This window comes from Mycolicibacterium rhodesiae (assembly GCF_002086695.1).
In the GTDB taxonomy this organism is placed as follows: Bacteria; Actinomycetota; Actinomycetes; order Mycobacteriales; family Mycobacteriaceae; genus Mycobacterium; species Mycobacterium rhodesiae.
In genome coordinates this window covers 684,671-741,645 of the sequence record NZ_MVIH01000001.1, presented here as the reverse complement: position 1 = coordinate 741,645, position 56,975 = coordinate 684,671, and the positions used below count along the sequence as shown (strand labels likewise).

The window sequence follows — 56,975 nt, the reverse complement described above, 5'->3', positions numbered from 1 at the left end:
GGAACACCACCGACCCTTTTGTGTGACCGGGCGTGTGGTCGACGGTCACCGCGATTCCGCCGAGTTCGATCTTGTCCCCGTCGCGGTCCAGTTCGACGACCTGTCTGGGCTCGCGGAACAGCGCCCCCAGCGCAATCTGGCCAAGCCGCGGCCCGAACCCGCGGATCGGGTCGGAGAGCATGAAGCGGTCCTCGGGGTGGATGTACACCGGGCAGCCGAACGTGTCGCCCACTTTCTGGGCCGACCAGATGTGGTCGATGTGCCCGTGGGTGAGCAGCACGGCGGCCGGGGTGAGACGGTTCTCGTCGAGCACGCGGCGCAAGGTGGCGAACGCGCGTTGCCCCGGGTCGACGACGATCGCGTCGGCTCCGGCGTGTGGGGCCAGCACGTAGCAATTGCATGCCAACATGCCCGCCGGGAACCCGGTGAGTAACACGCCGTCCAGTTTCCCATCCCCTGTTGGCGAGGGTCGTGGCCGGTGTCTTCAGCATCAACTGGCACACTCGGTGCCGACTCACCCGATCTCAACGGAGGATCATCACGGTGCCCACCAACGAACAGCGACGTGCGACGGCCAAGCGCAAGCTCGAGCGGCAGTTGGAGCGTCGCGCTCAACAGGAGAAGCGCCAACGGTTGTTTGTCGTGATCGGCGGCGTGGTCGCCATCGTCGTGGCCGCGGCCCTGATCGCCACGTTCGTGCTGACCAATAAGGACAGCAAGGACACCAAGACCGCGTCGGGTGCCACCAGCACCGCCCCCGTCGACGCCGGCGGTGGCCCGTCCACGAGTCCGCCGGCCACCGGCGGTCTGCCGCCCTTCAAGGCCGCCGCGAACCTGGGCGCCAACTGCCAGTACCCGGCCTCCCCCGAGCCGGCCGCCAAGAAGGTCGACGCACCGCACAGCGGCAAGGTGCCCACCAGCCCGCCGACGGTGACCGCCAGCATGAGCACCAACCAGGGCAACCTCGGCCTGGTGCTGGACAACGCGAAGACGCCGTGCACGGTCAACAGCTTCGCCAGTCTGGCGCAGAAGGGTTACTTCGACGACACCCCCTGCCACCGGTTGACCACCTCGCCATCGCTGTCGGTGCTGCAGTGCGGCGACCCGACGGGCAGTGGCACCGGCGGACCCGGCTACCAGTTCGCCAACGAGTACCCCACCGACCAGTACCCCGCGAATGACCCCGCGCTGCAGCAGCCGGTGACCTACCCGCGCGGCACGCTGGCCATGGCCAATGCCGGCCCGGGCACCAACGGAAGCCAGTTCTTCCTGGTCTACAAGGATTCGCAGTTGCCGCCCAACTACACCGCGTTCGGCACCATCGACGCGACCGGCCTGGCGACGCTGGACAAGATCGCGGCGGCCGGGGTGGCCGGCGGCGGTCAGGACGGCAAGCCGGCAACCGACGTGCGAATCAAGTCGATCCTGTTGGACTAGCCGGCGATGAGCGACGCTTGCGGTGCGAATCAACGGCAGACCTGCGGGACCCGAGCCTGCGAGGGGACCGCATGAGCCAGCCTCCGCCCTATTACCCGCCGCCGCCGTATGGTTCGCCGTACGGGCCAGGTCCGTATCCCTATCCGGCGCCGAAACCGACCAACGGGATGGCGATCGCATCGCTGATCTGCGCCTTCGTGTTCGCGCCGCTGGGCATCATCTTCGGCCACGTCTCGCTGTCACAGATCAAGAAGTCCGGTGAAGACGGGCGGGGTCTGGCGATCGCCGGGTTGGTGATCAGCTACCTGGTGACCGTGCTGAGCATCGTCGTGATCGTCGCCGGGGTGGCGTTCTTCTCGTGGATGGGCCGAGAGTTGCAGAAGACGGGCGGGGCGGGCATCCCGCGCACCCTTCCCGGTGGCAGCGGACAGCTGCCCCCGTTCAATCCGCCGGTCACCCTCGGCGCCAACTGCCAGTACCCGGCGACCGCGACCCCGGCCGACAAGCCGGTCAAACCGCCCGTCGCCGGCAAGGTGCCGACCACGCCGGCGACGGTGGACGCGACGGTGGTCACCAACGCCGGCCCGATCGTCATCCACCTCGACAACGCCAAAGCGCCGTGCACGGTGAACAGCTTCGAAAGCCTGGTCCGGCAGAACTACTTCGACAACACGCCGTGTCACCGGCTGACCGACTTGCCGTCACTGTCGGTGCTGCAGTGCGGCGACCCGACCGGACAGGGTACGGGCGGACCCGGGTACCGGTTCGCCAACGAGTACCCGACCAACCAGTTCCGTCCGTTCGATCCGGCACTGCGACAGGCGGTGAAGTATCCGCGCGGAACCCTCGCCATGGCCAACGCCGGGCCGGACACCAACGGCAGTCAGTTCTTCATCGTCTACCGCGACTCGATGCTCCCGCCGACGTACACGGCGTTCGGCCAGGTCGACAAGACCGGTTGGGGCGTCATCGACGACATCGCCGCCACCGGCATCGCCGGCGGTTCTGACGACGGCAAGCCGGCCCGGCCGGTGACGATCAAGTCGATCCGGCTGAACTGACGCCGGCCGTCAGCCGGGCAGGCCCTGCTCTTCGGTTGGCAGCGGCGCCGGCCCCTTGATCGCGGGGGTCGCGGCGGGAAGCTGGCCCTTGGGCTGATCCGGCGACTGGGTGACCGTGACGCCGGTCGACATCTCCGAGCTGATGAGCGAACCGGGTGTCTGCGGATTGGCCGCTACCGCGGCGAAGACGCCGAGGGAGACCAACGCACCGGCTCCGATAGTGGTGGACAACACGTGAAAACGCTTCATAGTCAATCTCTTTCCAAGTAGGTCTTGGCACCTGAGAACACGTATGAGTACAAGAACGTTGCGGCGGCCGAATATTCCGCGGCTCGCGACGAAATAATCTGCGGCGCAGACACGTTGGACAACACGTTATGACTCTTGGTTTGTCTCGATTCGTTCGTATCGTTCTGGGCGCGCTCGCCGCGGCCGCTTTCCTACTCGCACCTACCGCGCTGATCGTCGCACCGGCCGGCCAGGCCACACCCGTCCCGCAGGGCTGCTACAACGGCGTCATCCCGTGGAATCCCTACCTGAAGAGCTGCAGTCTGCCCTCGACCCAACCGCGGGTACGCGGTGCCGCCCCGGATGCGACCGCGATCATCGCCTGCCACAACCATCCCGGCTGCCTGTCCTGGTACGTCAATGGCGGGCCGTAACCGGCTGCACGCCGATCAGGCCGCGCTGGTCACCCGGTATACGTCGTAGACACCTTCGATATTGCGGACCGCGTTGAGTACGTGGCCGAGATGCTTGGGATCACCCATCTCGAAAGTGAAGCGGCTCACCGCAACTCGGTCGTTGGATGTGGTGACCGATGCCGACAGGATGTTGACGCGTTCGTCGGCAAGCACTCTCGTGACATCGGAGAGCAGCCGGTGCCGGTCGAGGGCCTCGACCTGAATGGCGACCAGGAACACCGAGGTCGGTGACGGCGCCCAGTTCACCTCGATGATGCGTTCCGACTGTTGTTGCAGGGATGCGGCATTGGTGCAGTCGGTGCGGTGCACGCTGACACCGCCACCCCGGGTGACGAAGCCCATGATGTTGTCGCCGGGAACCGGAGTGCAGCACTTGGCCAGCTTGGTCAGCACCCCGGTCGCACCGGGCACAGCGACCCCGGTGTCGTCGCTACTGCGCTGACGCACCGGCATGGTCGCGGGCGTGGAGCGCTCGGCGAGTTCGTCCTCGGCACTCTCGGCTCCGCCGAGTTGGGCCACCAGCCGCTGCACGACGTGTCGTGGGGATACATGCCCCTCCCCGACCGCCGTGTACAGCGCCGAGACATCGGCATACCGCAGTTCCTGGGCCAGTGCCGCCATCGCCTCGGCGTTGACCAGTTTCTGCAACGGCAGCCCGCCACGGCGCACTTCGCGTGCGATCGAATCCTTGCCGGCCTCCAGCGCCTCATCGCGGCGCTCCTTGGCGAACCACTGCCGGATCTTGGCCTTGGCCCGCGGGGACACCACGAAGCCCTGCCAGTCGCGCGACGGCCCGGCATTGGGTGCCTTGGAGGTGAAAACCTCAACCCTCTCGCCGTTTTCGAGCTTGCGTTCCAGCGCTACCAGGCGGCCGTCGACCCGCGCCCCGATGCAGCGGTGGCCGACCTCGGTGTGCACCGCGTAGGCGAAGTCCACCGGCGTCGACCCGGCAGGCAGGGTGACCACGTCGCCCTTCGGGGTGAACACGAAGATCTCCTGCACCGCAAGGTCGTACCGCAGGGACTCCAAGAACTCGCCGGGGTCCGCGGCTTCCCGCTGCCAGTCCAGAAGCTGGCGCATCCAGGCGGTCTCGTCGATCTCGGCGGCGCTGTGTGGATGCGGAACACCGTTGCGGCCCTTGGATTCCTTGTAGCGCCAGTGCGCCGCAATGCCGAACTCCGCGGTGTCGTGCATGTCGCGGGTGCGGATCTGCACCTCCAGCGGCTTGCCTTCCGGTCCGACGACCGTGGTGTGCAGCGACTGGTACACCCCGAATCGGGGCTGGGCGATGTAGTCCTTGAACCGGCCGGGCATCGGCTGCCACAGCGAATGCACAACGCCGACAGCGGCGTAACAGTCGCGGATCTCCTCACAGAGGATCCGCACACCGACCAGGTCGTGGATGTCGTCGAAATCGCGGCCCTTGACGATCATCTTCTGGTAGATCGACCAGTAATGCTTCGGCCTGCCCTCCACGCTGGCGTTGATCTTCATCCCCGACAACGCACTGTTGATCTCGACGCGGACCTTGGCCAGATAGGTGTCCCGCGACGGCGCGCGGTCGGCGACCAGCCGGACGATCTCCTCGTAACGCTTGGGGTGCAGGATCGCGAACGACAGATCCTCGAGCTCCCACTTGACGGTGGCCATCCCCAGCCGATGGGCAAGCGGGGCAATCACTTCCAGCGTCTCGCGGGCTTTGCGGGCCTGCTTCTCCGGCGGCAGGAACCGCATGGTGCGCATGTTGTGCAGCCGGTCGGCGACCTTGATGACCAACACCCGCGGATCGCGCGCCATCGCGATGATCATCTTGCGGATGGTCTCGCCCTCGGCGGCGGTGCCCAGCGCGACCTTGTCCAGCTTGGTCACCCCGTCCACCAGGTGGGCGACCTCTTCACCGAAGTCGGCGGTCAGCGCCTCCATGGCGTAACCGGTGTCCTCCACGGTGTCGTGCAGCAGCGCCGCCACCAGCGTGATGGTGTCCATACCGAGTTCGGCGAGGATGTTCGCGACCGCGAGCGGGTGGGTGATGTAAGGGTCGCCGGAACGGCGCAGCTGATCGGCGTGCTTGGCCTCGGCCACCTCGTAGGCTCGCTGCAGGATCGCCAGGTCGGCCTTGGGGTAGAACTCGCGGTGGACTGCCACCAATGGTTCGAGGACCGGATTGACGGTGCTGCGCTGCGACGTCATCCGCCGTGCGAGCCGGGCGCGGACCCGCCGCGATGCGCTGCTGCTGGTTTTGGGAGTTTCGGTCCGCGGCTCGGCGGGCGGGACGTCGGAGACCGGCGCCGGCGCGGCGGTCAGCGACGCATTGTCGTCTGCCATGCCGCACCTCCTCGCCACCAGGACCGACTTCGAGGATATCTCCCCGTCCGCGGCCAAGTGGCGGGCCCGGCCCGTCGCGGCTAATCCAGCGCGGAGGTGATCGGCTTGTCCCGGATGACGTAGCTGCCCGGCTCGTTCGGATTCGGCGTCGAGAACGTCGCGCCGTTGAGCTGGTAGGTCGAGTTGCCGAGCTTGATGGTGAAGTCGCCGGTGACGTTCCACACCGGCACCGAACCTTCGATCCACGCGGTCTTGCCCGCGGCCACCGGCACATTCACCGTCTGGGTGAAGGTGTGGGTCTGCACCCACGTGTGCGAGTAGTTGGCGGTGATCTCGATGTTGATGATCGACGCGAGCTTGGCCAGCCCGCCGCCGGACAGCTTCAGGCTCAACCCCACCGTGTCGGACTGCGACACCTGATCGGCGATGGAGATGCTGTACGTGGTCGGCGTCGACGTCGTGTTCGATACCGGGGTGCCGACGGTCCGGACCGGGCTGAAACCCTTCACCTCGCTCTTCGCGGCGAAGTTGCAGCTCGCGATCGAACCGTCGTAGCAGACGTTGGGAAGCACCGCCGCGATCTTGGCCGCGTCCGCCGCGCCGAGGGTGATCGTCGGGCTCCCCTTGTCCTGCCCGATGGCCATCTTGTCGTTGGGGACGTTGCATTCTCCGTTGCCGCCGGCGCCGCAACTGGTTTCGCGCGGCTTGGTCTGGAACTTCACCTGGAAGGTCGTGCCCTGGTAACCCTCGGGCACATAGCCGACGTTGGACGGGGTGTAGCCGAAGCCCACGGTGCCGAAATTGGTGACGATGTCCCCGACGCGGAACAGGTACCAATTGACATCCCAGCCGGCTTCACCGCCGGGCATGATGACCGTGCCGACCGCCGGGCCGCCGTCCAGATCCCCGGTGCCGCCCGCATAGCCGTTGAACTTCAGCGGAGCCAGCGTGTAGTTGCGGAACCAGAACCGTTCCGTGACCCCGAGCGTCGGCCGTACCTTGACGTTGACCGGGACCACGGTCAAACCGTGCTGGCCGTCGTCGGCGACGACAGTGAAGGTGTCGACGCCGCCGGCTTCGGCGAAATCGTTGGTCGGCTTGTAGTAGTACGTTCCGTTCGGGTTGATCGTCAGCGTGCCGTTGGCCGGCCCCTGGACGACCCGGTATGTCAGCTTGTTGCCGTTCGGGTCGGAGGGCAAGAGATCACCGATCACCTCTCCGGTGACGAACTCGTAGACCTCGCGCGGATGCAGGGTCGGAACGCCGTTGACCGCGCTGCGATCCGTTGCCCGCCGCACCGCGTCGACCGCGTCGAGGAGCATGGTGCGCAACGGGAGCTCCGCACCGACACCGCCGGAGGTGGCCGGGTTCGGGGCGTAGCCCAGCACACTCGCGATGTTGGCGGCGAGGATGTCGACGTCGATCCGCAGTGGCGACGGCGCGCGCAGCGTCTTCGTCGCACTCGAGGACGCGACCGGCGCGGTGTCCGTGGCGGCGACGGCGTCGTCGGCCGCGGCGGGGCGGGGTACCGGCGTCACCCGCGCGGCCCGCGCAGTACCGGACTTGACGGTCTTGGCCGCCGACGCCGTCGCGCCGGCGCGAGCGCGCGGCTTGGCCGGTCCGTGCCCGACGCTCTTCGCGGCGGTGGACGCCGACGGGGAATCCGGCGTATCCGCGGATGCCGTCCCGCACATGCTGCCGATCATCACGCCGCAGCCGATCGCGAAGGCCGCTGCGGCAAGCCGCGGAACCAGAATCGTGGATTGCACAGATGCCTCCTCGGCCGACCCCCGACAGGCCGCTAAGCCGCAAGCATCGCCGAGTCATCCCGTGACGGACAACGCGAATGTCAGACTGCCACTTGATGTTTGCCGACCCGCCACACGGCAGCGCGGCGAATTAACCTGGCTCAGATGGTTTGCAGGCTGGTCACCTGCAGCGGCGCGACCTTCTCGCGCCCGCCGAGCCCAGGCAGTTCCAGCACCACCGCGGCAGCGGGCACCTCCGCACCACTTGCGGCCAGCAGTGCACGTGCCGCGGCCAGGGTTCCGCCGGTGGCGAGCACGTCGTCGATGATGACGACGCGGCGACCAGCCAGCTCGATCCCCTCAGCCGGGATCTCCAATGTGGCCGTGCCGTATTCGAGCGTGTAGGTCTCGCTGTGCACCGGCGGAGGCAGTTTTCCGCCCTTGCGGACGGCCAGCACACCGATACCGAGCCGGTGGGCGACCGCGCCGCCGAGCAGGAATCCGCGGGCATCGATGCCTGCCACCAGATCGGCACCTTCGGCGATTTCGGCCATCGCCGCGGTGATGACGGCCAGCCCGTGTGGGTCGGCCAGCACCGGGGTGAGGTCCTTGAATTGGATACCCGGCTCCGGGAAGTCGGGCACCTCGCGGGTGAGCGCCTTGAGGACGTCGGTGACCGAAGCCGTCATTTCTCGAACACCCATCTGTCCATGTTCCAACCCGCGCCCCACTTGGTCGGATTGCCCTCGACGGCGTACATCTTCTTCGACACCAGCACCGTGCGCTGCTGACGGTACAGCGGAAGGGTGGGCATGTCGCCCCACAGGATGGGCGAACTGTCGGTCAGCAACCTGGCCTGTTCCTTCGAATCGGACGTGATGGCCAGCGCCGAGATGATGCCGTCGATCTGCGGATTGGAGTACCGCGGCAGGTTGTTGCCGTCGCCGGCGAACAGGGTGTAGGCGTCCAGCGCCGACGATCCGGTCGAGCCGCTGCCGGTCGCGCCGCCGGTGCTGGCCAGCAGGACGTCGAGCTGGCCGTCACGCAGCGCCTGCGGGCCTGCCGACTGCGACGTCGCATCGACGACGGTGATGCCGGCGGCCGCGCACGACTTGGTGATCGCACCGACGGTGGCCGCCAGTCGCGGGTTGGGCGCCTGGTAGCCGATCCGCACGGTCAGTGGCTGGCCGCCGAGCGCATCCCGGGCGGCGTCGGGGTTGGCCGCACCGAACTGAGGGCCGATCGCCACGCCTTCGATACCGCTGAACGCGTCGTCGCTGGCAGGGTTGAGGCGGGCATTCGAGATCGGCGCCTCGGCGTTCAACGCGATCAGGTCGCGCGGGGTGCACAGCGCCACCGCCCGGCGGGCCGGCGTCGCGGCCAGTGGACCGTCCGGGGCGAAGATCAGCTGCTCGATCCCGCCGGACGGCAGCTCGCGGCGGTCGTAGCCGTCGGGGGTCGTCAACGTGCCCGACGATCCGGTGGCCACATCGACCACCTGGAACGTGCCGCTGTTGATCCGGTCCTGTACGTCGACGCCGCGCGGCCACACGGTGATCCGCTTGGTGATCGGCTTGGCGCCCCACCAGCGGTCGTTGGCGGTGAGTACCACCGCGCCTTCCGGCAGCACGGCGTCGATCTTGTACGGCCCGGACGACGGGAAGCGTTTGAGGTCGTCGGCACTGAGGCCGGGCTTGAGATCCCATACCGAGTTCCATGCCTGCGCGATGCGGTCGATGGCGGCGGGGTCGCCGGCCTGGATGGTCCGGGTGATGTCGATGCCCAGGACGTCGCCGAGCACATGCGACGGCATCATCGAGGTGGCGGTGAACAGCTGCAGGTAGTCGGTGACGGCCCGGCCAGGAAAGTAGGTGACGCGGGCCCTCTTCTGACCCGGCTGACAGTCGATGCTGTCGATGTCCAGGTAGCCGCCACGGCTGGCGGCGTCGAACGCCGGGAACCGCCCGGACTGCGCCGCCCACGCCAGCACCATGTCGTCACAGGTGACCGGCTTGCCGTCGGAGTACACGGCGTTGTCGGCGATCTGGTAGTCCAGCACCAGCGGATCGCGGCCCACCACCGACACCGAGCCGAAGTCGTGATCGGCCAGCACCTGGCCGTCGGGCCCGTGGAAATTGAACCCGGTGAGCACCCGCGCGAAGGCCTGCGGTCCCGCCGAGGCCGCGCCGCGCACCGTGTTGGTGTTGTAGGTGAGCAGCATGCCGTCGACGGCGTAGTTGATCTGATCCGCGGGGCTACCCGAACACGACGTCAGGGCGCTCGGCGCGAGCACCCCCAGGACAGCGGCCACTGCGACAGCGGCGGCGCGCCGACGCCCGACTGCCATGGCGCGCTATCGCCCGCGGGGGCTACGTTTGCCCGTCGGCCGGCCCGGGCGGGCCGGACGGGCACCCGGCGTGGGCTTGTTGCCGACCGAGGGAGTCCCCCCGATTGCCGCTTCGGCCGGGACCGCGTCGGCGGCCTCGTCCAGATCCGCGGCTCCGCCGGTGACGACGTCGCTGGCCGTCGCCGACGGCTTGCGGCGGTTGGCCACCCGGCGATTGTGGGTGCGCACCCGGTCGGTGCGTTCGCGCAGCGACACCAGCAACGGGGTGGCGAAGAAGATCGACGAGTAGGTCCCGACGATCACGCCGACCAGCTGCACCAGCGCCAGGTCCATCAGTGTGCCGACGCCGAGCAGCCACACCGCGACGACGATCAGCGCCACGATCGGCAGCACCGAGATGAGGCTGGTGTTGATCGATCTCATGAAGGTCTGGTTGACGGCCAGGTTCGCCCGCTCGGCGAATGTTCGCCGCGCGGTCAGGTCGAACCCTTCGGTGTTCTCCTCAACCTTGTCGAACACGATGACCGTGTCGTAGAGCGAGAACCCCAGAATCGTGAGCAGGCCGATCACCGTCGCAGGCGTGACCTCGAAGCCGACGATCGAATACACGCCCGCCGTGACGACGAGGTCGAACACCAACGTGAGCAACGCCGAGATCGCCATGTAGCGCTCGTAGCGGAAGGTGATGTAGATCGCCGCGAGCACCAGGAACACCGCGAGCGCGATCAGCGCCTTCTTGGTGATCTGGTCACCCCAGGTCTCCGAGACGGCCGAGTCGCTGATCGTCGACTTGTCGGGCTGCCCGTTGCCGGCTTTCGGCTTGAACGCCTCGAACAGCGCGTCGCGCAACTGCTCGGTCTGCTGATTGGTCAGCGCCTCCGAGCGGATCTGCACGGTGGCCGAGCTGCCGTTGCCGACCAGCACGACCGACTCCGGCGCCCGGCCCAGCGTCTTGGAGAAGACGTCTTCCACCTGCTGGACGGTCGCGGTGCCGTTCTGCCCGGCGACCGGCATGCCGACCTTGGTGCCGCCCTGGAAGTCGATGCCGAAGGTGAAGCCCTTCAACACGATGCTCGCGACGCAGGCCAGGACGATCAGCCCGCTGATCGCATACCAGAGCTTGCGCTTGCCGATGACCTCGAAGGCACCGGTGCCGGTGTAGAGACGGACGAAGAAGCCGTGCCTGGGCGCGCCTGCGCCGGTTGCTTCCAGATCGGGTGCTTCGACGGCGGAGGATTCGGTGACGTCTGCAGCGTCCTCAGTGGTTTTGTCAGCCATGGGAGTTACCTCCGTCCCGTCGCAGTGGCGGCGGCTCGCCGTTCTCGGGCGATCTGCTGGACCGCACCGAGACCGTTGAACGCCGGTTTGGCCATCGTCGGCGACTTCGACGCCAGATACACCATCGGCCAGGTCACCAAGAACACCACGACGACGTCGAGAATCGTTGTCAACCCGAGGGTGAACGCGAAGCCCTTCACCTGGCCGACGGCGAGGAAGTACAGCACCGCGGCAGCCAGGAAGGTGACCGCGTTGCCGGACAGAATCGTCTTACGGGCACGAGCCCAACCGCGCGGCACCGCCGAGCGGAACGAACGCCCTTCCCGGATCTCGTCCTTGATGCGCTCGAAGAACACCACGAACGAGTCGGCGGTCGTGCCGATACCGATGATCAGACCTGCGATACCGGCCAGGTCGAGGGTGTAGTTGATGTATCTGCCGAGCAGCACCAGGATGCCGAACACCATGGCGCCGGACGCGACGAGCGACAGCGCGGTCAACAGTCCCAACACCCGGTAGTAGAGCAGCGAGTACAGCAGCACCAGCCCCAGGCCGATCGCACCCGCGATCAGGCCCGCCCGAAGCGACGCCAATCCCAGTGTCGCCGAGACGGTTTCGGCCTCCGACGACTCGAAGGACAACGGGAGTGATCCGTATTTCAGGACGTTGGCGAGTTGTTTGGCGGTGTCGGCGGTGAAGGGCGGGTTGCCGCCGCTGATCTGGGTGCGCCCGCCGGGGATGGCCTCGCGGATCTGCGGGGCGCTGACCACCTGCGAGTCCAGCGTGAACGCGGTCTGGGTGCCGATGTTGGCGGCGGTGAAATCCGCCCACGTGGTGGACGCCTTGTCCTTGAACTCCACGTTGACGACGTAGGCGCCGCTCTGCTGGTCGAAGCCGGAGGACGCGTCCTTGATCTCGTCGCCACTGATGATCGACTTGTCCAGCACGTAGATGTACTTGTGGTCCTGCGAGCACGCGACCAGTGGCAAATTCGGGTCGTCGTTACCGGCCAGGATGTCAGGCTGGTCGCACCTGCCCGCCATGTACTGCACCGCGATCAGCAACAGGTTCTGGTTGGTGCTCTGCCGCAGCTGCTTCTCGAAGCTGATGCGCGCCGCGAGGTCCTTGCGCGGGTCCGGCGGGGCCGGCGCCGCAGGCGGGGCTGGCTGCCCGGGAGCGGGCGGAGTCGGGGCCGCTGTCGGCGGCTGTCCCGGCGCAGGCGCAGGAGCGGGCGGTGCGGGGGTCGGTGACGGCGCAGGCTCTTCCGGGTAGGGGCGTGGCTGCGGCGCGGGCGCAGGTGCCGCCGGCGGTGGGGCGGCCGGCTCACCGGCCGCGGGAGGCGGGGCTGCGGGCGCCGGCGCTCCTGGCGGTGCTGCGCCGGGTGCCGGCGCTCCGGGTGCCGGTGCGGGCACCGGACCTCCGGGGCCACCGGCGCCGGGCACGCCCGCCGCCTGCATCTGCTGCTTGATGGCTTCGACCGGGATCGGCTGGCCGATCACCGGCCGAATGAACAGCCGGGCGGTCTGACCGAGGTTGCGGGCCTCGTTGCCGTCGTTACCGGGAACGGTGATGACGAGGTTGTCGCCGTCGATCACGACTTCGGACCCCGACACGCCAAGGCCGTTGACGCGGGCACCGATGATCTGCTGAGCCTGGTTCAACGCATCACGGGTGGGACGGGAGCCGTCCGGGGTGCGCGCTGTCAGGGTGACGCGGGTTCCACCCTGCAGGTCGATGCCCAGCTTGGGGCTGGAGCGTTTGTCTCCGGTGAGGAAGACCAGCAGGTACACCCCGATGAGCAAGACCAGGAACAGCGCCAGCCATCGATAGGGATGCACCGGCGCCGAAGACGATGCCACGTTGTTGTCTCTCCTAGGTTTGTGCGCGACCCGCTGGGTCGTCGTGCCGCGTCCCGCGGATGCGGTCCTCTTCAACTCCCGCTAGAGGGTACGTGCCGAGCCTGGCGATCAGTCTTTGGTCAGGCGGTCCGCGTCGGACTCGGTGAGCTCGGTGGCCTCACTTGTCTCGTCGGCGGCGTCGTCGGCCTCGTCCTCGATGCGGTCGCGGATGGCGAGCTTCATCCAGGTGGTCACGACGCCGGGCGCGATCTCGAGGTCGACGGTGTCGTCGGTGATTCCGGTGATCGTGGCCTGAAGACCGGAGGTGGTGTGTACCCGGTCGCCGACGGTCAACGACTCGTGCAAGTCGATGGTGGCCTGCATGGCCTTGCGTTGGCGCCGGGAGGCGAAGTACATGAATGCGCCCATGATGATGATCAGGGGCAGGAAGACGAGCAGGTCCATGGCGGAACAATTCTTTCGTATCGGATGCCGGGTTCAGCGCGCCGCGACCGTCAGGTCACGGGGTTCATAGCTGACCAGTCTGCCATTGCGCCGGTCCGGCGTGGACCGGCACCGCCGGTGGAAGATGGTCGGATGGACCTGATTGATGCCCTGCGCAGCACCGGGTCGGTGCGCGAGTTCACCGACGCGCCGGTCGACGACGCGGTCCTGGCGCGCATCCTCGACACTGCGCGCTTCGCCCCCAGCGGGGCCAATGCGCAGGCCTGGCGCCTGGTCGTGGTCAAGGATCCGCAGATCCGCACCCGTCTACGCGACCTGTATCGACAGCCGTGGGTGGAGTATCTGGCCCTCACCGGGGCCGGTCTGCGGCCGTGGTCGCCGGTCAACGATCCCGCTGCCGAAACGTCGGCCCTGGCCGCTGGCACCGCACAGGCCGAGCAGGCTGCGGCAAGCGGATTGGCCGCCCACCTCGACGAGGTTCCGGTTCTGTTGGCGCTGTTCGCCGACCTGTCCCAGCTGGCCGCGGTCGACCGAGACCTCGACCGCTATTCCCTGGCCGGCGGCGCTTCGGTCTATCCCTTCGCCTGGAGCATCCTGCTGGCCGCCCGCGCGGAAGGGCTCGGCGGCGTGCTGACCACGATGTTGATCAGGGAAGAAGACGAGGTCAAGCGGCTACTCGGCGCCGAGGGACCGTTGGTACTGGCCGCGGTGATCGCGCTCGGCCATCCGGTTCGCCAGGTCAAACGGCTGACCCGCCAGCCGGTGGCATCATTCGCCACGATCGACCGGCTCGACGGCACACCCTTTCCCGCTGTTTGATCCGACTGATTGCGTTGATTCAGTCGCTCTAGGCGACGCAATCCATCGTTCGATGCCCCCTGGGGATAAGTTTTCAGTTGCATCGCGCTGTTACGCGACTAGGCTCGATGTGCCCTCGTCGCGCCAGCCACTCGTCTAGGAGACCGAAAGTGACCACCCTCGAGCAGAGCCGCAAACTCGTCACCGAGATTCCGGGCCCCGAGTCCATCGAACTGAGCAAGCGCAGGGTCGCCGCGGTGTCGCACGGCGTCGGCGTCACGATGCCCGTCTTCACCGCGCGGGCCGGCGGCGGGATCATCGAAGACGTCGACGGCAACCGCTTGATCGATCTCGGCTCGGGCATCGCGGTCACGACGATCGGCAACGCGTCGCCGCGGGTGGTCGAAGCCGTGCAGGCGCAGGTCGCCGACTTCACCCACACCTGCTTCATGGTGACGCCTTATGAGGAGTATGTCGCCGTCGCCGAGCACCTCAACCGGCTTACCCCGGGCTCCTACGAGAAGCGCTCGGCATTGTTCAACTCCGGCTCCGAAGCCGTGGAGAACGCGGTCAAGATCGCGCGTTCCTACACGCGCAAGACCGCGGTGGTGGCCTTCGACCACGCCTACCACGGGCGCACCAATCTGACGATGGCCCTGACCGCGAAGTCGATGCCCTACAAGAGCGGGTTCGGCCCGTTCGCCCCCGAGATCTACCGCGCCCCACTCTCCTATCCCTACCGCGACGGGCTGATCGACAAGGAATGGGCCACCGACGGTGAACTGGCCGCCGAGCGGGCGCTGAACATCATCGACAAACAGATCGGCGCGGCCAATCTGGCCGCGGTGATCATCGAGCCGATCCAGGGTGAGGGCGGCTTCATCGTCCCCGCCCCCGGGTTCCTGCCGACACTGCGGGCGTGGTGTTCGGAGAACAACGTGGTGTTCATCGCCGACGAGGTCCAGACCGGGTTCGCCCGCACCGGCACCATGTTCGCCTGCGAGGACGAGGGCATCGAGCCGGATCTGATCGTGACAGCCAAGGGCATCGCCGACGGTCTGCCGCTCTCGGCGGTGACCGGGCGCGCCGAAATCATGGACGCCCCGCACGTCAGCGGTCTCGGTGGCACCTACGGCGGCAATCCCCTGGCCTGCGCGGCCGCGCTGGCCACCATCGAGACCATCGAACTCGACGGCCTGGTGGATCGGGCCAAGCAGATCGAAGCGGTGATGAAGGACAAGCTCGGCCGGATGCAGGCCGACGACGACCGCATCGGTGATGTCCGCGGCCGCGGCGCAATGATCGCCGTCGAGTTGGTGAAATCCGGTACCGCCGAACCAGATCCGGACCTCGCCAAGAAGCTGGCGGCCACGGCGCACGCCCAGGGCGTGGTGGTGCTGACGTGTGGCACATACGGCAATGTGCTGCGTTTCCTGCCGCCGTTGGCGATCAGCGATGAGCTGCTGACCGAGGGACTCGACGTACTGGCTGAGATTCTCGCCGGCCTGCGATGACTCAGAACTTCATCGACGGCCAGCTGGTCGACTCGGTGAGCGGGGCGACGATGCCGATCGTCGACCCGTCCACCGGCGAAAAATACGGCACCGCACCGATTTCCAATGAACAGGACATCGACACCGCATACGCCGCGGCCGGCCGGGCGTTCGCCGACTGGAAGCGCACCACGCCCTCGCAGCGCCAGAAGGCGCTGCTCGATTTCGCCGACGACGTCGAAAAGCATGCGGAAAGCCTGGTTGCCGCCGAGGGGCGCAACACCGGTAAGCCCCTCCACATCACGATGGCCGAAGAGATCCCCCCGATGGTCGACCAGATCCGGTTCTTCGCCGGTGCTGCACGGATCCTGGAGGGCAAGTCGGCGGGCGAATACCTGGCCGACCACACCTCGTGGATCCGTCGTGAGCCGGTCGGGGTGATCGGGCAGGTCGCGCCCTGGAACTACCCGATGATGATGGCGATCTGGAAGTTCTGCCCCGCCATCGCCGCCGGCAACACCGTCGTGCTCAAACCGAGTGACACCACCCCCGTCACCACAGTGATGCTGGCCGAGATCGCCGCCAGGCACTTCGGGCCCGGCGTGCTCAACGTCGTGTGCGGGGACCGGGTTACCGGTGCCGGCGTCGTCGCGCATCCGACCCCGCAGATGGTGTCGATCACCGGATCCGTCGCCGCGGGGCGGGCGGTCGCGGTCAGTGCCGGCGGCCACCTCAAACGCACTCACCTCGAGCTCGGCGGCAAAGCGCCGGTGATCGTGTTCGACGACGCCGACATCGCCGCCGCCGCAGAGGGAATCGCGACGGCCGGATACTTCAACGCCGGCCAGGACTGCACCGCGGCCACCCGGGTGCTGGCCCGCGCGGGCGTCGCCGAGGACCTCACCGCCGCACTGGCCGAACAGGCCAACGCCGCGGCCACGACTTTCGGGCGGGCCGCCGACGACGAAGATGCCTGGGTGCCACCGGTCAACAACACCGATCAACTCGACCGGGTGCTGGGGTTCCTGTCCGACGTTCCGGCTCACGCGACTGTCGCTGCGGGCGGCAAACGTCAGGGCGACAAGGGTTTCTACATCGAGCCAACTGTGATCGGCGGCCTGCGCCAGGAGGACCGGCACGTCCGGGAGGAGATCTTCGGGCCGGTGATCACCGTGCAGTCCTTCGCAGACGAGGACGAAGCCCTTCGCTTGGCCAACGGCGTGGAGTACGGCCTGGCCTCGTCGGTGTGGACGTCAGACGTGTCGCGGGCACTTCGGGTGTCCAACGCGCTGGACTTCGGGTGCGTCTGGATCAACACACACATCCCCCTGGTCGCCGAGATGCCGCACGGTGGCTTCAAGTCGTCAGGCCACGGCAAAGATCTGTCGATGTACTCACTTGAGGACTACACCCGCATCAAGCACGTGATGGCCTACACCGGCTGAGTGGCGCGTCGCGTTCCGTGACCAGGTCGGCGACCCGGCGGCGGATCTCGTCGTCGGTCAGGCCTGACACAACCAGCCGGCCCAGTTCGTCGTCCGTCGGCCGTCGGCACCGTTCGGCGATGAGAACGTCGATGTAGCAATTGAATTCGTCGACAGCCCGGCCGCCGGGCAGTTCGTCGGCCCACCGCCAGAACAGCACCCGATCATCGTCCGGCACACCCAGAGCGGTGCAGATCTCGACTATCCGGATGAAGTCGGCGTCGGGAACGAACGTTGCGGCCATGACTACCACTGTGTCCCGAATGCCGCCGAATCCCAGCACCGATGTGGTGCATATCGCACAGCGACATCGGTTACGCGCGCCACCCGCCGCACCTGATGGGCGACGGGCGGCGGTCAACCGAATTTCTTAGTGCGAGACCGGCGTTCGGCGCGAACCGCCGAACATGTCACGCAAACCGCGACGACGGGGCCTCTCCTCCTCGACCACGTCGGTGGCGCGGCGGTGATGCCCCTCGATCACAGGCTCATTCGCCGTGACCGTCGCGGGCGCCGGTTCAACCGGCTCAGCAGCAACGGGCTCGGTGACCACCGGGCGCGTCGCGTAGCGCACGTCGCGCACGCTGTGCACCGACACCCGACCCAATGCCATCGCGCCGAAGAAGATGATCAGTGCGCCGAGGCCGCTCCAGAACGCCAGCTCCAGCGCGACCTGCCCGGCAGCGCTGCCTGCCACCGGTGCGCCGACGTCGCCGAGACCCCATGGGCCGGCGAAGAGCCGGCCCACTACGAACCAGGTGCCGGCGATGACGGCCAGCCAGCCGCCGAGCAGAGCGGTGGCCCGGTTACGTGACATCAACAACAGCAGCCCGCCGACGACTGCGACGGCGCCGGGCAGGACCTCGAGCCAGCCGCGGGCCGCGGTCCAGGTCAATGGCGTGTCCGGGTCGTAGGCGAAATCGAAGTACGGTCCGACGAACGGAATCAGCGCTCCCCAGAGCCCCAGCAGTACGAGCAGAAATCCACTGGCCGCGCCCCGGCTGCGGGCGATCTCCATCCGGCCGGCACGCGGATCCAGGCGGGTGTCTACGTCTTTCATGACGCCTCCTTGACTCAAGGGTGTGTCCCGAGATGTGCGTCGGATACCCGCGTGTCGCACGCCTCTAACGGAGCTGGGAGGCCGGACAGAGAGCAAGTTCACAGGACCGGTTCCTAGCATCGACCGTGACCGAGGAATAACGTTAGTTTCGCTAACGTAGTTTAATTTGGGCGCAACGAGGCGCCGGCCAATCTTCTTTGTCTAGTTCGTTGATGGAGTTTCGTCATGCCGACTGATACTCGCGAAGCCCGGTTTGAGCAGCGCGTTGCCAATCTGTACGCCACCGACCCACAGTTCGGCGCGGCCGCACCCGACCCGGCGGTGACCGCGGCCGCCAGCCAACCCGGCTTGCCTCTTTCCGCCGTCATCAAGACCGTTTTCGACGGCTACGCCGACCGCCCCGCAGTGGGCCAGCGGGCGGTGCAGTTCGTCGAGGATCCGAACACCGGACGCACCACCGCCGAACTGACGCAGGCGTTCGACACCATCACCTATCGCCAGCTCTGGGATCGGGTGCAGGCCGTCGCCGGCGCCTGGTCCGCCGAGACCGTCGCCGTGGGCGACCGCGTGGCCATCCTCGGTTTCACGAGCGTCGATTACACGATCATCGACCTCGCACTGACGCAGCTGGGCGCGGTATCCGTGCCGCTACAGACCAGTGCAGGCGCAGCCGCGCTGACGCCGATCATCGCCGAGACCGAACCTGTGGTGATCGCGTCGAGCATCGACAACCTCGATGACGCCGTCGAGCTCATCCAGGCGGGACCGGCACCGAAACGGCTTGTGGTCTTCGATTTTCGCCCGGAGGTCGATGATCAGCGTGACGCGGTGGCTGCCGCACGGGAACGCCTGACCGGAACCGACGTCGCCGTCACCACCCTGACCGACGAGATCGGCCGTGGCGCAAGTGGATCCGCGGTCCACGCCAGCGAAGCCGGGAAAGACCCGCTGGCGCTGCTGATCTACACCTCCGGCAGCACGGGCGCCCCGAAGGGTGCGATGTACCCGGCGTCCAAAGTCGCCGACATGTGGCTGGCAGCGGCCGCGCATTGGGACGACAAGCAGGGCGCCTACCCATCGATCGTGCTGAGCTTCATGCCGATGAGCCATGTGATGGGCCGCGGCGCGCTGTACGGCGCGTTGAGCACCGGAGGCACAGTCTATTTCGCCGCACGGCCCGACCTGTCGACGTTCCTCGACGACTTGGCTCTGACCCGGCCGACACAGCTGAACCTGGTTCCCCGAGTGTGGGACATGATCCATCAGGAAGTGCAGAGCGAGGTCGACCGCCGTGGGGGCGAGGCCACCGAGGCCGAGGTGCTGGCGGACAAGCGGGTAAGCCTGCTCGGTGGCCGGTTCGTCTCCGCCCTCACCGGCTCGGCGCCGATCGCACCGGAACTCAAGGAATGGGTGGAGACGTTCCTGGACATGCACCTCGTTGAGGGCTACGGCTCCACCGAGGCCGGCGCGGTGTTCGTCGACGGTGTGGTGCGCCGCCCCCCGGTGACCGACTACAAGCTCATCGACGTGCCGGAGCTGGGGTATTTCGGCACCGATCTGCCGCATCCGCGCGGCGAGCTGCTGGTCAAGTCGACGCAACTGTTCCCGGGCTACTACAAGCGTCCCGAGGTCACCGCGGCGATGTTCGACGAGGACGGCTTCTACCGAACCGGCGACATCGTCGCCGAGACCGCGCCCGACCATCTGCGGTACGTGGACCGGCGCAACAACGTGCTCAAGCTGTCGCAGGGTGAGTTCGTCACGGTCTCCAAGCTGGAGGCCGCGTTCGGGCGCAGCCCGCTGGTGCACCAGATCTACCTGTACGGCAACAGCGCCCGGCCCTACCTGCTGGCCGTCGTCGTTCCGACCGCCGAAGCCGCCGCCGGCCACGACGCCGCCGAGCTCAAGGCGCTGATCGCCGACTCGCTGCAGGACGCCGCGCGCAACGCACGGCTGCAGTCCTACGAGATCCCGCGTGACTTCTTGGTCGAGACAACGCCTTTCACCGTCGAGAACGGTCTGCTGACGGGCATCCGCAAGCTGGCTTGGCCGCGGTTGAAGGAACGCTACGGTTCCGCCCTCGAGCAGCTCTACGTCGATCTCGCCGAGGGTCAAGCCGACGAGCTGCGGTCGCTGCGGCAGAGCGGCGCCGACGCCCCCGCGCTGGCCACCATCACCCGCGCCGCCGGCGCGCTGTTGGGGGCCGCGGCAGCGGACCTGCAGCCCGATGCCCACTTCACCGACCTCGGCGGAGACTCGCTGTCGGCGTTGACGTTCGCCAACCTGCTCAACGAGATCTTCGATATCGAGGTGCCGGTGGGCGTGATCGTCAGCCCGGCCAACGACCTGCAGGCCATCGCCGGCTACATCGAGAGCGAGCGCAGCTCGGGCAGCAAGCGACCGACATTCGCCTCGGTGCACGGCGCAGACGCCACCGAAGCCCATGCCAGTGATCTCACGCTGGACCGCTTCATCGATGCCGCCACCCTGGCCGCGGCACCGCAGCTGCCCGGCCCGGCGAAGGAGATCCGCACCGTATTGCTCACCGGCGCAACCGGATTCCTGGGCCGCTACCTGGCGCTGGAATGGCTCGAGCGGATGGACCTGGTCGACGGCAAGGTGATCTGCCTGGTCCGCGCCAAGGATGGCGATTCCGCGCGCGCCCGCCTTGACGCCACATTCGACAGCGGTGATCCGACGCTGCTGGCGCACTATCGCCAACTGGCCGCCGAGCATCTCGAGGTGATCGCCGGCGACAAGGGCGAGGAGAACCTCGGCCTCGATGCGGCGACGTGGCAGCGTCTGGCCGACACCGTCGACTTGATCGTCGACCCGGCGGCGCTGGTCAATCACGTGCTGCCCTACCGGGAGTTGTTCGGGCCCAACGCTGTCGGTACCGCCGAGCTCATCCGGATCGCGCTCACCACGAAGCTGAAGCCGTTCGTCTACGTGTCGACGATCGGCGTCGGTGCGGGAATCGCACCGGGACGGTTCGTCGAGGACGGCGACATCCGCGAGATCAGCGCGACCCGGACGGTCGACGATTCGTACGCCAACGGTTACGGCAACAGCAAGTGGGCCGGCGAGGTGCTGCTGCGCGAGGCCAACGATCTGTGCGGGCTACCGGTCTCGGTGTTCCGCTGCGACATGATCCTTGCCGACACCACCTACGGCGGTCAGCTCAACCTGCCCGACATGTTCACCCGGATGATGCTGAGCCTGGTGGCAACCGGCATCGCCCCGGCGTCGTTCTACGAACTCGCAGCCGACGGCAGCCGCCAACGCGCACACTACGACGGCCTGCCGGTGGAGTTCATCGCCGAGGCGATCTCCACACTGGGCGCTCACGTGACGCAGGGGTTCGAGACCTACCACGTCATGAATCCCTACGATGACGGCGTCGGGCTCGACGAGTTCGTCGACTGGTTGATCGAAGCCGGCTACCCGATCCAGCGGATCGCGGAGTACGACAGCTGGTTGCAGCGGTTCGAAACGGCGATGCGGGCACTGCCCGACCGGCAGCGTCAGTACTCGCTGCTTCCGCTGCTGCACAATTACCAGCATCCGGAACGGCCGGTCCGCGGATCGATCGCGCCGACCGAGCGGTTCCGCGCCGCGGTGCAGGACGCGAAGATCGGTCCGGACAAGGACATTCCGCACGTTTCGGCGGACGTCATCGTCAAATACATCACCGATTTGCAGTTGCTGGGCCTGCTGTAACTCGCGAAGTCCACACCAGGGTCGCGATCAACGAAGATCGACGACCCTGGTGTTGTTTTCGCCGGGTGACGCTAACGTGCCTGCCGGACCTGGTCAACAACACCGATGATGTTGTCAGCCACGAACTTTGGCTGATACAGCATCATGTTGTGCCCGCTGCCGTGAGCGATGATGTTGGACGTGCCCAGTGCCGCACCCAGCATGTCGTTGGCTTCGTGGATCTGGGCCAGCGTGTAGCTGTCCGACGTCAATGCTGCAGGGGGCGCGAACTTGTCGGCACTGAGGACGATCGCTGGAACGTGCGGAAGGGCGGTTGCATCCTGGATGGCGGCAATCGCTTCGAGCACGAGCACTGCTTCCCCGCCGGGTTCCGGCGGCTGCGCGCTGTCGCGCTCCCAGGCGCTGTTCTGTTCCGGGGTGCCGATGCGGGGCAGAAACTCAGACACCCCGTCAACCATGACGATGCCCGCCACCAGATCCGGGTGTGTCCGCGCCAGCAAGTCGAGTACAAGGCCGCCGTAGGAGTGTGCGGCGAACACGAACGGTCCCGATAGATCGGCAGCGTTGATCAGGGCGACAACGTCGTCGACGTCCTGCTGGACGGGATGAGGTTGCGGCCCGGGCGTGGACCGGTCGTTGCCGTCCAAGCGGGTGTTCGGGCGGTCGTACGCGCACACTCGCGTTGTCTTCGCAACGGCCGGTTGCACCGCATCCGGACTGGGCGCCAACTGTGCTTCAAGGATGATGTCGTAGGGCGAAGTCCGGATCGGGTCATCCCACGGCACGATGTAGTTCCACGCTTCGGCGTAGCTACCTTTACCGGGGATGATGAAAACCGTGGGCGATCCGGTGCCCTGACATTGGACGAACAGTTGCCGGCCGTCACCGATGTCGAACACCCCCGCGGGCCCGCTTCCCGGAGTCGCCGCACTGCGCGCGCAGCCGGCTGCGACGACGACAAGCACGATCAGCAAAGCCAGCGATCGCCTCACCCCGCGACGGTATACCGCGGCCGTCCCTATCAGCCACGATCGGGATGGCTCCGACCTTCTCCAGCAGGCTGCCGTTCCGGCCAGTAAGCTGCGCGCACAGGCTCACAGTCTCCGGGGGCAGGCTGTGGCCGGTTCGGGAGCTTATGCATCAAGACGTGGGCATGGCCGCGTGGGTCCGGCGGTGGTGGGACCAACCCGGCCAATACGACTGGTTGTCCGATTATCTCGCCGCGCGCCACCTGCAGCGCTTCAGCCGAATCCTGATCGCGTCGGTCGTCTTCGTGCTGGGGACGATCCCCCTGGTGATGTTGTTCAGCCCGTCGGGTCCGCAGGGTCAGGTACACCGGACCACCGCGATCGTGATGTCGGCGTTGTCGTTCGGCGGCGCGTGCACCTGGCTCGTCGGTTGGCCGAGCCGCCGGCAATCCGCGCTGTTCGCCATCGGCGCGAACGCGGGTGTCACCCTGGCTTGCCTGATTGCCGGGACACCGGCCACGGGCTTGTTGGCGTGCGCCACCTTCGCTCCGATCGCCGGCTACGTCGGCCTGTACCACTCCGGTCGACTGTTGGCGGCGACACTGTTGAACGCGCTCGTCACCACCGTCCTCGCCGGGGCGCGGATCGCCGCGGCAGGTGACATCGCGATGGCTGTCGGACATGTGCTGGGTGTGCTGATCGCCGTGCTTGCCGTCCCGTTCGGAAGTCAGCTGCTCCTGCATCTGCTCAGCCTCGACGCCCGGATGTCGAACACCGACCCGCTCACCGGGCTGCGCAACCGCCGCGGTTACGACGAGTCGGCGCTGAAATTGATCGCTGCGGCGGACCGGCCGCAGTCCCAGTGGCTGGCCGTGATTCTCATCGATCTGGACGGGTTCAAGCAGATCAACGACGCCCACGGCCACGGCTACGGCGACACGGTCCTGGTCGCCGTAGCGGATAACCTGCGCCGGGCCAGCGCCATGAATTCGGTGGTGGCCCGTCTCGGCGGCGAGGAATTCCTCATCGCCGAACTGATCGAGCCCGACGATGCCGCGGCCGCAGCTGAACGATTTCGCACGGCCGTCGCGACTGCACCCGGCCCGGTGACCGCCAGCGTCGGAGTCGCATCGATCGCGCTCACCGAGATCGGCAGCGCCGCGACCGCGGCGCTCACCGGTCTGGTGGACGCCGCCGATGCCGCAATGTACGACGCCAAGCGGGCGGGCGGGAACCAAACCCGCCACCGGGCCAAGAGCACCACGTAGTCCGGTCGGACCTGCGGACTCAGATCAGCGCGATCACCAACAGCACGACCGCGATCAACGGGAACGCCCCCTGGGTGACCGCGGCCCGCGCCTTGTCCGGCGCGGACGCCAGCAGCACTGCCGCCGCGGCGAGCATGGAACCGACGCCCGCGAACACCAGAGCAGCACCGATCCCGGTGTGCCCCAACGCGATTGCGACGATTCCCGCGATACTGACGATCGCCAGGAACAGGTTGTAGAAACCCTGGTTGAGCGCCATCAGTTTGGTGGTCTCGGCTTCCTCGACCGTGGTGCCGAACGTCTTACGGGTGCGCGGCGACGTCCAGGTCAGCGACTCCATCGTGAAGATGTAGACGTGCAGCAGCGCGGCGAGGCCGGCGAAAACCAAGGCGGCGATGACCATCGGAGCTCCCATCACTCGAATAGGCCGGACTGACCGAATCCGCTGGCCCGCGGCGGTGCAACCATACCGAGGTGGGTCCAGGCTAGCGGCGTGGCCACTCGTCCGCGGGGGGTCCGCGCGATCATTCCGGCACGCACCAGGAACGGCTCGCACACTTCCTCGACGGTCGTCGCTTCCTCCCCCACCGCAACCGCCAGGGTGGACACCCCGACCGGGCCACCGCCGAAGCTCTTGGTCAATGCGGTGAGAACGGCCCGGTCCAACCGGTCCAGGCCCAACTCGTCGACGTCGTAGACGGCCAGCGCGGCCTTGGCGATATCGCGGGTGATCACACCGTCGGCCCGCACCTCGGCGTAGTCGCGCACGCGCCGCAGCAGGCGGTTCGCGATGCGGGGTGTCCCCCGCGAGCGACGGGCGATTTCGGAGCCGGCCTCAGAACCCAGTTCAATGCCGAGGATTCCGGCCGAGCGGGCCAATACCCGTTCCAGTTCGGGCGGCTCATAGAAGTCCATGTGCGCGGTGAACCCGAAGCGATCCCGCAGCGGTCCGGTCAGCGCACCGGAGCGGGTGGTCGCGCCGACCAACGTGAACGGCGCAACCTCCAACGGGATCGACGTCGCGCCAGGGCCTTTCCCGACGACGACGTCGACCCGGAAGTCCTCCATCGCCAGGTACAGCATCTCCTCGGCGGGCCGGGCGATGCGGTGGATCTCGTCGATGAACAGCACGTCACCCTCGACCAGGTTGGACAGCATCGCGGCGAGGTCACCGGCGCGTTCCAGGGCCGGCCCGGACGTCACCCGCAACGCGGAGCCCAGCTCGGCGGCGATGATCATCGCCAGCGACGTCTTGCCCAGCCCCGGCGGCCCGGACAACAGAATGTGATCCGGTGTGCCGCCGCGGTTCTTGGCACCCTCGAGGACCAGCTGCAGCTGCTCGCGCACCCGCGGCTGACCGATGAACTCGCCAAGCGACCGGGGCCGCAGGCTGGCGTCGACGTCTCCTTCGCCGACGGTCAGCGCCGGCGACACGTCGCGGTCGACGGCCTCGTCGTCCTCTTCGTCGAACCTGCTCACTTGGTCTTTCCTAGTAGTGACAGCGCCGCACGCAATGCCGAGGAGGTGTTGGCCTCGCTGTCGGCCGCGAGCACCTTGTCGGTGGCCTCCTCAGCCTGCTTGAGCGCAAAGCCAAGTCCGACAAGGGCTTCCACCACGGGAGTGCGTACCGCGTGACCGGTCGCCGCGGCCACGCCCGCACCACCGGCGACCGCGCCGATCTTGTCCCGCAATTCCAGCACCATACGTTCGGCGCCACGCTTGCCGATGCCGGGCACCCGGGTCAGGGCCGTCACGTCACCGTCGGCCAGCGCCTGACGCAGCGCGGTCGCGTCATAGACCGCCAGTGTCGCCAGCGCAATCTTGGGGCCGACGCCGGACACCCCGAGCAGGGTGGAGAACAAATCGCGGGCATCGGAGTCGGCGAAGCCGTACAGGGTTTGGGAGTCCTCGCGGACGATCATCGCGGTGATCAGCCGGGCCTCGCTGCCGCGGCGCAGCGTCGCGAGCGTCGACGGCGTGGCCATCACCTTGTACCCGACGCCGGCGGCCTCGATCACGACGTGATCGAGGGCGATGTCGAGGACTTCACCGCGCACCGAGGCGATCATGTGGCGGCCTTCAGGGTGCGCGCCGATTTCAGCCGGGCCTGGTAGGCCCGCTTCTGTTCGGCGGCCATGGCCTCGGCCTGCGCCATGCGGGCGATCATCGGGGCGCGCCAGCAGTGGCAGATCGCCAGGGCCAGTGCGTCGGCGGCGTCCGCCGGGGTCGGCTTCTGCTGCAACTGCAGAATGCGGGTGACCATCGTGGTGACCTGCGCCTTGTCAGCGCGCCCGTTCCCGGTGACCGCCGCCTTGACCTCACTGGGGGTGTGGAAATGCACGTCGATGCCGCGGCGCGCGGCGGCCAGTGCGATCACACCGCCGGCCTGCGCGGTGCCCATCGCGGTGTTGGCGTTCTGGTTGGCGAACACCCGCTCGATCGCCACGACATCGGGCTGGTGGGTGTCCATCCAATGGTCAACGGTGTCGCTGATGGTCAGCAGCCGACGCTGCAACGGCTCGTCGGATGGCGTGCGCACCACGTCGACGTCCAGCGCAATGACCTGGCGGCCACCCCGACTCTCGATCATCGAGAGTCCGCAGCGCGTCAACCCAGGGTCGACTCCCATCACCCGCACGGATCGCCTTCCGACTACGAACAGCTGTTCGATCACAGTAGCGGGCGGGGCAGACAGGAGCGGTCAGGACACGCGGTCTCCCGCGCGTGGTTATGGTCGGTCCATGGGCGGCCCCGACGCATTCCATCCCGACTTGTCCGGAACCAGGCCGGTGCGCAATCGGGTGCGCCACATCCGGGCCGGCGACCTCGACGGCGGCACCGGTCAGACCGATGGCATGCAGCGATTCGCCGCGATCAGCGGCGCGTCGGTCGGGTCGGAGAAGCTGTGGATGGGCGAGACCCACGTCGGGCCCGGCGTCGCGTCGGCCAACCATCACCACGGCGACTCGGAGACCGCGATCTTCGTGCGCAGCGGCCACCCGCAGTTCGTCTTCCATGACGGTGTCGGCGAAGTGCGGATCAGTACCGAGCCGGGCGACTACATCTTCGTGCCGCCGCACCTACCGCACCGCGAGGAGAACCCGGACCCGGATGAGCCGGCCGTTGTGGTGATCTCGCGCAGCACGCAGGAGGCCATCGTGGTCAACCTGGAGGGGCTCTATCCACTGTGAGCCTCGACGACATCACCGAAGACCGCGGACGGCCGAGGGCCGGCCGGCCGCGCAGTGAGCAGTCCCGGTCGGCAGTCGTCCACGCGACCTCGGAGTTGCTGCACGAGTTCGGTCTGCGGGCGATGACCACTGAACAGATAGCGGCCCGCAGCGGCGTCAGTAAGGCCACGATCTACAAGTGGTGGCCCAACAAGTACGGCGTCGCGGTCGACGCGTTCTTCTCGGAACTGCAAGCCGACTCCCCCGACCCCGACACCGGTTCGGCACGAACGGATTTCACGGTCTGGCTGCGGGGACTGTGCCGGTTCTACTCCGGCCCCAGCGGGCGGGTATTCGCGCAACTGTTCGGGGAAGCACAGTTCGACCCCGAGGTCGCCACAACGCTGCGTGACGGACTGATTCGTTCGCGTCGCGCGGCTCTCGAATCCATCTGGGCGCGCGGCGTAGCCCGCGGCGAACTGCGCGGCGACATCGATCCCGGGGTCGCAATCGACTTGATCATCGGGCCTGCCCTGTACCGGCTGATGGCCGGCCACGCGGAGCTGGATGACGCCGCCGCCGACGCCATCGTCGACGCGGCGTTGCGCGGCCTGTCCCGGTGAGCCAGTTCACCGGCGCGGATGGGACTAACCGCCACTGCGAGGGCGCTATACATTTCGAAACTGTACGTTCAGTTTCGAAGGAGTCATCATGACATTCACCATCCGTCTCGCCGCCGGCCTCGTGGCCACCGGCATCGCCGGCGCGATCGTCGCCGCTCCGGTCGCCGCGGCGGCCGACGATCCACACCTGGTCTGCACCGTCGTCAGCGACGGCAACAGCCAATGCGAGACACCGGGCAACGCACAGCTGACGGCCTCGCCCCAAGATGTGCCGTACCCGACGCTGTATCCGTTCCTGCTCGGCGGCGGGCTGATTTTCCACGACGGACCCGGCCACGGAATGCGCTGATCAGACCTCGGTGCTGAACTCGGTCAGCGTCCCCTCGCGGGCCGACCGGGCGATCTCCGCGACTCGGGCGCGGGAACGCTTCCAGCCTTTCACCTGCTCGCGGCCGACCTCCGTTCCGTCGCGCGTGATGATGATCGTCCACGGCACGCCGACGAACTTGGCCAGCAGCCAGAACGGCCACAGCAGCATGAACGGCAGCACGACCAGGAAGATCAGCGCATCAAGGGTGGCGAAGCCGGTCTCCCACGGGATCGTCTTCCACCACCAGCGACGCACCGACCAGGTGGACCCGTCCGGGTCGGTCTCCGTCAGCTGAGACATGGTCACCTCCGATTCAGTGCCCGAAGCGTACGGTTCTGTTCCATGGCGACGGGCGGTACCCGCACGATACGAAGCTTTTGCCGGGTGTGCCCGTCGGTGTGCGGCATCCTCGTCGAGATCGACGATGACCGGGTGGTGGCCGTCCACGGTGACCGGGACAACCCGTTCTCCGGCGGCTACACCTGCCCGAAGGGTCGCGCGCTGCCGCTGATCCATCACCATCCGGACCGCCTCGAACGGCCGATGATGCGCGACGGCGGGCAGCTGGCCGAAACCAGCTGGGAGGCCTGCCTCGACGACCTCGGCGCCCGGCTGCGCGACATCATCGCCGAGCACGGTCCGGCAGCGGTCGCTGTCAACTTCGGCACCGGCATCGGCATGGACGCCGCCGGTTATCGCACCGCCGAGGCGCTGCACCGCGCGATCGGCACGCCCGCGAAGTTCAGTCCATTGACCATCGATGGCACCGCCAAGGTTCTGGTCGCGGAGCTGATGGGCGGCTCCGCCGCGCTGACCGGGCGACCGGATTACGAGAACGCCGAACTGGTGATTCTGATCGGCAGCAATCCGGTTGTCTCCCATGGCCACACCGTATGCATGCCAAACCCGCGCGGGCTGTTTCGCGACGTCGCCGCGCGGGGTCAGCTCTGGGTCGTGGATCCGCGCCGCACCGAGACCGCCCGCTTGGCGACGCGCCATCTCGCGCCCCGCCCCGGCACCGATTACGCGGTGCTGGCTTTCCTGGTGCGTGAAATCCTGCGCGACGGCGCCGATCCCGACGTCACCGTCCAGGACCTCGACCTGTTGGCTGCCGCAGTCGACCCGTTCACCCGCGAGCATGCCGCCGCGCTGGCCGACGTCGATCCCACCGATCTCGACGATCTGCTCACCGCTGTCCGCACCGCTGGACATATCGCGATCGACACCGGAACCGGCGTCACCATGTCAGCGAGCGGCAATGTCACACAATGGTTTTCGTGGGCGCTGCTGATCCTGACCGGGTCGATGAACACCCCCGGCGGCGAATGGTTCCATCCCGGTTACGGCTATCAGCTGGAGATGTTCGAGCTGCCGATCGCGCCGCCCGAGGGCAAGTCGAGACCTGGACCGCGCAGCCGCCCGGAGACGAAGGCCTTCATGCGCGAATGGCCCTGTGCCGCACTGCCTGACGAGATCGAGGCCGGCAACATTCGCGCGCTGCTCAACCTCGGTGGCAGCCTGCTCACCGGATTCCCGGCCACCGATGCGTTGCGTGCGGCGTTGCCGAAACTCGACGTTCTGGCCACCACCGAGATCCTGCCAACCGAGACGACCGCGCTGTCCACTCACGTGCTGCCGACCAAGGGCCAGCTCGAGCGGCCCGACGTCACGTTGTGGGACTTCATGAGTACGCGAATCTCCGCCCAGCACACCCCCGCAGTGATGCCCTCGATCGGTGACCGCCGGTCGATGTGGTGGGTACTCGCCGAACTCGGCGCCCGACTCGGTCACGTCATCGCGGATACCGCGATGACCGACGAACAGATGGTGGCCAAGTTCAACGGCGGCGGCCGCACGAGTTACGACGACCTGGTCGCCACCGGCTGGGCGCAGGCCGAGCGCGAATTGCCCGCGGCATGGATGCAACGCCACGTCGAGCGCCTCGGTGGCTGGCGCCTGGCCCCGCAGCTCCTGATCGACCAATTGCACGGCCTACGCCACATGGCCGGGCCGGTGTTGGTGCCGCGTCGCCAATTACGAAGAGTCAACGCACAATTGGAGTATCTCGGCGAGCAGCCCGAGATACTGCTGAGCCCACAGGACGCCGCGGCGGCCGGCATTGCCGACAACCAGAAGCTGGTGGTGCGCACCGAGCACGGCGAACTCACCGGGATCGCGAAACTGGACCCGTCGGTGCGCAGCGGCGTGGTGTCGGTCCCGCACGCGCACGTCGGTGCCAACGTCAACCTGCTGACGAGTAAAGACGACCTTGACCCCGCGACGGGGATGACCCGTTATTCAGGGGTGCCGGTCAGCCTTCATCCGGCCTGAACTCAGTCGTCCTCGAGCTGAGCGAGCACGTCGTCGGGGATGTCGGCGTTGGTGTAGACGTCCTGCACGTCGTCGCTGTCCTCCAGCGCGTCGACAAGCTTCATGATCTTGCGGGCCCCGTCGGCGTCCAGCGGTACCGTCACCGACGCCTGAAAACCGGCATCAGCGGAGTCGTAGTCGATGCCGGCGTCCTGCAGCGCGGTGCGCACGGCGACCAGATCCGTCGGCTCGGAGATCACCTCGAAGCTGTCGCCGAGATCGTTGACCTCTTCGGCGCCGGCATCCAGAACGGCGAGCAGCACGTCGTCCTCGGACAGGCCGTTCTTCTCCAGCGTCACCACTCCCTTGCGGGAGAACAGGTAGGACACCGAGCCGGGGTCGGCCATGTTGCCGCCGTTGCGGGTCATCGCGACCCGGACCTCGCCGGCGGCGCGATTGCGATTGTCGGTCAGGCATTCGATGAGCACGGCGACGCCGTTGGGCCCGTAACCCTCGTAGGTGATGTTCTGCCAGTCGGCGCCGCCGGCTTCCTCGCCACCGCCGCGCTTGCGGGCGCGCTCGATGTTGTCGTTGGGAACCGACGACTTCTTGGCCTTCTGGATCGCGTCGTACAGGGTGGGGTTACCTGCCGGGTCGCCGCCGCCGACGCGCGCCGCGACCTCGATGTTCTTGATGAGCTTGGCGAACATCTTGCCGCGCTTGGCGTCGATGACGGCCTTCTTGTGCTTGGTGGTAGCCCACTTGGAATGGCCGCTCATCGGGTTCTTCTCCGTACTGTCCGTTCTGCCGTAACCCGACGAGTCTACTGGCCGGGGGTCACCCCGGACTCATCCGTCCAGGCTGTGGGGCCCTGCGAACCCCGCGGGCCCGTTGATTGCGTAATCGGGCCCGACACGCGCAGGTGTGGGCGATATTGATGCGCATGACAGTGCAGGCGGACCGGTTGGCGTTCACCGATCTGGACGACCCTCTCATGTTTACCGATCCCTTCCCGCGGTACGCCGAGTTACGTCGCAGTGCCCCCGTATCGCGGGTGCGGGCGCCGCTTGCCACCGGGATGAGGGCCAAGGGATACATGCTGACCCGCTACGACGACGTCCTCGCCATGCATGCCGACCCGAGACTGTCCAGCGATGTCATGCGCAATGATCGGATCGGGCGGCTGCGCTGGTTGATCCCCAAGCCCATCCGGTTGTTGACCGAGACGATGGCGACCAAGGACGATCCCGAGCATCAGCGGTTGCGCAGACTCGTGCACAAGGCGTTCACCCCGAAACTCGTGGCCGGCCTGACCGACGACATCACCGGCATCGCTCGCGAGCTCATCGAGCAGTTGGCGCAGGCCGGCGAGGTCGATCTGGTCAGCGATTTCGCGGTTCCGTTCCCCCTGACGGTGATCGCACGACTGCTCGGGGTCAAAGACCATGAGCTCGAGGAATTTCACCACCTGTGCCTGAAACTCACCGAGAGTTCGGCCAAGGGAACGCGGGGTCTGATCGGGATGATCAGCGCCGCGGCAAAGCTGACAGCTTTCTTCGAACGCCTCGCGGAGGCGCGTCGGGACGACCCGGACGACGGACTCATCTCCCAACTCGTTCGCACCACGGACGGCAGTGACAAGCTCACCGACCGCGAAGCGATTGCGATGATGTTCCTGCTGTTGCTCGCCGGGCACGACACCACGTCCAATCTCATCGGGAACAGCATCGTGGCGTTGCTCGACCATCCCGATCAGCTCGCGAGGTTGCGGGCCCAGCCCGAGTTGATCGACGACGGTGTCGAGGAACTGTTGCGATTCACCGCGCCTGTCGCCGTGGGCGCACCACGGGTGGCACTGGAAGACCTGGAGTTTTCTGGAACGCGAATTCCCAAGGGCAGCAGAGTCTTCGGCATGCTCATCTCCGCCAATCGCGACGAGTCTGTTTTCCCCGACGCCGACGAACTTGACCTCTCTCGCTCGCCGAACAAGCACCTTGCCTTCGCATCCGGCAACCATTACTGCCTCGGCCATCACCTGGCGCGCCTCGAGGGCCGCATCGCGATCACCCAATTGCTGCAGCGGTTCGACCACCTCGAGCTCACGGTCCCCCGAAACAGCCTGCGCCTGCGCCCGATCGTTCAGCTGCGGGGCCTGGAATCCCTGCCGATGCGCCTGCGCTGACCAGTGCTCGCACCGATAGTGCGAGTTGTCGGTGCTGTGACCGACGAATCTCGACGAGATCGCGCACGCTCGGCGCGCTACGCCCCCAGGTCGCCGTCGATGTAGCGCTGCAGGTTCGGTGCGACGGCGGTGACGATCTCGTCCTCGTTCATCGACGAGAGCGGCTCGATCTGCCACACGTAGCGCATCATCGCCAAACCCATGATCTGCGACGAGATCAAGCCGCTGCGCTTGCGCCGATCCGCCTCGTCGGCACCGAGCTGAGACACTCCCATCAGCTGCCCCTCGACCACCCTGCGCAGCTTCTCGCGGGTGCTCGGCTCGTGCGCGGCGGTCTGCAGCACCGCCCGCAACACCGGACCGATCTCGTCGTCGGCCCACGCGCCCAGCATCAGCCGCAGCAGCGCCGTTCCGAGTTGTGGCACCGGCGTCGTCCAGGTTCTCGCGACGTCCTCCAGCCAGCGGTGCGGCGGATTGGTCGCCGCATCCAACAGGCCTTCCTTGGAACCGAAGTAGTGGTAGACCAGTGCTGGATCGACGTCGGCTGCCCGAGCCACCGCCCGGATCGTGGTGCCCGCCGAGCCGTGCTGAGCGAACTCGCCGCGCGCGGCCTCGACGATCCGGGCGGCCAGTACCCCCTTCTCGTCGCGGGGTCCCGGTGCCGTGGCCTTCTTCGCCATCGCATCACCTCAAGTTTCATATTGCGTTGAGACTAGTTTCATCGTACCGTGAAACTAGTCTCAACAGGACGTGAAAAGGGAATCGAATGACATCCACCAGCGTTTCCGGCATCGAACCAGGTCAGCGCACGCTCAATGGGCCGCAGACCACCGGTCGGGACTACCGCAACCTGAGCACGCCCGACCACCGCACCACCAGCGACATCAACATCGCGGTCCCGATGCGCGACGGTGTCACGCTGCTCGCCGACGTCCACCGCCCCGACACCGACGGTCGCTTCCCCGCGCTGATCGCCGCGTCCCCATATCCGCGCCAGATCCAAGACCTCGGCGCCCCAGCCGGTTTCATCGAGGCCGGCGCCACCGACTTCTGGGTGCCGCGCGGCTACACCCACGTCATCGCCAACCTGCGCGGCACCGGCGGGTCTGGCGGCACCTTCGGTTTCTTCGACTCCCAGGAACGCCGCGACCTGTACGACCTCGTGGAATGGGTCGCGGCGCAACCCTGGTGTGACGGCAACGTCGGGATGATCGGGATCAGCTACTTCGCGATGACTCAGCTGGAGGCCGCCGTCGAACGCCCGCCGCACCTCAAGGCGATCTTCCCGGTGGCCGTCACAGCCGACCTGTACGAGGCCGCGATGCACCACGGCCTGTTCAGCGCGTCGTTCGTGACACCGTTCCTGTCGATGCTCGGACTCACCGCTGCCCGCAGCGACACGTTCTGGCGCAGCCGACCGCTGGGAGCGGCGCGTTGGGTGCTCAACACCTCGCGGCTGCACCACAAATTCGCGACGATGAACGGTGAGGCCGCCGTGACGATGATGCGTGGGCTGCTCAAACTGCCGCACGACCCGCACCCCTGGGACGAGCTGTGGCTCGACGCGGCGGTCAAGCACCCCACCCGCGACGCGTGGTGGGACGAACGAAACCTGTTGCCGCTGCTCGAAAAGGTAGATATCCCAGCTTATTTGGGTTGCGACTGGCAGAACGTACCGCTGCACCTGCCCTCGACGTTCACCAGCTACGCCGGGCTGACCAACAGTCCGTGTGTGCGCATCGGGATGCTCGGCGAGTACGGGCTGACCTGGCCGTGGGAAAGCCTGCACGTCGAAGCGCTGGCCTGGTATGACCATTGGCTCAAGGGCCGCGACACCGGCATCCTCGACGGCCCGGCAGTTCGTTACGTCCTGCCCGGCACCGACGAGTGGCGCACGTGCGAATCCTGGCCGCCGGCAAGCACGTTGCGCGAACTGGCGCTGTGCGCCGACGGCACTCTTGATGATGACGAAGGCATCCCCGGCGCGCGGGACTTCATGGCGCTCGGCGGTGGGCTCGGCCGGGCCAAACCCAGTTCGATCGATCCACCGTCTGCACTGACCTGGCTCAGCGAGCCACTGGCCGCGCCGATCGATGTCGTCGGCGACATCGAGTTGCGATTGACCGCCGCCGCCACGGCCGCCGACACCGCCTTCATCGTCACGCTTTCCGACGTCTCCCCCGATGGCGAAACGGAGCCGGTGACCGCCGGATGGGTGCGGGCCAGCCTGCGCGAGGTCGACGAGGCCGCCAGTCGGGCCGGCGCGCCCGCGCTGCCCTGCCGTCGTCCGCAGGCTGTACCCGTCGGTGACGACGTCGAGTACCGGATCCCGCTGGTGCCCAACGCCCGCCGGTTCGACACCGGTCACCGCATCCAGATCACGATCGCCGGTGACGACCAGGATCCGGACACGCCGGCGATCATGAACTTCCGGCATGCCAGTGTCGGCACCAGCAGCATCAACACCGTGCGGTCGTCGTCGCGGCTGGTGCTGCCTGTCCTCGCCTGACCCGGTGCGATCATGAAGCCATGGAGACCATCCGGCACCTAGCTACAGCGCACGCCACCAGCTGATCGGCCGCTCCGCGGCCGGGTTACTCTGCCAGGCCGGACGCCACAGACCCGCCGTCGATTTCGCACCCTGATGGTCGAGTACTTGATGAATCCGTCGAACCAGCCAACTGCGTGACATCATCACGACCTCCTACCGCCGCGCCGCGCGCCGAAACATCGAGTATGGACATCTCGCCCGGCACAGCGGGACTGCCCAGGTTGACGTCGTCTAAACGTCGCGCAACAAATTGGCGCGCTCAACCACCGAAGAGCAGGTACAACCCGGTGAATGTGTAGGCCACCATCGTCAGCATCATCGTCAGCTGTCCGGTGATCTGATGGCCGGACGGCAGCAGCCGGATGGCTGCGTCGTGTGCCGCGACGACCCCTGCGATATGCCCGGCGACCACGAAGCAGACTTTGAGAGTGGCCAGCACGCCCGGGTGAGCGGACAGGACATAACTCACCTCGACGTCGCGCAGCCCGAACAGTGCAATCAGCGTCTGCTGCCCCTTCTCGACGAGGTACGAAAGATAGTGCGCGAACACATATCCGACGACGATCGGGATCAGCGAGTGCGCCATCAACCCGGGCAGCCGGCGCCGGCGCGCGCGGTCGATCCCCCCGGTGGCCTGTGACGCGCCCCAGAAGCTGAAACCGACCACGAGCACGAACACCAGCAGTCCGATACTGCGCGTCACTGCCGGGTTGATCCCGAGGCCGTCGGCGAAGTTTCGCCAGTCTGGGCTCGCCGAGAAGCTGTCGAACGCAGTCGATCCCAGCAGAACCGCCAGTACGGCAAGCGTTCCCGGCCGAACCGGCAGTGTCCGCAGATGGTTGAACGGGTTGACCCAGGCCAGTTGCCCGCTGTCACGATTGCGACCGAAAACCGCGAGCCGGGATGCCACCACGCTGTAGACATCGAACGGATCGGCGCGAGACAGCCATCGCGGACCGCACAACAGCGCACCGCCGAGCGCGACGACGACGTAGCAGGCCAGCCAGATCTTGATCCCCGTCAGCGATCCCGGATTCGGGCTGGCCAACTCCAGCCAGACGAAGGCGAACAAACCCACCGCGCCCGGCCAATACCCGAGCGGTTCCGGGTAGTCGCGCAGCGCGCGCGACGGCAGCAGGCCGACAACAGTCCGGATCGGCGAGATCACCCGCCACACCGGGCCGATCAACACCGACAACGCCGGAACGCCCACCCACAGCAACACGTAGAACGCGCCCGGCAGTGCGTTGCCGCCGTCCTGCGGCCCGATGACGCCGACAACCACAACCCAAATCGCCAGCGCCAAGGTTAGTCCGGCGACCACGGCCCGGGTGATCCTTGAATCGACCGCCCGCGTCAGCCAGTCCGGCAGCGAACGACCAGGCCGGTCAGGGTCGAATCGCGGTGTGCGCCACGCGAACGCCACCACGGCGAAGGTGAGCGTCAACGCCCACGCCGCGCCGATCAATGCGTACGAGTACGGAATCGGCAGGTCGGTGGAGCCACCGAGGCCGTGCGCCAGCACCGCCACAGACGGCTGGGTCACGGCTGGACTTGGATGGTCGCCACCGTCCGGTCGAGGTGATGGAGTTCGACGGCGACGCCGCCCGGAACCGCGACCGTGAACGAGAATTCCTGATCGGCTTCGGGTTTGACCTCGAACTCATGGTCGGGCGTGGAGTGCACGTGCAGTTCGTCGTCCGCGTCGCTGGTGACCCGCAGAGTGATCGGTTGGTTCACCTTTGCGGTCAGCGTCGCGTTGGTGGGTGTGACGGCACCTTTGGCGATGGTGATCTCGACGACCGGGCCGGCTGCCTGCGGCACCGGCGGCTTGGCCGAACTGCACCCCACTGCGGTCGCCAACACGGCGCTGGCCGCAATCAGCTTGGCCACCTTCACTTGTCATCCCCTTCAGAGTCGACGCCGGCCTCACCGCGACGACGGTCGCGGATGGCGATGAACAAGACCACACCCACCAAAACCACAGCCGGTGTCAGAGCCGGCAGCGCCAGCACGAGCGCATGGTGGGCGCCGTACGTGACGATCACACCTGCGGCCCCACCTTCGGCCGCGGCTCTTCGAGACGCGCGGGCTCCTCCTCGGTGCGATTGATCCGGCCACCGCCCCACGTCAGGGCGGCGATCAGGATCAGCGTGCAGATCAGCACCACCACACCCCCGGCGGCGAACAGCCACGTCGGGTGGTTGAGGTTGCGCTCACGCTGCAGGATCGTGATCTCCGGGACGAACGGACGGGTGCTGTTGAGTTCCGCGGGCACCGCTGGTGCGTTGATGCCCGGGTCTTCCGGCAGGTAGATCGGGACACCGGCCATCAGGGTGCCGTCCTGTACGCGCAGCAGCGTCTTCCACTGACCCCAGATCGGCACGGGGCGCGTCGAGCGGTAGTGGCCGGGCCCGACTTGCTCGAGACGGTCGACGACCAGGCCGCGCTCGTTGGTCAGCCCGCCCTGCCACGACAGGATCGTGACCCATTCGGGGCCGTCGCCGACCAGGCCCGGCGGGTTGATCCGTACATCGGCGTTGACCATCCGCTGTCCCGGCGGGCTCGGCAGGTCGGTCAATGTGATTGTGGCGGTGTCATTTTGGGGCACCTCAGTGCGCAGCCCGTTGAACACGGCGCCACCGATGGCCAGCACGGTGACGACCACGACGGTGATCCCGATCGCCGGCCGGGGCAGTCGCTGGCCGTTGAGGACGATCGACAGCAGCGCGCCGCACAGCCCCATCATGATCGCGACGGGGACCGCCATGGCCAACGCCTCGGGCCACATGCTCGTCGGCCACGGGTAGTGGTAGACCGCTCCCACCCACAGCGACTCCAACCACAGGCCGACGGTCCCCACACCCAGGCCGGCCACGGCGCCGAATAGGATCGGCCGCTTGGCCAGCGCGGTGAGGGCGAGGAGTTCGACGACCACCGCGGGCCCGAGGTACAGCGGGAACCAGCTGGTGGGCGCACCAAGGATCGGGCCGACGACCAGTGCGACTCCGCCGCGCAGACCGATCGCCAAGAGCGCGGCGATGATGGCCGCCCCACGGCCGAGGGTCAGTCGTGCGGCCACGAGTGCCATCGCAGCCGCGGCGCCGATCATCATCGGCTGCAACACCAACCGGAATTGTTCGACGCCGAAGTCGTATTCGATCTGGAAGACCGACAGGCCGACCACCAGACCGCCGAACGACAGGTACTGCAGGAACTTCACGAACCGGCTGTCCGGGGGTGCGTCGGCGCCCATCGCGCGGCGCCCCTCGTATTCGAGGTAGAGCACGGCGACCAGGGACAGGCCGGCGCCGCCGATCAGCATCAGATGAGTGGGTCCCCACAGCGTGACGTCCTGCCCGAAGATCCGGTGCCAGACATCGTCGAGCGGGAAGCCGATCAACGCGTACAGCCCGCAGCCGGCCATCAGCAGCCCGCCGACCGGGGCGTACCAGTGCCGGGTGATCCGCACGGCGGCCGAACCCGGCTTGTCGTAGGGCAGGACGACCGCCAGAACTCCGGCGATGAACAGCAGGAACAGTCCGAACAGGATGAAGTAGTGCGCCGGGTTGGCCAGCGGTCCGGGGTCGCGGCCCTTTCCGATGTGCAGGCTCACGTCCCAGATGAATCCGAACAATGCACAGATGAGTGTCGCCGAGAACAGCATGATGCTCAGCGCCACCCACGGCGGCCGCTTGAACTTGCTGCCGCCACGCTCGGCGATGTTCTTCAGCCAGGTGATGCGCTTGGTGCGGTGCTGGTAGCCGATCCACAGCAGCACAGCCGTGACGATCGCCGCCACCACGGACAAGCCGATCACCTGATCCAGAGCCGCGCCACCGCCTTCAGCGGTCGCCGCCAGAACCGTCGTACGTTCCCCACCGATCATCGTTGATCCGCCCCGCAGTCGAAGTCATGCCGGTTTCGGCCTGAAACTGTCCGCCGGAATACCCGGTACCGGCGGTCTCTACACGGAGTTTTTCACGGGGTCAGGCGCGGCGGGCGACCACGTCCACGAACAGCTTGTGCACCCGCCTGTCACCAGTCATTTCGGGGTGAAAAGCGGTGGCGAGGACCTGGCCCTGCCGGACCGCCACGATGTGCTCGCCGGCGCGTGCCAGGACCTGGACATCGGGACCGACACGTTCCACCCAGGGCGCCCGGATGAACACCGCGTGGGCGGGGCCGTCGAGGCCGTCGAAGTCGATGTCGCCCTCGAAAGAATCGACCTGGCGGCCGAAAGCATTGCGCCGCACCGTCATATCGATGCCACCGAGAGGCACCGCCTCGCGCCCCTCGGCGCCGGCATCGAGGATCTCGGTGGCCAGCAGAATCATGCCCGCGCACGACCCGTAGGCAGGCATGCCGTCGGCCAGGCGCGTGCGCAGCGGCTCCAGCAGCTCGAATTCGCGCAGCAGGTGGCTCATCGTGGTCGACTCACCACCCGGAATGATCAGGGCGTCGACGGCATCGAGCTCACTCGCGCGGCGCACGGTGGATGCTTCGGCACCGGCCTCGCGCAGGGCGGCCAGATGTTCCCGGGTGTCGCCCTGCAGGGCGAGCACGCCGACGCGGACCGGCGTGGACTGAGTCACGGCCCGGCGTACCCGCGCTTGTAGCGGGTCAGCCCCTCCTGCATGACCGCCGCGACCATCTCGCCGTACTGGTTGAAGATCTTGCCCTGGGTCAGCGACCGGCCACCGCACGACGACGGCGAGGACTGGTCGTAGAGAAGCCACTCGTCGGCGCGGAACGGCCGCATGAACCACATCGCGTGGTCCAGCGAGGCGACCATCAGGTGTTTGCGTTCCTCGACGTGGTTGACCTGCGCCGAGCCGAGCAGCGTGAGGTCGCTCATGTAGGCAAGCGCGCAGATGTGCAACACCGAATCGTCGGGCAGCGGGTCCTTGTGCTTGAACCACACCTGCTGCTGAGATGCCTTGCCGGGTAGTCGGGTCACCTGATCGCGCGGGACCATCCGGACGTCCCACTCCTCGAACTGTGCGAATCCCGCCTCGTCGAACACACCGCCCTTGGAGATGAAGCCGGGCAGGTCGTCGGGTGGCGGCGCGGCGGGCATCTCGTCCTGATGCTCGATGCCGCTCTGGTCGGTCTGGAATGACGCCGACATCGAGAAAATGGTCTCGCCGTGCTGGACCGCGTTGACCCGCCGGGTGACGAACGAACCGCCGTCGCGCAGCGCCTCGACGAGATAGACCGCCGGCGCGGTGGCGTCGCCGGGCCGCAGGAAATATCCGTGCAGGGAATGCACCTGGAACTTGGGGTCGACGGTGCGCACCGCCGACACCAGCGACTGACCGGCCACGTGGCCGCCGAATGTGCGCTGCAGGAACCCGGATTCGGGGCTGAACACCCGGCCGCGATAGATGTTGACCTCGAGCTGTTCCAGATCGAGGATCTCTTCGATTGCCACGTGGATTACCAGCCGCGCTGAGCGAGTCGGTGCGGCTCCGCGATCTCCTCCACGTTGATTCCGACCATGGGCTCACCCAGCCCTCGCGATACCCGCGCCAAGACGTCGGGATCGTCGTAGAAGGTGGTGGCCTTGACGATGGCGGCCGCCCGCACGGCGGGGTCGCCGGACTTGAAGATTCCCGAGCCGACGAACACACCCTCGGCGCCGAGTTGCATCATCATCGCCGCGTCGGCAGGGGTGGCGATGCCGCCCGCGGTGAACAACGTGACCGGCAGCTTGCCCGCCCGCGCAACCTCGACGACGAGGTCGTACGGCGCCTGCATGTCCTTGGCGGCGACGTAGAGTTCGTCCTCCGACAGCGACGTCAGCCTGCGGATCTCGGCACCGATCGAGCGCATGTGGGTGGTGGCGTTGGAGACGTCGCCGGTGCCTGCCTCACCCTTGGAGCGGATCATCGCCGCGCCTTCGGTGATGCGCCGCAACGCCTCACCCAGGTTGGTAGCACCGCAGACGAACGGCACGGTGAACTTCCACTTGTCGATGTGGTGGGTGTAGTCGGCCGGAGTCAGCACCTCGGACTCGTCGACGTAATCAACCCCGAGGCTCTGCAGGATCTGCGCCTCGACGAAGTGCCCGATGCGCGCCTTGGCCATCACGGGGATGGTGACCGCGGCGATGATGCCCTCGATCAGGTCGGGGTCGCTCATCCGGGCCACGCCGCCCTGGGCGCGGATGTCGGCCGGGACGCGTTCGAGCGCCATCACGGCCACCGCTCCGGCACCTTCGGCGATACGCGCCTGTTCGGGGGTGACGACATCCATGATGACGCCGCCCTTGAGCATCTCCGCCATACCGCGCTTGACCCGAGCGGTACCCGTCTGCGCGCTGGCCGAGCCGTTGGATCCAGCCGCGGTAGCTCCGGTTTCCACTGTCAATCCCTTCGTTTGATACGGATCCAGTCTAAAGGGCGATTCCAAACTGAATTTTTCACCGGTGGGCAGGAGCGAAGCGACCCGGGAATCGCCCCGCTCAGTGGATCGGGTGCAGCTCCCTGCGCGGGCCGCCCCGGCCGTCGGCCAGCGAGTTCGCCTCCTCGAGCAGTTCCCCGAGCTGCAGCGGATACACCCGCTGCCCGCTCGCGGCCAGCTCGACGATCGTGCTGGAGTCACACCATCTGTGGCCGTGAATGTACCGCAGTTCCAGCGGCGTCCGCCCGGCCGCGGTCGGTTCGAACCGGGCGGTGCGGTGTACGAAGTAGAACTCCTGGCTGGCGATGACGGCGCCGTTGAAATCGATGATCGACTCCCGGCGCCACACCGGCCCGACCATCGCGTCCGGGTCGACCCGCAGTCCGGTCTCTTCGTGGATCTCTCGGACCGCGGCATCGACCAGCCGTTCCCCGGGCAGCGCCTGCCCCCCAACGGTGAACCACCACCGCGGCGCCTCGCCGCCGGTGAAGGCCGGGTCGGATCCGCAGAACAACAGCACCGCGCCCTGGTCGTCGAGTAGAACCACCCGCGCCGATGTGCGGCGATCAATCTGATCGGAATCATCCGGGGTGGATTCGGGAACGCGCTCGGCGATCTCGAAGTAGGTCGGCAGTGGTGCGGTTCCGGCCAGCCGCAGCCACCGGACCGGACGCCGTTCACGTAAGGCCAGGGTGTCGCGCACGGCGTCGTTGTGGAACCGCCGGGCCAGCAGCACCCGCGCCTCGGCGTCAGCGAGCTCGGCCACCAACGACACCGGCATCGACGTGGGGTCGACCCTCGCCAGCGCGGCCGACAGCTCGTTCTCGGCGGCTTCGCGACCGCTTCGGGGCGCACGCTCGGCGGCATCGGCAAGCGCCGCAAGCCGCTTGCCTTCGGGTCGGCCGCGATAGGTGTCGGCTGCCACCGCGCGGGCCACCACCGCGCGCCGGGCCAGAGCCCCGTCGAGCGCCTGCCAGGACAGGTCGTAGCGGATGTGCAGACGGTCCAGCCGATTGGCGGTCTGCAGGGCCAGCAAGGCGCTGACCACCAGCACGACGATCAGGACGGCGGTCAACACCCAGTACAGCGGGGCAGGCACTTAGCCCAACCCCCGAGTCGCTTCGCTCCGGCCCGCCGAACCCGCCACCTGAACTTTGATGCCGGCCCCCGCGACGGTCTCATAGACCCGCATGATCTGGTCGGCCACCACCGGCCAGTCGTAGCGGCGCACCGCGACGTCGGCGGCTTTCACGTACCGCGCGCGCAGGGCGTCGTCGTCGAGCAGTTCGATCAGCGCGTCGGCCATCGCAGCTGAGTCGTCCACGGGAACCAGTCGGCCTGCCTTGCCGTCGAGCAGCACCCGCCGAAACGCGTCGAGGTCACTGGCCACCACGGGTGTGCCTGCGGCCATCGCCTCGACCAGCACGATTCCGAAGCTCTCACCACCGGTGTGCGGCGCGCAGTAGACGTCGGCGCTGCGCAGTGCGGCCGCCTTCTCGGCATCGTCGACCTGACCGAGGAACCTCAGGTGGCCGGCCAGCTCGCCGCACTCCTCCCGCAGCTTGTCCTCGTCACCGCGGCCGACGATCAAGATCTCGATGTCCTCGAACTGCTCGACGAGCCGGGGCAGCGCACCGACCAGGACCGCCATCCCCTTGCGTGGTTCGTCGAACCGCCCGAGGAACAGCACCGTCTTGCCGGGGCGCGGGTAACCGTCGAGGGGTCGCGCCGAGGCCAGAGCGGCCACGTCGACGCCGTTGGGAATCTCGACGGCGTCGGAACCCAGCGCTTCCATCTGCCAGCGCCGCGCCAGATCGGACACCGCGATCCGGCCGACGATCTTCTCGTGATACGGCCGCAGAATCCCCTGAAACACGCTGAGCGTCAACGACTTTGTGGTGGAGGTGTGGAAGGTCGCCACGATCGGGCCTTCGGCCGCCTGCAGGGCCAGCATCGACAGGCTGGGCGCGTTCGGCTCGTGCAGGTGCAGCACGTCGAAATCACCGCCGATGAGCCACTTCTTCACCTTGCGATGAGTGGCCGGGCCGAACCGCAGCCGCGCCACCGACCCGTTGTAGGGAATCGGAACCGCCTTGCCGCCGGAGACCACGTACTCCGGCAGCTGCACGTGCGGCGACGACGGGGCGAGCACGCTGACCTCGTGGCCGCGCCTGCGCATCACCTCGGCCAGCTGCAGAATGTGCGACTGCACCCCACCGGGCACGTCGAACGAGTACGGGCAGACCATCCCGATCCGCATCAGGGCTCCCTCAACCTGGCCTGTCGCTCATCGGACAGGTCGGCCAGCCACTGCGGCTGCATCATGTGCCAGTCCTCGGGGTGCGCGGCGATGTTGGTGCCGAACTGGTCGGCCAGTGCCTGGGTGATCACGCCGACATCACCGCTGGAGCAGTCCAACTCGGGGAAGAAGTCGACGACCCAGCCGTCATCGGTGAACCAGGAGTGCACCGGAATCAGAGCGGCGCCGGTGTCCAGAGCGAGCTTGGCCGAGCCGGCCGGCATCCGGGTGGCCTCTCCGAACAGATCGACCGGCACTCCCGAGCGACTCAGGTCGCGTTCGGCCATCAAACAGACAACGCGGTTATCCCGCAACCGCTCGACGAGCACCTCGTAGGCGGGTCGATCGCCGCCGGTCAGGGGCAGCACCTCGAAACCGAGACTTTCGCGGTAGTCGAGGAAGCGCTTGTACAGCGACTCCGGCTTGAGGCGCTCGGCGACCGTGGTGAAGGTGCCGTTGGCCTGGACCAGCCAGACCCCGGCCATGTCCCAGTTGCCACTGTGCGGCAGCGCGAGGACCGCTCCGCGTCCTGCGGCCAGGGCAGCCTCCAGGTACTGCTTGCCCGTCACCGCCTTGTCGATCTGGGCGCCAAGCGCTTTGTGGTCCATCGTCGGCAATCGGAACGCCTCCCGCCAGTACCGGGCGTAGGAGGCCAGCGAGGCACGAATCAGCGAGTCCGGCACCTCGGCGGGGGTGGCGCCGATCACTCGGGCCAGATTCTTACGCAGCTGCTCGGGACCGCCGCCTTGGGCCGCATACCAGGCACCGGCCTCGAAAGCGTTGCGCGCCACGAATTCCGGCATCGCACGCACCATCCGCCACCCCGCGGCGTAGCCGAGGTCGCTGAACAGATCGGTCCGAGGCAGCCGGTTGCGGCCGGCCGTCCATAGCTGCCCCGGGGTGGTGATCACGGCTCGGTGCCTTCGGCGTCGTCGCCGACCGGTTGCGCGGTGGCCGGCGTGATCTTGTCCATGGCTCCCGCACTGGAGCGCACCGAGTGCACCCGCTGGCCGACCGTGACCAGGCTGGTCACCGCCAGCAGCCACATCGCGATGGGCAACACCACCGGCATCGGGAAGAACGGCAGGTCGGAGAAGCCCGCTCCGACCAGCACGATGATCAGCCGCTCGGGTCGCTCGATCAGCCCGCCGCCGCCCTCGAGACCGCTGGCCTCCGCGCGCGCCTTGACGTAGGAGATGACCTGCGAGGTCACCAGGCAGATCATCGTGGCCACCGCCAGCGATGAGCTGTGCATGCTGAACGCCACCCACCACAACAGACCGCAGAAGATCGCGCCGTCGCTGATCCGGTCACAGGTGGCATCGAGCACAGCACCGAACCGGGTGCCGCCGCCGCGCTGGCGCGCCATCGCACCGTCGAGCATGTCGGCCAGCACGAAGACGAACACCGCCACCGAGCCCCACCAGAGCTGGCCGATCGGGAACATGATGAGCGCGGCCAGCACCGAGCCGGCGGTGCCGATGATCGTCACCATGTCGGGGGTCAGCCCGATCTTGAGCGCCCCCTTCGCCACCGGAGTGCTGAGCTTGGCGTACGCCGCCCGGGTCATCAGGTAGAAGTCGCTCACGGCTGAGCCACCCATTCGTCGGCCAGCAGCTTGCGGGTGTCGCGCAGCAGCTGCGGGATCACCTTCGTCTCACCGACGACGGTGATGAAGTTGGCGTCGCCGGCCCAGCGCGGCACCACATGCATGTGCAAGTGCTCGGCCAGCGAACCCCCGGCGGACTTACCGAGGTTGAGCCCGACGTTGAAGCCGTCCGGGCTCGACACCGACTTGATGACGCGAATCGCCTTCTGGGTGAACGCCATCAGCTCAGCGCTCTCGCCGGTGGACAGATCCTCCAGTTCCGACACGCGCCGGTACGGCACCACCATGAGATGGCCCGGGTTGTACGGATAGAGATTGAGCACGACGTAGACCTGCTCGCCGCGGGCCACCACCAGACCGTCCTCGTCGGGGAGGGTGGGGATGAAGGTGAACGGCTCCGAGGATCCCGCCGACCCCGCGGATCCCTTGTCCGCCTTGTTCGCGGGGACGTCGAGGATGTAGTTCATCCGGTGCGGCGTCCACAGCCGCTGCAGGCGGTCGGGTTCACCCGCGCCCCGATCGATGTACGCCTCCGCGTTGTCAGCCACCGTCGACCTTCACCAGTTCGGCTGTGGGGACGGCATTCTCGCGATCGGCGATCCATTTCACAATCGTCTCGACCGCCTGCCCGCGGGGCACTCCGTTGATCTGGGTGCGGTCACCGAACCGGAAGCTCACCGCGCCAGCCTCGACGTCGCGGTCGCCCGCGAGCAGCATGAACGGCACCTTCTGGTTGGTGTGGTTGACGATCTTCTTGGCCATCCGGTCGTCACTGCCGTCGACGTCGACCCGCACACCGCGCGATTTGAGTTCGGCGGCAACATCTTCCAGATACGGCAGGTGTGCGTCGGCCACCGGTATGCCGACCACCTGCACCGGTGCCAGCCATGCCGGGAAGGCGCCTGCGTAATGCTCGGTGAGTACCCCGAAGAACCGTTCGATCGAACCGAACAGCGCGCGGTGGATCAGCACCGGCCGCTGCCGGGAACCGTCGGCGGCGGTGTACTCCAACTCGAAACGGTCCGGCATGTTGAAGTCCAGCTGGATGGTCGACATCTGCCAGCTACGACCCAACGCGTCCTTGACCTGGACGGAGATCTTCGGTCCGTAGAACGCCGCGCCACCCGGGTCCGGCACCAGGTGCAGACCGGACGATTCCGCGACTTCCCGAAGTGTCTCGGTGGCTTCGTCCCACATCTCGTCGGAGCCGACGGCCTTCTCCTCGTTCTTCGTGGAGAGCTCCAGGTAGAAGTCGTTGAGACCGTAGTCGGCGAGCAGCTCGAGCACGAACCGCAGCAGCGAGGCGAGCTCGTCGCGCATCTGCTCGCGGGTGGTGTAGATGTGCGAATCGTCCTGCGTCATACCGCGCACGCGGGTCAGACCGTGCACCACGCCGGACTTCTCGTAGCGGTACACCGAGCCGAACTCGAAGAGCCGCAACGGAAGTTCTCGGTAAGACCGCCCGCGCGACCGGTAGATCAGGTGGTGCATCGGGCAGTTCATCGGCTTGAGGTAGTAATCCTGGCCCGGCTTGCGCAGCGTGCCGTCCTCGTTGAACTCGGCGTCGATGTGCATCGGGGGGAACATGCCGTCGGCGTACCACTCCAGATGGCCGGAGGTGATGTAGAGCTGTTCTTTGGTGATGTGCGGCGTGTTGACGAACTCGTAGCCGGCCTGCTCGTGCTTACGGCGCGAATAGTCCTCCAGCTCGCGGCGGATGATGCCGCCCTTCGGGTGGAAAACCGGTAGGCCCGAACCCAATTCGTCCGGGAAGCTGAACAGGTCCAGCTCCACGCCGAGCTTGCGATGGTCGCGGCGCTGCGCCTCCTCGATCAATTCGAGGTGGCGGTCCAGCGCCTCCTGCGATTCCCACGCCGTGCCATAGATGCGCTGCAGGCTGGCGTTGTTCTGGTCACCGCGCCAGTAGGCCGCCGAGCTGCGGGTGAGCTTGAAGGCCGGAATGTAGCGGGTGGTCGGAATGTGCGGACCGCGGCACAGGTCACCCCAAACCCGTTCACGTGTGCGGGGATTGAGGTTGTCGTAGGCGGTCAGCTCGTCGCCGCCGACCTCCATGATGTCAGCGTCGCCGGATTTGTCGTCGACGAGTTCGAGCTTGTAGGGCTCGTTGGCAAGTTCGGCGCGGGCTTGGTCCTTGGACTCGTAGACCCGGCGCGAGAACAGCTGACCGTCCTTGACGATCTTGGCCATCCGCTTCTCGAGCTTCTCCAGGTCCTCGGGCGTGAACGCCTCGGGCACGTCGAAGTCGTAGTAGAAACCGTCGGTGATCGGCGGTCCGATACCGAGCTTGGCCTGCGGGAAGAGTTCCTGCACAGCCTGAGCCAGAACATGGGCGGCCGAGTGCCGGATCACGCTGCGGCCGTCCTCGGTGTCGGCGGCCACCGGGATGACCTCGACGTCGGCGTCCGGCGTCCAGCTCAGGTCACGCAGCTTGTCCTCGGCGTCGCGCACCACGACAATCGCGCCGGGTTCGCCGCGGCTCGGCAGGCCTGCGTCGCGCACCGCAGCGCCCGCGGTAGTCCCGGCAGGCACCCGGATCGGTGCTGCTGGGGCGGGGTGTGCGGGGGCGGTCATCGCTGGCCTCTTTCGGCGTCGTGGGGCTCACTTGCGATTCTCGCCGGGGGCGGCAGGAATCGCCGACCATGCTATCGGGGTGCTGGTCAGGCGCCGAGGCCGATGGGGCTGTGCAAGGCCGGATGGTCGAAGCCCAGCAGTCCCGCAGACCAGCCGACCGCGCCGAACAGCCACAGCGTGGCGACCACGACCGCGGCGGTGAACACCGCACCCAGCGCCTGAACCCACCTGCCCTGCCTGCGGAACCATGACATGACACTGTCGTAGCGGTCCCGGGTGAACGACAGGGTGCGGTGGGCCCAATAGAACTCGCTCGCCAATATCGCGAGCCCGACGAACACGATCGCCCAGCCGGGGCCCGGGTACGGAATGGCGACGATCCCGACGGCAAGAATGGCGAGCCCCACGACGCCAACGACCGCCCGGTAGACGAAATCGGCGACCGGGCGGTGCCTCAACCGCTCCCGCCGGTGCTTCCACTGCTGCAGTAATCGCTTCACGGTTGACCTGGTTTCAGCAGCACGAAAAGCCCCTCACCGTCGGCCAGCAGATCGTCGCCGTCGCACAGCCGGATGTCGACGTAGATCTTGCGCCCCTCGGTGCGCACGACACCGGCCTCGACCTGGAGTTCTGTCTCGATGGGCACGATCTTGCGGTAGTTGACGTGCAGGTAGGCGGTGCGCTGATACGGCCCGCCGGTGAGCACGAAAGACGTCTTGCCGAGCACCGAGTCAAAGAGGTGGGCAATCAGGCCGCCGTGCACGGCCCCGTTGCGGCCCAGGTGATAGCGACGGAACCGGGCCCAGCCGCGCAGCCGTCCGTCCTCGCCGATTTCTGTCTCGTTGGGAATGGACAGGATGTTGCCCCGCATCGGCAGGTCGGTGCGGCGGCCCGATGGTGTGGTCCATTCGTCGGCGTCGTACGGCGTCAACAGCGCCGACGCCCGCTCGAGGAGATCGGCGGCCTCGGTGATCACGTCGTCCGGCGCGTCGACGGCGCGGGCATGGTCTTGAAGGTCGCGCACCGCGTCGATGAACCGGCCGTAATCGGGCCCACCCCGGCCCGTCGGCACCGGCGGGTTGAATCCGCCACCGGGATGGAGTGCCGCCGTCATGTCCTCTACCACCTGGTTACCGTATGCGGCCGGATGCGAGCCGCTCACGTCGAGAGTACGTAAGCAATGGCAGGCTGTAGCGGTGAAGCTCAGCGACCTGGCCGGCCGGCCGTTGACCTACGCCGAGGTGGGCGCGACGGCGGCGGGTCTGCCGGCGGGTTACCACCATGTGCGGTTGTCCTCGTGCATTGGCAGGGGGCGGGCGCGCTTCGAGCGCGCGGCGGACTCGGTGATGCGCTACGGGATGCTGCGCGGTGCCGGTCTGCGGGTCGCCGCCACCACGGAGGTGGCCGAGGTGGGCACCGACGTGCTCGGGCGGCTGGGTCCGTTCGCCGCACCCTGTCGGGTGGTGTACGTGGTCGACGAGACCAACCGCCGCGGCTTCGCCTACGGCAGCCTGCCCGGCCACGCTGTCTCCGGTGAGGAGATGTTCGGCGTTCGCTTCAACCCCAGCGATGAGTCGGTACACGCCGAGGTGGTGGCGTTCTCGACGCCGGCCACGTGGTGGAGTCAGGTCGGAGCGCCGGTCGCTGCGCTGGTTCAGCGGGTGATCACTCGGCGCTACCTGTCGGTGGTCTAGGCGCCGCCCGCTCGGTCGCGACGTCTACTTGATAGGACAGGATCGCCAGGCCGAAGAGACCGATCGACAGGGTGATCAGAGCGGCGAATCCTTCGGTCGCGAAATGCACCAGCGCACTGAGGAAGGTGAACACCAGCGCCCCGGTGCGGAGCAGCCGCAGCGGCCATAACTTTGTCGTACGCGGCAGCGCGATCATCGCAGGCAACGCGATCGCCAGGGTCAGTGCGGCGCCGACCATCAGGATGAGGGTCGCCGGGGTTTTGCCGGCCAGATGGATCGAGACATGGCTGTCTTGGTAGAAGTAGCCGCCCAACGCGATCCCCAGCGCGTGGAAGAGCAAGCCGAAGACCGCACCGCCCACCAATAGCCAGCCCACCCACGGCACCCACTTCGGGCTTCGAAACACGTTGGGAATCAGACGTTCTGCCCATCGCCGCGCGCGGTAGCCGCGATCGGTGGCGTGCGCTGCCGAGAGCAACAACGCGCGGACATGCTCGACGTCATCGGTCGACGCTCCCCTGGCTCGGGCGTACTCGACGAGTCGCAGACCGATCTCGCGGCGATGGTCGGGCAGTCCGCGCGCCACACCGTCGGTGGCGATCGCCGCCGACGACGCCAGGCATTCACGCGCACTGAGCGGTCGGATCGCCCGCACTATGCGCGCGACGGCGAGGATCAGGCAGACCAGGACATACATGATCTCCGCGGACGGTCCGTAGAAGTAGTCGTTGTCCTTGGTGACGAACTTGCCCACCTCGTCGAGGAACAGGCCGAAGCCGATCCCGCCCAACACCACGGCCAGCGACCGCGGGCCTGAGCCCAGAACCATCCAGCCGGTCAGCAAGGCGATCATCATCAAGGCTCCGCCCCACAGCGCATGCGCAATGTGTAGATCGCCACCGCCGACCTGCGGGTAGCCGGTGAGTTGCAGATAGAGCCGGGTCAGCAGGATCGTCGCGATCGCGATGATGACGAAGGCCTCGGCCGACGTCAGACCAGTGGCGTTACGGGTGATCGGTCCGCGACGCACGCGGGTCTGCTCGGTCATCGAAATCTCCTCAGCGCCGATGTTGCACTATCCATCGTGGCGGGTATGGCATCTGCCATGTCGGTCGACCGTGGATTCTCCGTTGCGGACGCCGCTGCGCGCATCGGCGACATCACTCGGCGCCTGTACGAACGGCGAAGCCTCGAGGGCGGGGTGGCCGCCGAACTGGTGGAGCATGCTGTCGCGGAATTACCCGGTGCGGAGTACGCGAACATCACTGTGACGGCAGGCCAATTCGAGATCGACACCCCGGCGGCGACCAACCAGGCGGCGATCCGGATCGACGACATTCAACGCCGCACCGGAGAAGGCCCGTGTCTGTCGACCGCATGGGAGCACCGAGTGGTCCACGTGGAGGATCTTTCCCGCGAGACACGCTGGCCGAACTTCTGCACCCATGCGCTGCAGACCACGGCGGTACGCAGCATCATGGGTTTTCAGCTGTTCATCACGGACAGGTCGATAGGCGCGCTGAACATCTTCGCCGACCGTCCACATGCGTTCGACGACCAAACCCGCCAGCTCGGTTCGCTGTTCGCGGCGCACTCGGCGTTGGTCTGGGACGCGGCCCGACGCGAATCACAGTTTCAGGAGGCTTTGGCCAGCCGCGACATCATCGGGCAGGCCAAGGGCATGATCATGGAGCGCTACAGCAAGGACGCCACCCAGGCGTTCGAGATGTTGCGGCAGCTGTCGCACGACACGAACGTGCCGTTGGCCGAAGTCGCGGCCAGGATCGTCGATGCGGCACAGGCACATCCGCGCTGACGGTATCTCAGACACTGAGCGTTCGCGGCAGTCCGAATCGCGGCATCACATCGTTGTCGAACCGGGTCAGCCCGCAGATCCGCGGACCGGCTAGATCGAGGACCAGCAGACCGGCGGCGTGCCAAACGGGGTCGACGCCGGTTGCGAGATAAGCCCCGAACGCCGGCTGACCGTTGGCCCGGGTGGCCACCAGCGTGTACCTCCGTTTGCCGAAGACCTTGGCATAGAAGCCCGCGACAGCGTCGCGGCCGTGGTACTCCAGCGGGATCGGCGGCATGGAGATCCGTACGTCGGTGGTCAACAGACGCACCAAAGCCTCGACGTCACCGGTTTGGTATGCCCGCACGAAGTCCGCAACCAGCGCCTGCTCCGACGACGAATTCGGTTGCGGCGGTTCGATATCCCGGCTCCGCCTTCCGACCGTCCCACGTGCCCGTTTCAGCGCGCTGTTCACCGAAGCGACTGTGGTGCCCAGCATCTCGGACACCTCGGCGGCTCGGTAGCCGAGCACGTCTCGCAGCAGGAGCACGGCGCGCTGGCGCGCCGGTAGCAACTGCAGCGCGGTGATGGACGCCAGGGAGATGGCTTCCCGCTGCTCGTATACCGCTTCCGGGCCGAGGGCAGACGTGTCCGCGAAGTCCAGCAGATGGTCCGGCATGGGCTCCAGCCAGACGATGTCGCCGTAGTGCGTCGGCTCGGGCAGGTCATTCTCGGCGATGCCGACCTCCGTAGCCGCGCGTTTTCTCCGCCCGGACCGCAGCGCGCTCAGACACTGATTTGTGGCTATGCGGTACAGCCACGTCCGGACCGATGCCCGCTCCTCGAATCCGTCCAGCGCGCGCCAGGCCGCCAGCAACGTGTTCTGAACCATGTCCTCGGCGTCCTGCACCGAGCCGAGCATCCGATAGCAGTGCACCTCGAGTTCGCGACGATGCGGTTCGGTCAGCATGCGGAACGCGTCGCTGTCGCCGGCCCGCGCTTGTTCGATCAGATCGTCTGTCATGCCACGCCACCGCTTCACCTCACACGTGTCGCCGACCCAGCGCGGCGCCCACCGGTACTGACGTTCGCGAGCCCGAAAAGTGATCGTGCGATCGCCGCCCACTTTTGACGGACCCACGCATCTACCTCTTCGACAGGTTTCACGCTGAGGCGATAAGGATCGACATGACCGAACCAGGTGAACTGAAGGTGCTCGTGGTGGGGGCCGGCCGAGGCTTGGGACGCGGCGTCGCCGCCGCGTTCGCCAACTCGGGGAACGACGTCGTCGCGCTCGCACGCGACGGCGCATCGCTGGCCGGATTGACGGACATCCATCCCACCGTCCGCACGCACGTCGCCGATGCGTCGGACGCCGATGCGGTGCGGCGCGTCCTGGATGAGCATCAACCGAACACCGTGATCGTGGTCGCGGGCGCCACCCCGGTGATGCGTGCACTGGTGCACCAGTCCTGGGAGACGTTCTCGGTCAACTGGGACGCCGATGTGAAGATCGCCTTCACCTGGGCGCGGGAAGCCCTTCTCAAGCCGCTGCCGCGGGGCAGCAAGGTCGTCATCGTCAGCAGCGGTGCCGCGCTGAACGGATCCCCACTCAGCGGAGGGTACGCCGGGTCCAAGGCCACTCAACGGTTCATCGCTCAGTACGCCCAACTGGAATCGGAGCGCGCCGATCTGGGGATCACGTTCACCACCGTCATGCCGAGGATGACACCGGCCGGCGACGTCGGACGCGCAGGTATTCGGGCCTACGCACGCCAGGCCGGCTCGACCGAGGACGCGTTCATCCAGCAGCTCGAACCGGTGATCACGCCGGAGATCGCGGGCCAGGCCATGGTCGACCTGGTGAACCGCGACACCGCCGACTCCGCCGCGGGCTACGTGTTGACCGGGGTGGGCCTGGCTCCGCTGACCTGACCCGCTGACCGGCGAAGTGTGAAAACGCCGCAGATCGGCTACAGAATTGACGTGGCTGCTGCTGATTTCGACCGCGCGGTGATCGTCGTCCCCGCCCACAACGAGGCATCGGCCCTGCCGGACTGCCTGACTGCGATTGCGGCTGCGGCCGAGCGGGCGGATATTCCGGTCACGGTGGTGGTCGTCCTGGACAGTTGCAACGACGGCAGCAACGCATTGGCGGAACGTTTCGGCACCGATGTGCACTTCCTCGAGATCGATGCACACAACGTGGGCAAGGCGCGTGCCGCCGGCTTTTCGTTCGCCCGCGACCAGGGTCTGACTGGTCCGACTACCTGGTACGCGACCACCGACGCGGACAGCCGCGTTGACCCCAACTGGCTGCTGCGCCAGCTCAGCGCGGATGCCGACATGATTCTCGGCGTCGTGCGCATCGCCAACTGGCGGCAGATCCCGGTGACCGCGGTCCGGCGTTACCTTCGCGCGTACCACGCCAAAATCCAGCCAGGCCGGGTCGCGCACGATCATGTCCACGGCGCGAACATGGGCTTCGCGGCCGACGCCTACTGGCACGTCGGTGGATTCGATGCGCTGACAAGCGACGAGGACGTCGACCTGGTCCATCGATTCGAAGTCGTCGGATTCCGGATCCGCCGCGACACCCGGCTCTCGGTGGCCACGTCCGCACGCCAGATCGGGCGCGCCCCAGCAGGATTCGCCGCCCACCTCAGGGGGATGCTGGGCGATCCGCAACGCGACTCGGCATGACCCGCACGACTGTGCAGCGCTGGCTGGACGCCGGCGAGCTGGACCTCCCCTTACCGGGCTCGGGTGGCACCCTGATCCGCTGGCAGGCACTGGCCGCGTTGTGTGAACGCGATGTGGTGGCCGGCAGGCTGGCGGAGGCGCACACCGACGCGATTGCGATCCTTGCCGAGCTGAACGGGCCTGCGGCGCAGCCGGACCGGCTGTGGGGTGTGTGGGCAGCCGAGGCCCCCGGCGCCACTGTCACCGCGCATCACGACGGTGATGACGTGACGTTGAGCGGTATCAAGGCCTGGTGCTCCGGCGCCGGGCTGTGTGCCGACGCGCTGGTGACCGCGCAGACGGACACGGGAGCCCGCGGCCTCTACGCGGTCGACCTGCACGGCCCGGGCGTTGAGCCGTTACCGAGCACGTGGCGTAACGCGGGCATGGCCGACTCGGACACCCGCTCCGTGCAATTCAGCGCCGCGCCTGCCACCCCGGTCGGCGGTCCCGACGAGTACCTGACCCGACCGGGCTTCTGGCACGGCGCGGCCGGCGTCGCGGCCTGCTGGCTGGGTGCGGCCCGCGCCGTGGCCGCAGCGCTGTATCGTGCGGTCGCCGCTCATCAGGACCAGAACCCTTACACTGCAGCGCATCTCGGTGCCGTCGACACCGCCCTTGCCGCGGCGGAGGCCCTGATGACCAGCACTGCCGGGCAGGTCGACGCGGCCCCACACAGCGCCGGCCAGGTGGCAGCCCGGCGGCTGCGGGCGGCCGTCGAAACCGCCGTCGACGAGGCCATCGGCCGAACCGCACGGGCGCTGGGCCCCGCACCACTGGCCATGGATGAAGCCCATGCCCGCCGGGTTGCCGATCTGACCATGTACGTCAGGCAGAGTCACGCCGAAAGGGATCTCGCCGCGCTGGGTCTGCTGGTGGCCCGATGAGCGCACCGATTGGCAACGCGGCACGGTTTGCGGCCGCACCGATCTCCGGCGGGGGAACACCCGCCGACGAATGGCTCCTGAAGAAGGACACGTTCCCGTCGTTACCGCTGGATCAGTGCCCTGGTCTGGTCGTGGTGGCACCCCATCCTGACGACGAGACACTCGGCTTCGGGGCGGCGGCCTGCGGAATCGCCGCCCGCGGCGTCGACGTTCGCACCGTCATCGCCAGCGACGGCGGTGCAGCGTGGCCGGGCCTGTCACCTTCCGAGCAGGCTCGGCTGGAAGAGTCCAGGCGCTGTGAATCACGAACCGCGGCAGCGGTTCTGGGCCTTCCCACGCCGACGTTTCTCGGGCTCCCCGACGGCCGGCTGGCCGAGAACGAATCCCGACTCGCCGACATTCTCACCGATATCCTGGCCGGCCGCCCTACGGGCACGTGGTGCGCGGCGACGTGGCGCGGCGATGGTCATCCCGATCACGAGGCCGTCGGTCGGGCCGCTGCCATTGCCACCGCCCGCACCGGGACTGTTCTCCTGGAGTATCCGATCTGGATGTGGCACTGGGCCTGTCCCGGTGATGACGCAGTGCCCTGGCAGAACGCAGTACAACTGGTCGCGGATCCGGTTGCCGTGCAACGCAAACGCGAGGCAATCACGTCATTCCGCAGCCAACTCGAATGCGACGCCGCCGGGCGCGAGCCGATTCTGCCGCCCCACGTGCTGGAGCGACTGGATCGGGTGGGAGAAGTGGTGTTCCGATGACGTCCGGCCTGCCGCACAGCTACTTCGACGCCCTCTACGCCGAGTCAGCCGATCCGTGGGAGCTCGCGTCGCGGTGGTACGAACGGCGCAAATACGCGATCACGCTGGCCCTTCTCCCCCACGAGCGGTACCGGCACGCCTTCGAGCCGGGATGCTCGATCGGAGTGCTCACCGAACAGTTGAGCGCCCGATGCGATCACGTGACGGCCGTCGACGTCGCCGACGCCGCGCTGGCGCACGCCGATGCCCGGTTGCGCGCCAGTGGGCGTCGCGACACAGTCACACTGCTGCACCGGTCATTCGACACCGACTGGCCGGCAACCGATTTCGATCTGGTGATGATCTCCGAAGTCGGCTACTACTTCGATGCCGCGACGCTGCGGGAAACGCTCGCCCGGGAAATCCCCCGGCTGCGGCCGAACACCACGATCCTCGGCGCGCACTGGCGCCACCCGGTGTCCGACTATCCGCTGTCCGGTGATGCCGTTGCCGCAATCATCGCCGCTACACCCGGATTACACCGGATCGGCGGATACCAGGACGACGACGTCATCATCGAGGTGTTCGATACCGGCTCGGCGCAGTCGGTCGCAGCGCGCACGAGCGTTCCCGGGGCATGACGCCACATTCACGAATATTCAGGGTATTGCGCCGCCTTCAGTCGGCGCGCGAGATGGACCGCGTTACGCGCGGCCGCACTGGTTGCCGACGCCACCGCTTCGGGGACCGCGTCGAGGTCCTTGTAGTCCGTTGACTGCATCGCCTCACCATTCCAATAGGTGGACCCCTGGGCGGGGATGCTGTAGCCGACATCGTTGAGCGCCTGGAAGAGATCGGCGATCACCTTGTGCGCGCCGTCCTCGTTGCCGACCACGCTGACTATCGCCACCTTGCCGACCAGCACCGGGCGGTCCGCGTCATCGGTGTTCGACAGTTCGGCGTCAAGACGCTCCAGGACACGCTGAGTGACGCTGGAGTGATGCCCGAGCCA

Annotated in this window: 58 protein-coding genes (2 of these 58 running past the window's edge); 21 read left to right on the top strand and 37 right to left on the bottom strand. The window is 67.3% G+C overall.

What is annotated here, in order from left to right; all coding sequences use genetic code 11:
- Positions 1-436: the 5' portion of an MBL fold metallo-hydrolase gene (locus BST42_RS03585; protein ID WP_083117122.1), read on the bottom strand. The gene continues 299 nt to the left of window position 1, outside the view; the window shows 436 of its 735 coding nt (coding positions 1-436); it begins with the start codon at positions 434-436; the stop codon falls past the left edge of the window.
- Between the two features lie 107 nt (positions 437-543).
- Here BST42_RS03585 and BST42_RS03580 point away from each other — a divergent pair, with 107 nt between their 5' ends.
- Together BST42_RS03580 and BST42_RS03575 are read left to right on the top strand one after the other, a co-directional pair.
- Positions 544-1,437 (top strand): peptidylprolyl isomerase, encoded by an 894-nt coding sequence (locus BST42_RS03580; RefSeq protein ID WP_083117288.1) that lies wholly within the window; start codon positions 544-546, stop codon positions 1,435-1,437.
- 71 nt (positions 1,438-1,508) lie between these two features.
- Positions 1,509-2,498: a peptidylprolyl isomerase gene (locus BST42_RS03575; RefSeq protein ID WP_083117121.1), complete on the top strand. Its 990-nt coding sequence runs from the start codon at positions 1,509-1,511 to the stop codon at positions 2,496-2,498.
- Positions 2,499-2,507: 9 nt separating this feature from the next.
- On the opposite strand, the gene BST42_RS03570 is transcribed toward BST42_RS03575, so the two are convergent.
- Positions 2,508-2,747 carry a hypothetical protein gene (locus BST42_RS03570; RefSeq protein ID WP_083117120.1) on the bottom strand — a complete coding sequence of 80 codons (240 nt, stop codon included), beginning with the start codon at positions 2,745-2,747 and terminating at the stop codon, positions 2,508-2,510.
- A gap of 140 nt (positions 2,748-2,887) precedes the next feature.
- Between BST42_RS03570 and BST42_RS03565 the strand changes: the two genes are divergently transcribed.
- Positions 2,888-3,160 (top strand): hypothetical protein, encoded by a 273-nt coding sequence (locus BST42_RS03565; RefSeq protein WP_237159185.1) that lies wholly within the window; start codon positions 2,888-2,890, stop codon positions 3,158-3,160.
- A 15-nt stretch (positions 3,161-3,175) separates the two neighbouring features.
- Here BST42_RS03565 and BST42_RS03560 read toward each other — a convergent pair whose 3' ends face one another.
- The 7 genes from BST42_RS03560 to yajC all read right to left on the bottom strand — a co-directional run bounded on the left by BST42_RS03560 (position 3,176) and on the right by yajC (position 13,203).
- The gene (locus BST42_RS03560; RefSeq protein WP_083117118.1) at positions 3,176-5,527 is read right to left on the bottom strand and encodes a RelA/SpoT family protein; all 2,352 of its coding nucleotides are present in this window, start codon (positions 5,525-5,527) and stop codon (positions 3,176-3,178) included.
- A gap of 80 nt (positions 5,528-5,607) precedes the next feature.
- Entirely contained in the window at positions 5,608-7,296 is a 1,689-nt protein-coding gene (locus BST42_RS03555) for a cadherin-like domain-containing protein (protein WP_083117117.1), read from the bottom strand.
- A gap of 140 nt (positions 7,297-7,436) precedes the next feature.
- Positions 7,437-7,979 (bottom strand): adenine phosphoribosyltransferase, encoded by a 543-nt coding sequence (locus BST42_RS03550; RefSeq protein ID WP_083117116.1) that lies wholly within the window; start codon positions 7,977-7,979, stop codon positions 7,437-7,439.
- Positions 7,961-9,622, bottom strand: a complete 1,662-nt coding sequence (locus BST42_RS03545) for an ABC transporter substrate-binding protein (protein WP_083117115.1) — start codon at positions 9,620-9,622, stop codon at positions 7,961-7,963. Before BST42_RS03545 ends, BST42_RS03550 begins: the two co-directional genes overlap by 19 nt.
- Before the next feature lie 6 nt (positions 9,623-9,628).
- Complete coding sequence (secF, locus tag BST42_RS03540) at positions 9,629-10,900, bottom strand: protein translocase subunit SecF (protein ID WP_083117114.1); 1,272 nt, start codon at positions 10,898-10,900, stop codon at positions 9,629-9,631.
- A gap of 5 nt (positions 10,901-10,905) precedes the next feature.
- Positions 10,906-12,759 carry a protein translocase subunit SecD gene (secD, locus tag BST42_RS03535; protein ID WP_083117113.1) on the bottom strand — a complete coding sequence of 618 codons (1,854 nt, stop codon included), beginning with the start codon at positions 12,757-12,759 and terminating at the stop codon, positions 10,906-10,908.
- A gap of 108 nt (positions 12,760-12,867) precedes the next feature.
- Positions 12,868-13,203 (bottom strand): preprotein translocase subunit YajC, encoded by a 336-nt coding sequence (gene yajC / locus BST42_RS03530; RefSeq protein WP_083117112.1) that lies wholly within the window; start codon positions 13,201-13,203, stop codon positions 12,868-12,870.
- 132 nt (positions 13,204-13,335) lie between these two features.
- On the opposite strand from yajC, the gene BST42_RS03525 reads away from it, so the two are divergent.
- The 3 genes from BST42_RS03525 (at position 13,336) to BST42_RS03515 (ending at position 16,939) form a co-directional block, all read left to right on the top strand.
- A complete protein-coding gene (locus BST42_RS03525; protein WP_083117111.1) occupies positions 13,336-14,022 on the top strand; it encodes a nitroreductase family protein in 687 nt (228 codons plus the stop codon).
- Between the two features lie 149 nt (positions 14,023-14,171).
- Entirely contained in the window at positions 14,172-15,515 is a 1,344-nt protein-coding gene (gene gabT / locus BST42_RS03520) for a 4-aminobutyrate--2-oxoglutarate transaminase (protein ID WP_083117110.1), read from the top strand.
- Positions 15,512-16,939 (top strand): aminobutyraldehyde dehydrogenase, encoded by a 1,428-nt coding sequence (locus BST42_RS03515; protein WP_083117109.1) that lies wholly within the window; start codon positions 15,512-15,514, stop codon positions 16,937-16,939. The genes gabT and BST42_RS03515 overlap by 4 nt, the downstream gene beginning before the upstream one ends.
- On the opposite strand, the gene BST42_RS03510 is transcribed toward BST42_RS03515, so the two are convergent.
- Together BST42_RS03510 and BST42_RS03505 are read right to left on the bottom strand one after the other, a co-directional pair.
- Positions 16,911-17,222, bottom strand: coding sequence for a hypothetical protein (locus BST42_RS03510; RefSeq protein ID WP_083117287.1), 312 nt, complete (start codon positions 17,220-17,222; stop codon positions 16,911-16,913). The two genes, BST42_RS03515 and BST42_RS03510, sit on opposite strands and share 29 nt — an antisense overlap.
- Before the next feature lie 126 nt (positions 17,223-17,348).
- Entirely contained in the window at positions 17,349-18,038 is a 690-nt protein-coding gene (locus BST42_RS03505; RefSeq protein WP_083117108.1) for a hypothetical protein, read from the bottom strand.
- Between the two features lie 225 nt (positions 18,039-18,263).
- Here BST42_RS03505 and car point away from each other — a divergent pair, with 225 nt between their 5' ends.
- Positions 18,264-21,758, top strand: coding sequence for a carboxylic acid reductase (gene car, locus BST42_RS03500; protein ID WP_083117107.1), 3,495 nt, complete (start codon positions 18,264-18,266; stop codon positions 21,756-21,758).
- Between the two features lie 71 nt (positions 21,759-21,829).
- On the opposite strand, the gene BST42_RS03495 is transcribed toward car, so the two are convergent.
- On the bottom strand, positions 21,830-22,750 hold the full coding sequence (locus BST42_RS03495) for an alpha/beta fold hydrolase (protein WP_083117106.1): 921 nt from the start codon (positions 22,748-22,750) through the stop codon (positions 21,830-21,832).
- Positions 22,751-22,911: 161 nt separating this feature from the next.
- On the opposite strand from BST42_RS03495, the gene BST42_RS03490 reads away from it, so the two are divergent.
- Positions 22,912-23,994, top strand: a complete 1,083-nt coding sequence (locus BST42_RS03490) for a GGDEF domain-containing protein (protein ID WP_165760771.1) — start codon at positions 22,912-22,914, stop codon at positions 23,992-23,994.
- 19 nt (positions 23,995-24,013) lie between these two features.
- On the opposite strand, the gene BST42_RS03485 is transcribed toward BST42_RS03490, so the two are convergent.
- Genes BST42_RS03485 through ruvC form a run of 4 tightly spaced genes read right to left on the bottom strand, consistent with a single transcriptional unit; the run spans position 24,014 to position 26,632 of the window.
- Positions 24,014-24,397 (bottom strand): DUF1304 domain-containing protein, encoded by a 384-nt coding sequence (locus tag BST42_RS03485; protein ID WP_083117286.1) that lies wholly within the window; start codon positions 24,395-24,397, stop codon positions 24,014-24,016.
- 11 nt (positions 24,398-24,408) lie between these two features.
- Entirely contained in the window at positions 24,409-25,473 is a 1,065-nt protein-coding gene (gene ruvB, locus BST42_RS03480) for a Holliday junction branch migration DNA helicase RuvB (protein ID WP_083117104.1), read from the bottom strand.
- Positions 25,470-26,063: a Holliday junction branch migration protein RuvA gene (gene ruvA / locus BST42_RS03475; RefSeq protein ID WP_083117103.1), complete on the bottom strand. Its 594-nt coding sequence runs from the start codon at positions 26,061-26,063 to the stop codon at positions 25,470-25,472. The genes ruvB and ruvA overlap by 4 nt, the downstream gene beginning before the upstream one ends.
- Entirely contained in the window at positions 26,060-26,632 is a 573-nt protein-coding gene (ruvC, locus tag BST42_RS03470) for a crossover junction endodeoxyribonuclease RuvC (RefSeq protein ID WP_083117285.1), read from the bottom strand. Before ruvC ends, ruvA begins: the two co-directional genes overlap by 4 nt.
- 103 nt (positions 26,633-26,735) lie before the next feature.
- On the opposite strand from ruvC, the gene BST42_RS03465 reads away from it, so the two are divergent.
- From BST42_RS03465 to BST42_RS03455, 3 genes are all read left to right on the top strand, one after another.
- Positions 26,736-27,185 (top strand): cupin domain-containing protein, encoded by a 450-nt coding sequence (locus BST42_RS03465; RefSeq protein WP_083117102.1) that lies wholly within the window; start codon positions 26,736-26,738, stop codon positions 27,183-27,185.
- Positions 27,182-27,787 (top strand): TetR/AcrR family transcriptional regulator, encoded by a 606-nt coding sequence (locus BST42_RS03460; protein ID WP_083117101.1) that lies wholly within the window; start codon positions 27,182-27,184, stop codon positions 27,785-27,787. The genes BST42_RS03465 and BST42_RS03460 overlap by 4 nt, the downstream gene beginning before the upstream one ends.
- 88 nt (positions 27,788-27,875) lie before the next feature.
- A complete protein-coding gene (locus BST42_RS03455; RefSeq protein WP_083117100.1) occupies positions 27,876-28,136 on the top strand; it encodes a hypothetical protein in 261 nt (86 codons plus the stop codon).
- Here the strand turns inward: BST42_RS03455 and BST42_RS03450 are convergent, their stop codons facing one another.
- A complete protein-coding gene (locus tag BST42_RS03450) occupies positions 28,137-28,457 on the bottom strand; it encodes a hypothetical protein (RefSeq protein WP_083117284.1) in 321 nt (106 codons plus the stop codon).
- 42 nt (positions 28,458-28,499) lie between these two features.
- Between BST42_RS03450 and BST42_RS03445 the strand changes: the two genes are divergently transcribed.
- Positions 28,500-30,488: a molybdopterin-containing oxidoreductase family protein gene (locus tag BST42_RS03445; RefSeq protein WP_083117099.1), complete on the top strand. Its 1,989-nt coding sequence runs from the start codon at positions 28,500-28,502 to the stop codon at positions 30,486-30,488.
- A 2-nt stretch (positions 30,489-30,490) separates the two neighbouring features.
- Here BST42_RS03445 and BST42_RS03440 read toward each other — a convergent pair whose 3' ends face one another.
- On the bottom strand, positions 30,491-31,246 hold the full coding sequence (locus BST42_RS03440) for a YebC/PmpR family DNA-binding transcriptional regulator (protein WP_083117098.1): 756 nt from the start codon (positions 31,244-31,246) through the stop codon (positions 30,491-30,493).
- Positions 31,247-31,410: 164 nt separating this feature from the next.
- Between BST42_RS03440 and BST42_RS03435 the strand changes: the two genes are divergently transcribed.
- Positions 31,411-32,649: a cytochrome P450 family protein gene (locus tag BST42_RS03435; protein ID WP_083117097.1), complete on the top strand. Its 1,239-nt coding sequence runs from the start codon at positions 31,411-31,413 to the stop codon at positions 32,647-32,649.
- 77 nt (positions 32,650-32,726) lie between these two features.
- On the opposite strand, the gene BST42_RS03430 is transcribed toward BST42_RS03435, so the two are convergent.
- On the bottom strand, positions 32,727-33,329 hold the full coding sequence (locus BST42_RS03430) for a TetR/AcrR family transcriptional regulator (protein ID WP_083117096.1): 603 nt from the start codon (positions 33,327-33,329) through the stop codon (positions 32,727-32,729).
- Positions 33,330-33,415: 86 nt separating this feature from the next.
- Here BST42_RS03430 and BST42_RS03425 point away from each other — a divergent pair, with 86 nt between their 5' ends.
- On the top strand, positions 33,416-35,158 hold the full coding sequence (locus tag BST42_RS03425) for a CocE/NonD family hydrolase (protein WP_083117095.1): 1,743 nt from the start codon (positions 33,416-33,418) through the stop codon (positions 35,156-35,158).
- A gap of 301 nt (positions 35,159-35,459) precedes the next feature.
- On the opposite strand, the gene BST42_RS03420 is transcribed toward BST42_RS03425, so the two are convergent.
- The 15 genes from BST42_RS03420 to BST42_RS03355 all read right to left on the bottom strand — a co-directional run bounded on the left by BST42_RS03420 (position 35,460) and on the right by BST42_RS03355 (position 49,219).
- Positions 35,460-36,746 carry a hypothetical protein gene (locus tag BST42_RS03420; RefSeq protein ID WP_083117094.1) on the bottom strand — a complete coding sequence of 429 codons (1,287 nt, stop codon included), beginning with the start codon at positions 36,744-36,746 and terminating at the stop codon, positions 35,460-35,462.
- On the bottom strand, positions 36,743-37,084 hold the full coding sequence (locus BST42_RS03415) for a cupredoxin domain-containing protein (protein ID WP_083117283.1): 342 nt from the start codon (positions 37,082-37,084) through the stop codon (positions 36,743-36,745). The genes BST42_RS03420 and BST42_RS03415 overlap by 4 nt, the downstream gene beginning before the upstream one ends.
- Positions 37,085-37,095: 11 nt before the next feature.
- Positions 37,096-37,248, bottom strand: coding sequence for a hypothetical protein (locus BST42_RS29530; RefSeq protein ID WP_165760770.1), 153 nt, complete (start codon positions 37,246-37,248; stop codon positions 37,096-37,098).
- Positions 37,245-39,089, bottom strand: a complete 1,845-nt coding sequence (locus BST42_RS03410; protein WP_083117093.1) for a hypothetical protein — start codon at positions 39,087-39,089, stop codon at positions 37,245-37,247. Before BST42_RS03410 ends, BST42_RS29530 begins: the two co-directional genes overlap by 4 nt.
- A 100-nt stretch (positions 39,090-39,189) precedes the next feature.
- Positions 39,190-39,795, bottom strand: coding sequence for a pyridoxal 5'-phosphate synthase glutaminase subunit PdxT (gene pdxT / locus BST42_RS03405; protein WP_083117092.1), 606 nt, complete (start codon positions 39,793-39,795; stop codon positions 39,190-39,192).
- Positions 39,792-40,634 carry an acyl-CoA thioesterase II gene (gene tesB, locus BST42_RS03400; RefSeq protein ID WP_036338322.1) on the bottom strand — a complete coding sequence of 281 codons (843 nt, stop codon included), beginning with the start codon at positions 40,632-40,634 and terminating at the stop codon, positions 39,792-39,794. Before tesB ends, pdxT begins: the two co-directional genes overlap by 4 nt.
- Positions 40,635-40,639: 5 nt before the next feature.
- Positions 40,640-41,566 (bottom strand): pyridoxal 5'-phosphate synthase lyase subunit PdxS, encoded by a 927-nt coding sequence (pdxS, locus tag BST42_RS03395; protein ID WP_083117091.1) that lies wholly within the window; start codon positions 41,564-41,566, stop codon positions 40,640-40,642.
- 100 nt (positions 41,567-41,666) lie between these two features.
- Positions 41,667-42,704 (bottom strand): NUDIX hydrolase, encoded by a 1,038-nt coding sequence (locus BST42_RS03390; RefSeq protein WP_237159184.1) that lies wholly within the window; start codon positions 42,702-42,704, stop codon positions 41,667-41,669.
- Entirely contained in the window at positions 42,705-43,865 is a 1,161-nt protein-coding gene (locus BST42_RS03385) for a glycosyltransferase family 4 protein (RefSeq protein WP_083117090.1), read from the bottom strand. It lies immediately after the preceding gene.
- Positions 43,865-44,770: a phosphatidylinositol mannoside acyltransferase gene (locus BST42_RS03380; RefSeq protein ID WP_264049066.1), complete on the bottom strand. Its 906-nt coding sequence runs from the start codon at positions 44,768-44,770 to the stop codon at positions 43,865-43,867. The genes BST42_RS03385 and BST42_RS03380 overlap by 1 nt, the downstream gene beginning before the upstream one ends.
- A 41-nt stretch (positions 44,771-44,811) precedes the next feature.
- Positions 44,812-45,492: a phosphatidylinositol phosphate synthase gene (pgsA, locus tag BST42_RS03375; RefSeq protein ID WP_083117088.1), complete on the bottom strand. Its 681-nt coding sequence runs from the start codon at positions 45,490-45,492 to the stop codon at positions 44,812-44,814.
- On the bottom strand, positions 45,489-46,061 hold the full coding sequence (locus BST42_RS03370; protein ID WP_237159183.1) for an ATP adenylyltransferase: 573 nt from the start codon (positions 46,059-46,061) through the stop codon (positions 45,489-45,491). Before BST42_RS03370 ends, pgsA begins: the two co-directional genes overlap by 4 nt.
- Positions 46,054-48,105, bottom strand: a complete 2,052-nt coding sequence (thrS, locus tag BST42_RS03365) for a threonine--tRNA ligase (protein ID WP_083117087.1) — start codon at positions 48,103-48,105, stop codon at positions 46,054-46,056. The genes BST42_RS03370 and thrS overlap by 8 nt, the downstream gene beginning before the upstream one ends.
- 86 nt (positions 48,106-48,191) lie before the next feature.
- Complete coding sequence (locus tag BST42_RS03360) at positions 48,192-48,605, bottom strand: TIGR02611 family protein (RefSeq protein ID WP_083117086.1); 414 nt, start codon at positions 48,603-48,605, stop codon at positions 48,192-48,194.
- A complete protein-coding gene (locus tag BST42_RS03355; protein ID WP_083117280.1) occupies positions 48,602-49,219 on the bottom strand; it encodes a PaaI family thioesterase in 618 nt (205 codons plus the stop codon). The genes BST42_RS03360 and BST42_RS03355 overlap by 4 nt, the downstream gene beginning before the upstream one ends.
- Before the next feature lie 82 nt (positions 49,220-49,301).
- On the opposite strand from BST42_RS03355, the gene BST42_RS03350 reads away from it, so the two are divergent.
- Positions 49,302-49,799: a DUF1990 domain-containing protein gene (locus BST42_RS03350; RefSeq protein WP_083117085.1), complete on the top strand. Its 498-nt coding sequence runs from the start codon at positions 49,302-49,304 to the stop codon at positions 49,797-49,799.
- On the opposite strand, the gene BST42_RS03345 is transcribed toward BST42_RS03350, so the two are convergent.
- Positions 49,771-50,847 (bottom strand): hypothetical protein, encoded by a 1,077-nt coding sequence (locus tag BST42_RS03345; RefSeq protein WP_083117084.1) that lies wholly within the window; start codon positions 50,845-50,847, stop codon positions 49,771-49,773. The two genes, BST42_RS03350 and BST42_RS03345, sit on opposite strands and share 29 nt — an antisense overlap.
- A gap of 45 nt (positions 50,848-50,892) precedes the next feature.
- Between BST42_RS03345 and BST42_RS03340 the strand changes: the two genes are divergently transcribed.
- Entirely contained in the window at positions 50,893-51,615 is a 723-nt protein-coding gene (locus tag BST42_RS03340) for a GAF and ANTAR domain-containing protein (RefSeq protein WP_237159182.1), read from the top strand.
- A 7-nt stretch (positions 51,616-51,622) separates the two neighbouring features.
- On the opposite strand, the gene BST42_RS03335 is transcribed toward BST42_RS03340, so the two are convergent.
- Positions 51,623-52,618 (bottom strand): sigma-70 family RNA polymerase sigma factor, encoded by a 996-nt coding sequence (locus tag BST42_RS03335; RefSeq protein WP_083117279.1) that lies wholly within the window; start codon positions 52,616-52,618, stop codon positions 51,623-51,625.
- A gap of 164 nt (positions 52,619-52,782) precedes the next feature.
- Between BST42_RS03335 and BST42_RS03330 the strand changes: the two genes are divergently transcribed.
- Genes BST42_RS03330 through BST42_RS03310 form a run of 5 tightly spaced genes read left to right on the top strand, consistent with a single transcriptional unit; the run spans position 52,783 to position 56,604 of the window.
- Positions 52,783-53,529: an SDR family NAD(P)-dependent oxidoreductase gene (locus BST42_RS03330; protein WP_083117082.1), complete on the top strand. Its 747-nt coding sequence runs from the start codon at positions 52,783-52,785 to the stop codon at positions 53,527-53,529.
- Positions 53,530-53,580: 51 nt separating this feature from the next.
- On the top strand, positions 53,581-54,297 hold the full coding sequence (locus BST42_RS03325; RefSeq protein WP_237159181.1) for a glycosyltransferase family 2 protein: 717 nt from the start codon (positions 53,581-53,583) through the stop codon (positions 54,295-54,297).
- Positions 54,294-55,223: an acyl-CoA dehydrogenase family protein gene (locus BST42_RS03320; protein ID WP_083117081.1), complete on the top strand. Its 930-nt coding sequence runs from the start codon at positions 54,294-54,296 to the stop codon at positions 55,221-55,223. Before BST42_RS03325 ends, BST42_RS03320 begins: the two co-directional genes overlap by 4 nt.
- Entirely contained in the window at positions 55,220-55,984 is a 765-nt protein-coding gene (locus BST42_RS03315; RefSeq protein ID WP_083117080.1) for a PIG-L deacetylase family protein, read from the top strand. The genes BST42_RS03320 and BST42_RS03315 overlap by 4 nt, the downstream gene beginning before the upstream one ends.
- On the top strand, positions 55,981-56,604 hold the full coding sequence (locus BST42_RS03310; protein WP_083117079.1) for an SAM-dependent methyltransferase: 624 nt from the start codon (positions 55,981-55,983) through the stop codon (positions 56,602-56,604). The genes BST42_RS03315 and BST42_RS03310 overlap by 4 nt, the downstream gene beginning before the upstream one ends.
- A gap of 8 nt (positions 56,605-56,612) precedes the next feature.
- Here the strand turns inward: BST42_RS03310 and BST42_RS03305 are convergent, their stop codons facing one another.
- Positions 56,613-56,975, bottom strand: partial view of a flavodoxin family protein gene (locus tag BST42_RS03305; RefSeq protein ID WP_083117078.1) — the 3' portion only. Its footprint extends 261 nt past the window's final position; the window shows 363 of its 624 coding nt (coding positions 262-624); its start codon lies beyond the right edge, outside the window — the gene reads right to left on this strand; it ends in the stop codon at positions 56,613-56,615.

Excerpts from the sequence above, each read along its gene's own strand:
- BST42_RS03435 (WP_083117097.1), top strand. The coding sequence starts at position 31,411 with ATGACAGTGCAGGCGGACCGGTTGGCGTTCACCGATCTGGACGACCCT.
- BST42_RS03340 (WP_237159182.1), top strand. The coding sequence starts at position 50,893 with ATGGCATCTGCCATGTCGGTCGACCGTGGATTCTCCGTTGCGGACGCC.
- BST42_RS03515 (WP_083117109.1), top strand. The coding sequence starts at position 15,512 with ATGACTCAGAACTTCATCGACGGCCAGCTGGTCGACTCGGTGAGCGGG.
- BST42_RS03315 (WP_083117080.1), top strand. The coding sequence starts at position 55,220 with ATGAGCGCACCGATTGGCAACGCGGCACGGTTTGCGGCCGCACCGATC.
- BST42_RS03560 (WP_083117118.1), bottom strand. The coding sequence starts at position 5,527 with ATGGCAGACGACAATGCGTCGCTGACCGCCGCGCCGGCGCCGGTCTCC.
- car (WP_083117107.1), top strand. The coding sequence starts at position 18,264 with ATGCCGACTGATACTCGCGAAGCCCGGTTTGAGCAGCGCGTTGCCAAT.
- ruvA (WP_083117103.1), bottom strand. The coding sequence starts at position 26,063 with ATGATCGCCTCGGTGCGCGGTGAAGTCCTCGACATCGCCCTCGATCAC.
- BST42_RS03510 (WP_083117287.1), bottom strand. The coding sequence starts at position 17,222 with ATGGCCGCAACGTTCGTTCCCGACGCCGACTTCATCCGGATAGTCGAG.
- BST42_RS03575 (WP_083117121.1), top strand. The coding sequence starts at position 1,509 with ATGAGCCAGCCTCCGCCCTATTACCCGCCGCCGCCGTATGGTTCGCCG.
- BST42_RS03445 (WP_083117099.1), top strand. The coding sequence starts at position 28,500 with ATGGCGACGGGCGGTACCCGCACGATACGAAGCTTTTGCCGGGTGTGC.
- BST42_RS03550 (WP_083117116.1), bottom strand. The coding sequence starts at position 7,979 with ATGGGTGTTCGAGAAATGACGGCTTCGGTCACCGACGTCCTCAAGGCG.
- BST42_RS03355 (WP_083117280.1), bottom strand. The coding sequence starts at position 49,219 with ATGACGGCGGCACTCCATCCCGGTGGCGGATTCAACCCGCCGGTGCCG.
- BST42_RS03505 (WP_083117108.1), bottom strand. The coding sequence starts at position 18,038 with ATGAAAGACGTAGACACCCGCCTGGATCCGCGTGCCGGCCGGATGGAG.
- BST42_RS03335 (WP_083117279.1), bottom strand. The coding sequence starts at position 52,618 with ATGACAGACGATCTGATCGAACAAGCGCGGGCCGGCGACAGCGACGCG.
- BST42_RS03485 (WP_083117286.1), bottom strand. The coding sequence starts at position 24,397 with ATGGTCATCGCCGCCTTGGTTTTCGCCGGCCTCGCCGCGCTGCTGCAC.
- BST42_RS03385 (WP_083117090.1), bottom strand. The coding sequence starts at position 43,865 with ATGCGGATCGGGATGGTCTGCCCGTACTCGTTCGACGTGCCCGGTGGG.
- BST42_RS03345 (WP_083117084.1), bottom strand. The coding sequence starts at position 50,847 with ATGACCGAGCAGACCCGCGTGCGTCGCGGACCGATCACCCGTAACGCC.
- BST42_RS03450 (WP_083117284.1), bottom strand. The coding sequence starts at position 28,457 with ATGTCTCAGCTGACGGAGACCGACCCGGACGGGTCCACCTGGTCGGTG.
- BST42_RS03570 (WP_083117120.1), bottom strand. The coding sequence starts at position 2,747 with ATGAAGCGTTTTCACGTGTTGTCCACCACTATCGGAGCCGGTGCGTTG.
- BST42_RS03465 (WP_083117102.1), top strand. The coding sequence starts at position 26,736 with ATGGGCGGCCCCGACGCATTCCATCCCGACTTGTCCGGAACCAGGCCG.
- thrS (WP_083117087.1), bottom strand. The coding sequence starts at position 48,105 with ATGACCGCCCCCGCACACCCCGCCCCAGCAGCACCGATCCGGGTGCCT.
- BST42_RS03545 (WP_083117115.1), bottom strand. The coding sequence starts at position 9,622 with ATGGCAGTCGGGCGTCGGCGCGCCGCCGCTGTCGCAGTGGCCGCTGTC.
- BST42_RS03430 (WP_083117096.1), bottom strand. The coding sequence starts at position 33,329 with ATGGCGAAGAAGGCCACGGCACCGGGACCCCGCGACGAGAAGGGGGTA.
- BST42_RS03330 (WP_083117082.1), top strand. The coding sequence starts at position 52,783 with ATGACCGAACCAGGTGAACTGAAGGTGCTCGTGGTGGGGGCCGGCCGA.
- BST42_RS03425 (WP_083117095.1), top strand. The coding sequence starts at position 33,416 with ATGACATCCACCAGCGTTTCCGGCATCGAACCAGGTCAGCGCACGCTC.
- BST42_RS03440 (WP_083117098.1), bottom strand. The coding sequence starts at position 31,246 with ATGAGCGGCCATTCCAAGTGGGCTACCACCAAGCACAAGAAGGCCGTC.
- BST42_RS03410 (WP_083117093.1), bottom strand. The coding sequence starts at position 39,089 with ATGATCGGTGGGGAACGTACGACGGTTCTGGCGGCGACCGCTGAAGGC.
- BST42_RS03320 (WP_083117081.1), top strand. The coding sequence starts at position 54,294 with ATGACCCGCACGACTGTGCAGCGCTGGCTGGACGCCGGCGAGCTGGAC.
- yajC (WP_083117112.1), bottom strand. The coding sequence starts at position 13,203 with ATGGACCTGCTCGTCTTCCTGCCCCTGATCATCATCATGGGCGCATTC.
- secF (WP_083117114.1), bottom strand. The coding sequence starts at position 10,900 with ATGGCTGACAAAACCACTGAGGACGCTGCAGACGTCACCGAATCCTCC.
- BST42_RS03490 (WP_165760771.1), top strand. The coding sequence starts at position 22,912 with ATGGCCGCGTGGGTCCGGCGGTGGTGGGACCAACCCGGCCAATACGAC.
- BST42_RS03310 (WP_083117079.1), top strand. The coding sequence starts at position 55,981 with ATGACGTCCGGCCTGCCGCACAGCTACTTCGACGCCCTCTACGCCGAG.
- BST42_RS03525 (WP_083117111.1), top strand. The coding sequence starts at position 13,336 with ATGGACCTGATTGATGCCCTGCGCAGCACCGGGTCGGTGCGCGAGTTC.
- BST42_RS03455 (WP_083117100.1), top strand. The coding sequence starts at position 27,876 with ATGACATTCACCATCCGTCTCGCCGCCGGCCTCGTGGCCACCGGCATC.